We start from the raw sequence: 57,671 nt of genomic DNA on the forward strand, positions 1-57,671 counted from the left end.
GCCAAAGACGTGAAGACTGGGCTTTTGCCGGTACTCGGCGATGTGCGCCTCGCGAACGCCAAGGTGTCGAATGCCGATCTGCTGACCGACGATCCCGCTGGAATCGCGGCGTCGCTGGCGCCCGTGCTGGGCGGGTTCGTGAACCAATTGGCGGGAACGATCGGGCCCATCGATCTCTCGTCGATGGTCGATTCGTTCGGCCTGGCGGTGACCGTGCCCGAGGGCGGGATTCGCAAGCTCTCCAAATCGGGCGATGACTTCGTGGGCATCTTCGCGCAGCTTGCCGTGCCCGGCGTGAGCAACGCCGTGGCGGAAACGGAAGCTCACCTCGTCGAGCGAACGGTGCATCCGGAGGCCATGGGCCTCACGTCCCTGAGCCGAGAAAAGCGCCCGACCTTGCGCGTCGCCCTGTCGTCGCCGCGAGCGATGTCGGCGGTGGAATACAGTTGGTCCATCGATCGGGGCACCCGCAGCGCGTGGTCGCGGGAAACGGACGTCACGGTGGAGTCGGACGATCTGGTCTTTCAGGGCAAGCACACGCTGCGGGTGTGGTCGCGCTACGTGGGGCAGCCCGAGTCGGAGGATCCTACGCCCGCCGGGGTGCCCTTCGTCATCGACACGCTCGCGCCCCGAGTCGAGCTCGCGCGAAACGGCGTCCAGGCATGGGACTTCGTGAGCGAGGACGACGCGCTCGTGGCGCGCTATGAAAAGGGCGGCACGTTCAGCACGTGGATGCCCCTCGCAAAATTGGCAAAGCTCGATTTGCGCGATGCCACGGTCGTGGAGGTTCGTGACGAGGAAGGCAACGTCGGCCGCAGCGCCCCCATCGAGCGGAGCGCAGGCAGTGGCGGAGGCGGCGGGTGCTCCACGGCGGGCGATGCCCGCGGAACGTCCGCGGCGTGGGCGCTGGGCATGCTCATCGCCGTGCTGGCGGCTCGAAGGTACCGCCGGCGCTGGGGGCTCGGCGCCGTGGCCGTCGCCGCCATGACCCACCAAGGCTGCTCGTGCGGCGGCAGCGACGACGGCGAGGGCGCGCGCGACACGGTGGGCTGCGGGCAGGACTGCAAGAGCCCCTGCGAGCCGGCGCTGCCCATGGGCCAGGTGGGCGCGTACACCTCGGTGGCCACCGCCAAGGATGGCACCCTTTGGGTGGCCGGCTACAACGACGGCATCTACAGCGAGAGCCTCGACCACGTGTACGGTGATCTCGTGGTGGGCCGCTACGACGCGGCGAAAGGGCGCGTCGCATGGCAAACCGTGGACGGCGTTCCGGCGCGCACGGATGGCTCGTGCCCTCCTGCGGAGCGAAGCGGCTGGCGCAACGGCGAGACGGAATCGGGCGACAACGTCGGACTCTGGACCAGCCTCGCCCTGGATGCGAACGACCACCCGATGGTCGCGTATTACGATGCAACCCACCGCGCGCTGAAGTTTGCGCTTCTGGACGGTGAAGACTGGTCCGCGTACACGCTGCGCGCAACCCCCGGCGCCGACGTGGGCCGCTACGCGAAGATGATCCTGGCGGAGGGCAAACCCGTCGTGGTGTTTCCGGCCAACGAGAGCGCACGCTCGAGAATCGTGCTGGCAAAAGCCACCGCCGCGAGCCCGCGCAGCGCGGCCGATTGGACCTTCGAGGACATCGCCGTGGAGGACAACGTCCCCGCCGGGCCTGCCGCGACGTACCCGAATGCCATTGGCAATTACCTGCGCATCGCCGCAGGCCCAAACGGCTTGGGCATCGTGGCCTACGATCGCATTCACGCGCGACTGATCGGCCTATCGAAGGCATCGGGCGTGTGGGCTACGTCGGTTCTGGATGAAGGCGGCAACCCCGGGGTCGGCGCCTCCTTGGTCATCACGGCGGACGGCGACTGGCACGTGAGCTACGCCGACGCGCTTCGTGAATCGCTTCGATACGTGCGCCGTGCACCGGGCGGAGATACGGCCCAAGCCGAAGTCGTCGACGATGGCTTCGGCCTCGGGGTGGGCGCCCCGCGTTTCGTGGATGGCCGGCATGCCGTGGGCGACGATTCTTTTCTTCGCATCGACGGCACGCGCATCCAGGTGACCTACCAAGATGCCACCGCGGGCGTGCTTCGCGTGGCCACGGGCACGCCGCTCGAAGCGGGCGGACACACCTGGACGGTGATGGCGGTCGCACAGCCGGGCCGCTTCGCGGGCTTCTTCCCGAGCTTCGCCGGAAAGGGGATCGTCAACTTCTGGCGCCAGCTCGACCCTAACGTCCGCGGCATCGTGGGCGACGTGGCGTGGGTCGCACCTTAAACTTGGCCCGCGCCAAGGAGCATGGGTAAGCCCATTCCATGCGCAACAAAACCGAGATCCTGGGTGAGCTTCGCACGATGCTTCGCGATATCTTCACCGCGAAGGCGGCGGGTGAGACCAATTCTCGCCTCGCCCGTGCGCACGGATACGTCGATGGCTACATGCGCGCGCTCTTGGAGACTGACATTTGCACGCGGAGCGAGCTGGTCGAAATCGTCGACGCCGAGCGCGAGCGCGCCTCCGGCCCTGCGATGATCTTCCGCCGAGCCGTCAGCGATGTGGCACCCGCGCCCTCGGGTGAGGCGGATGCCGAGGCCGAAGGCAACCGCACCGCGGCCGCATAGCCAGACAGCGAGTTTCCGGTAGGGATTTCCACGCTTCAATTGCGGGGCGCAGTAGGCTACACGACGCTTATGCGAGGTGATTCAGACGCGCTCCTTCGGGCCTTCGAGGCGCTTGGCCAGCATGGCCACCTCGAGGATCTGGTAGCGCGAACGCAGAGGATTACGCGCGGCATGGCCTCGGAACGCCGCGCGAGCTTCGAGTCGGATGCCGCAACCGATCGGACCGAGCTCGACCCGAACGCGGCGAAGACGCCGTTCGGGAACGCCTCCGACGTGCTCCAACGCGGCCCGGAGAACGACGACGAGCGCGCCCTCGCATGCGCGCTCTTTGCCCATGCCATCGCCGAGGAGCTGCAGGGCGGCGGGCGCGATGTCGAATCGGACAACCGCCTCGCAGACGACATTTTGTGGCTGGCCACGAACACGCCGTTCGACGCGACCCCACTGCTCGATCGCGCGCTCGGGGAAGAGGTAGCGGGCACCATCTGGACCGCCATCGCCGATCGCGTGCGGCGCGTCGATGCCTACCGGCTGCCCGAGCTTGGGCGGGGCGAAGCGTTGGTGGGGTGCGTGGCGCTCGCCTTTTCCAAGTCCGAGACGGCGGCGCGGCTGGTGGTGTCGCTGGGGCAGGAGCTGCACGATCCGGCACTGCTTCGCATGCTGTCGCCTGCATCGAGCGACACCGTGCCGATGGTTCCCACGGACGGGACGCCTGCGCGCCTCCGGGGCGAGCTCGTGCCGGCGCCGCACGGCTTGGTGGCCACGACGGCGCTGGCGCTGTCGGGCATCTTGTTTCTCATTCACGGCACACGCCTTCTCGCGCGCCTCGCCCTTGCCTACCGGTGCCCGGCCGAGATCGTGCTCTCGCCCGAGAGCGTGCGCGTCGATTCGCGCGTCGAAATGCTGGGGCGCACCCTGCGCGAGAAGTCCACGATCATCGGCCGCGAAGGCCTCGTTCGTGCGGTGCGCGACGTGCGCTACCCGCGCGTGGGCTTCTATGCCGGGCTGCTCGCGTTGGCCTTGGGCACGTACATCGGTGTCTCCACGATGATCGACGGCGTGCGCGCCGCCTCGCCGTCGCTCTTTCTCGTGGGGCTCGTCATCATCGCCGCGGGCGTGGGGCTGGACCTTCTCTTCTCGAGCCTCGTCCCCGGCTCGCAAGGACGTTGCCGCGTCGTGCTCATCCCACGCCGCGGCCCCGCCGTGTGCGTGGGCTCCGTCGACATCGCAACCGCCGACGGGGCCCTCAGCGCCATCGCGAAGTCTTAACGCGCGCGCTTGCGCAGCACCCCGAGAACGTCGTTCCAGCCGACGCCCGCCGCGTGGAGCGCGACCATCAGGTGGTACACGACGTCCGCGGCTTCTTCGGTCGCACCGGCCTTGTTGCCATCGGCCAGTGCCACCACGAGCTCGCTGGTCTCCTCGCCCAGTTTTTTCAGGCGGAGATTGCGATCGCCGAGCAAGCGGCGCGTGTACGAGGGCTTGCCCTCCGCCTTTTCCGGCTCCGCGGCACGTTGTGCGATGACGCGCTCGAGCGTGCGCACCGCATCGGCGTCGGGCTCGCCGAAGCACGTGGTCGATCCCGTGTGGCACGCAGGCCCGGCGGGCTCCACGCGCGCGACGATGGCATCGGCGTCGCAGTCCGAGAGCAACTCCACGACGCGAAGCGTGTTGCCGCTCGTCTCGCCCTTCTTCCAGAGCCCGCGCTTGCGCGAGAAGAAGTGCAGATACCCCGTTTCCACGGTGCGCGAAACCGCCTCGCGATCGGCGAAGGCCACCATGAGCACCGCGCCATCCGCCGCGTCTTGCGCGACCACGGTGACCAACCCGCCGCCTTTGTCGAAGTCGAGCTTCTCCGGATCGAACGTCATGCGCGCACCTCGATTCCCGCGTCGCGGACGACGCTCTTGATGGCCCCCACGGTCGTCTGCCCATCGTGCAAAATGCCCGCGACGAGCGCCGCGTCGGCCCCCGCGTTGGCGAGCGCACTGGCCACGTGCTCTGCGCTTCCCGCGCCGCCCGAGGCCACCACGGGCACGGTCACCGCCTGCACCACGGCGCGCGTGAGATCGAGATCGTACCCGGAGCGAACGCCGTCGCGATCGATCGAGGTGAGCAGGATCTCCCCTGCCCCGAGCTCCACACCGCGCTTGGCCCAGGCAATGGCATCGAGATCCGTTGGCTTGCGGCCGCCGTGGGTAACGACATTGTAGCCCGAGGGAAACGCGTCGTTCTTCCTCGCATCGATGCTCAACACGACACATTGGGCGCCAAATCGCTCCGAGGCGCGCGTGATCAGCTCGGGATCAGCCACCGCCGCCGAGTTGATACCGACTTTGTCCGCGCCCGCACGAAGCGCGCGCTCGAAGTCCTCCACCGTGCGGACACCGCCGCCCATGGTGAGCGGGATGAAGAGCCGCTCCGCCGTGCGGCGCACGACGTCGAACAAGGTGGCCCGCCCCTCGACGGTGGCCGAAACGTCGAGCAGCACGATTTCATCGGCGCCCTCGGCTTCGTAACGCGCCGCCAGTTCGACGGGGCACCCTACGTCGCGCAGGCTTTCGAAGCGCACTCCTTTTTTGACCCTTCCGGCGTCGACGTCCAGACAGACGACCACGCGCCTCAGTTTTGCGCTCACGAATCACCTCCTGCAACGTCCACGATGTCTTCCTCGGTCAGAAGAACCTGCCCTTTGGTGCTGAAAATACCGCCCTCCGTTTCGCTCAGCGCCTGGCGCAGCGCGAGCCCGGTGGCCTTGAAACCGGCCTCGATGATGTGGTGCTTGTCCTTGCCGCGCAGCACGCGCACGTGCAGCGTCGCCTGCAGCGCATCGGCGAAGGAGCGCAGCACGTGCGTGTACAATCGGCTCGGCAGCTTGCCCACGAAGAAGGCACGACCGCCGACGTCGATGACCGACTGCACCAGTGCATCGTCCATCGGAATCGTCTTTTCGCCGTAGCGCGTGGCGCTCTTGGGCGCGATGCTGCGCACGGCGTGGCCCAGTGCCAGCGCCACGTCCTCCATGATGTGGTGCCGCAGATCGCCCTTGGCCCGCAAGGTGAGCTCGAGGCCCGCGTAGCGCGCGAGGGTGGACAGCATATGGTCATAGAACGGCAGCGTGGTGGACACCGAGACGCCGCCGCTCAGCGCTTTTCCGCGGGCAAGGCCGATGCGGATCTCGATTTGCGTTTCTTTGCTCTCGCGAACGATGCGTTTCACTGGCCGTACTCCCGGGCCACGGCGTGCCCGTCCAAGGTGCCCGTGTACAGGGCCATGCCGATGACCGCGCCCGCGCCGCCGGCGGCGCGGATGCGTGCGAGATCGTCCAAGGTGGTGACGCCGCCCGATGCGAAGATCGGTGCACGCGTGACCTGTGCGAGCTCGCGGCAAAGCTCCGCGTCGGCCCCGCCGAGTGCCCCTTCGAGGTGCACGGCCGTCACGAGAATGCCGCCGATGGGCAGCGGATCGAGCTCTTTGGCGAGATCGGTGATGCGAAGCCCGGTGCGGGCTGCCCAGCCGCGGGTGACCACCTCGCGCTCGCGCACATCGGCGGCGATGAGCACGCGCCCGGGAAAGGCCTTCACCACGTCTTCACGGAAGGCGACGTCTTCGATGGCGCGCGTCCCCACGATGACGCGCTCGGCACCGACGTCGAACAGGTGCTGCGCGCGCTCGAGGTTGCGCACGCCGCCGCCGACTTGCACGCGAAGCCCCGATTCGCGAATGAGCCGCTCGATCCAGCCAAGGTTTTCACCCCGCCCGGTGGCAGCATCGAGATCGACGACGTGGAGCCAGGAGAAGCCCATGTCGCGGAAGGCGCGGGCCTGCGACAAGGGATCGTCGATGCGGACGCGCTCGCGTTCGTAATCGCCACCCACGAGTTGAACGCATTTGCCCTCGCGCAGGTCTACCGCCGGTAGCGCGATCACGACGTGAGCTCCCGCGCGATGGCACCAAGAAGGGCCAGGCCGTCCGACGAGCTTTTCTCCGGGTGGAACTGGCAGCCGCCCACGCGCCCTTTTTTGACGATGGCCGCAAAGCTATCGCCCTCGAGGTCCGTGGTGGCCAGCACGACGCTCGGGTCCTCGGGCCTGCACGCAAACGAGTGCGCGTAGTACACGCCGCGCACGCCACGGGCAACCCACGCGGGTGCATTGGCCGCGGGGCGAATGGGGCTCCAGCCCATGTGCGGGGCCCGCGCGGTGGTGAGGCGGGTGACCCGCCCGCCGAAGATGGAGAGCCCTTCCCCGGGCCCTTCGTCGCTCGCGTCGAACATGAGCTGCATGCCGATGCAGATACCGAGGCACGGAAGCCCGCCGTCGATGGCCGCTCGCACCTTCGCGCGTGCGGGGGCGAGCTGCGCGGCCGCGGCCGAGAAGGCGCCGACGCCGGGCAGAACGAGAAGATCCGTCTGCAGGGCGCGTGCGGCATCGGTCTCCACGGAGACGGTCGACCCGGGAACGACCTGGGCGAGAGCCTTGCCCAGCGAATGCAGATTGCCGATGCCCAAATCGAGCAGCGTTACACGCACGACAGCACCTCCTCGAACGACGGGAGCGCACGCTCCATGATTTCCCACGGTCCGACCGAAATGCGAACCGCGTCACCGAAGCCGGGCAGCTTGGGAAACGGCCGCACGGCCACGCCGCGCTCGCGCAGCGCTTTGGTCTGGGCGGCCGCGTCTTTCACCGGAACCAGGACGAAGTTGGCGTCGGATGGAATGGGCTTCAGGCCGAGCCGCTCCAGGAAGGGCATGAAGCGGGCGCGCGCATCGAGCACCTCGCGAATGCCGCCTTCGACCCAGGCCGCGTCATTCTCGAGCGCCGACACCGTGACCCGCTCCGCGAGCTGGGTGACTTTGTAGGGCCCGCGCGAAACCTCCACGGCGGCGACCAACTCGGGCGCACCGATCGCATACCCCACGCGCGCACCGGCCAGGCCAAAGGCCTTGGAGAAGGTGCGAATGACCAGAAGCCGCCCCGCATCTTTGGCGCGCCGCACGAACGAACCGCCGCAATATTCGATGTATGCCTCGTCGAGGAGCACGACCCCCTCGGCCTCGGCCACGATGCGTTCGATGGCCTCCGCCGATGCGCGTGTGCCCGTCGGGTTGTTCGGGGAGCACACGTAGGTGATGCACGCGCGTTGCGCGAGCAGGGCGTCGGCGTCCACGTCCCACCCGCGCTCGGGGCCCAGAAGCGGTACCGGCCGCAGCGCGAGATCGTTCACCTGGCCACAGTAAGGAATCATGACGAAGGTGGGATCCGGGTACGCGATGGCGCCGCCCGGCTGGGCGAAGGCGCGGATGGCCGAATCGAGAACGTCGTCGCTTCCGCAACCGGTGACAATTTCGTCCGTGCCCACGCCGAGGTGCGCGGAAATGGCGCGCTTCAAGTCGGCCGCGTAGTGATTCGGGTAACGCGCGAAAAGCTCGATGTTCGCCTCGGGCACCAAGGTGCGCGCACTCGGCGGGGCGCCACGCTGGTTCGTGTTGTCGGACAGGTCGATCGCGCAGGGCTCACGGTTCGACGAGTAGAGCTTCATCGCGGCGATGCCCGGCCGCACGACCTCGGAATACGGGCGGCTCATTTGGCGCCTCCAAAAGCTGCAGCGGCGGCCGCGTGGTTGCGCAGGCCCTCGGCCTCGGCGAGAACGGCCACGTCACCGGCCATGCGTGCGGCCGCCTCGCGGGTGACGGTTTGGTACGTGGTGAAGCGCACGAAATCCAGGGTGGAAAGCCCCGAGAAGCTGCGCCCGGCGCCCGCGGTGGGAAGCACGTGGTTGGCGCCGGTCATGTAGTCGCCAAAAGCCACCGAGGATCCATCGCCGAGAAATACCGTGCCCGCGTGGCGGACTTTCGCCAGTGCGGCCTGGGGCTCTCGAACCAAGAGCATCAAGTGCTCGGCCGCGTAATCCGCCGCGAAGGGCCACGCCTCCTCGAGCGACTCGATGGAGAGCACCGCACCGCGCGACCCCAGGGAGGCCGAGACCACCTCGCCGCGATCGACCACGACGCGGGTGAGCGCCTCCGTCACCTGCGCCGCAAGCCCGTCGCCGACGACGAGGGCGACGCAGCTCGCCTCGGGATCGTGCTCGGCCTGCGCCGCGAGCTCGCGGGCGACATGCTCGGGGTTCGCGGTGTCGTCGCCAATGACCAGAATCTCGCTCGGGCCCGCCGGCGCGTCGATGCCGACGTTGCCCGCGATCTGCCGCTTGGCTTCCGCGACGTACGCGTTGCCCGGGCCCACGATGCGGTCCACGCGCGGCACCGTTTCGGTCCCGAAGGCCAGCGCGGCAATCGCTTGCGCGCCGCCGATGGCAAACACGCGGGTCGCTCCGCCAATGGCAGCCGCCGCCAGCACCACTTGCGACGGAAGGCCATTTTTACCCGGCGGCGAGCAGACGACAATCTCGGGAACGCCGGCCACGCGCGCGGGAACCACGCCCATGAGCACGCTGCTCGGGTATGCGGCGCGTCCACCCGGTGCGTACACCCCGACGGCGGCCAGCGGATCGGGACGGCGGCCCACGAGGATGCCCGGCTCGCTCTCGATTTCGATGACCCGCGGAATGAATGCACCATGCACGGTTTCAAGGTTGGCCCGCGTTCGCTCGAGCGCACGGCGCACGTCGGGATCGAGTCCGTCGCGCGCTTCCTCCAGCGCCTCGCGGGGCACCTCGAGCTTCGTCAGATCGGCCCGATCGAGCTCGCGCGCGAGGGCCACGAGCGCGGCATCGCCCTCGTTTTTGACGCGGGCGAGGATCTGGCCCACCACCTTGGTGACGGCGACGTCCTCCTGGGCGCGGGCGCGCTCGACGATTTCGCGGCGTGCGGCCGCGGGGAGAGATCTCAGTGGGCCGGTGAATCGAACGGTAAGCGGATTGCTCATGGTACGAGCCTCTCGATGCGTGTGACGAGGATGCCTTGGCAGCCGAGTCCCTTCAGCCGCGACACGATACGGTACACTTGATTTTCCGGCACGACGGCGTGCACGGCGACGAAGTCCGCGTTGCCACCGCGCACCTCGATGATGGTCGGCCCCGAGATGCCCGGGAGCACGTCGCGCACGCTGTCGAGGCGGTCACGCGGTACGTTGGCCATGAGGTAACGCTGCTCGCGCGCACGAACGACGCTGGAGAGCGCCAGCGCGAGATCGTCCAGGGCGGCGGCCACTTCCTCGGACAACTCCGCGCGCGGGCGCGCAATCAGGCGGGCCGACGACTCGAGCACGGTGCCTGCCTCGAGCAGCCCGTTCACGCGCAGGGTGCTGCCGGTGGACACGAGATCGACGATCGCGTCGGCAATGCCGAGGTGCGGTGCGACCTCGGCGGCGCCGCTCACGGGAACCAATTGAACGGTGCGCTGCCGCTCGCGAAAGAAGCGCTCCGCGAGACGCGGGAACGAGGTGGCCACGCGCGCGCCGTCGGGAATTTCGTCGAGCGTCGACGGCCCACCCGGACGCGGGTGCAAGGCCACGACGAGGCGGCAGCGCCCGATCTTGAGGTCGACCAACGAGTCGAGCTCGCGCCCCGATTCGCCGACGCAGTCCCAACCGGTGATGCCCGCGTCGGCCGCACCATCGGCGACGAACTCGGGAATGTCCTGGGCCCGGACGAACAGCGCGGAAAACTCGTCGCCCATGGAGGCGACCAACGCGCGCTCATTGCCCGCGCGCACCTTCAATCCGGCATCGCGCAAGACGTCGCGGATGTCTTCGACGAGACGTCCCTTGTTCGGTAGTGCAATCTTCAGCATCACGAATCCTCCAGAAAAACCACGTTTCGAGGGCCACACCTGCGGGAGGGGCCGGCTTCGACAGGTCTTTCGAGGTTCGCGCTCTCCGGAAACTAGAACCGGAGCTTGCGACTCGTACCGGGGTGCGCTGACCCGTCCAACCGAAGCGCACCACGGCACCGATGGTGGTGGTGATGATGGTGGACGGTGTGATGGCAGCGCGACACGACGGGATGCATTATGGCCGATGACGCGTTCCCGTCAAGACGATCGCCTTTATTTCAGCCGCTCGCCGATGATCGCGTCCGGTTTCCCCGCGGTCCCGCGGATCTCCACGCGAAGCGATCGCGGCGTGGCGGCGCTGGCGCAGGCTCGCGCGGAAGCCCCCTTCTCACCGGCCGCGCGATCGAGCTCCTCGGAGGTCCCGCCGTCGAAAAGGCGAAGCTCCACCCCGGCGCCCTCGCCTTCGATGCCAACGGCCACCCGCAAACATTGCCCCGCACCGGCAGTGACCGCGTACACGGTCCGCTTCGCGGGGTCGAGCGTCACCTGCTTCACGGACGTGGCGAACCCTTCGTGCATCAGGTTCTCCCCCGTGGCCGCGCGCGCAAGCATCCGGGTCGCCGCCAAAGGCTTCGTGGCAAACAGCGCATGTTGCCACCGCTCGGGCCGCACCATCACGGTGAATGGCCCCGGACGGCCGCGCGTCTCCAGCTCGATCTGGGCTTTCGCGCGGCCGCACACGAAGAGCGCCGCCCCGCCGGTGCCTTCCCCGCTCGCGAGAAGCACGCCGTTCGTGTCCCAGATGTTCGCATCGATCAGCGCGAGGGGTGCGCCTCCGACGACGTCCACCCGCGCACAGCCCGAAGCCCCGCCGGGAAGGTCGAGCGGCAGGGTCACCCGCCGACCCAGCACCAGCTGGCCATTTTTCACCGAGGACGGTGCGCCGTACCCTCCGCGCGCCAACTCGGCATTGCGCGCGGCGCGGGCCGCATCCAGCGGCAGCGGCGAGGCGGTCCACACTGCCGAGGCCCGCCCGGCGAACTCACGCCCGCCATCGCCCCGCGTGCGGCCCAACACGATGGCCGCGAGGCCCGTTCCCACGTGCGGCCGCAGGGTGAGCACGCCTTCGAACGCGATGGGCGAGCACAAAACGAAGCTCGGTTCCTTCAGGCCCTCGTGGGCACGGGCCACCACGCGGCCGGCATCGTCGAGCGCCTCCACCTCGACGAGGGCCACGTCTTCGTCCGGGAGCACGAGGACGTCGATGCATTGATTGGCCTCCATCGGAAAGGCGACGTTGGCCGGCGCGCGCGCATCCACGCGCACCGCCACCCGGCGAAAGTCTTCCCACGTTCCGCCGATGGCCTGCCGGTGGGCGCGCAGCCGATCGTCCAGGCCTGGCCACGCTTCCGCGGCGCGCGTTCCGTCGCCATGGCTTCCGCGCGCCGCGAATGCCCGCGAGATTTCCCCGGCGCGCGCCACCGGAACGATATGCGCCGCGATGCCCACGAGCCCTTCTCCATTGGCCACGTGCGCCGCGATGTACATCCGCTCCGGGTGCGGCGGGCAGACCATGATCGTGGGGTGCGCATCGGGCGCCTGGTCGGCGGCGATGGGGTTGCCCTCCTCGGCGAAGGCCACGATGTCGAGATCGTCGATGGTCGTCGAGCCGCGCGCGTAGGCGAGCAGGCACGCGTTCTCCGGTGCCTCGAAGAAGCCGCCGATGCGTTCGCCCTCGACCTGCTCGCCCGCGCTGAGCATGGCCAGCGGCCCGGCGCCCAACCGCACCGCGCGCGCGGGAAGATCGCCCAAGATGATGCGCGCATCGAGCTCCCCCAGCACGATGCGCGGCGCCCCCGGCGGCGTCGTCGCCCGCCTCGGTGCCGCGGCTTGCGAGCCCGATGCGCACGCGAAAAGGCTGAACGCGCACAGCAAAAAGAGAATGCGAAGCACGGTCATCGCGGTAGCTCCCATGCGCCGCTCTCCACGCGGTAAAGTGCGAGGCCCCACGCCATGCGGATGCCGCGTGCCTCCACCTCGAGCCGGCCGCGCGTGCGCTCGTGCGTGCAGAATGCAACCACCCCGGAGTTGTCGTTGTGGCCTCGTTCGTCCGCCGACTCGTTGCCGCCAATGATCGCGCGAAGCCCGACGCCGCGCGCATTGCCGAAGGCCACCGCGACCACGGCGACGTAGCAGGCACCCGCCTCCAGCTCGACGGGCACCGGCGTGACCCCCGAGGCGCCTTGCACCACGAGCACGGGCGCGCGATCCTTCGGCGAGAGCCGGCGCGCGAGCAGCGCGGCCGCCATTTTCGCGCGCGCGTCGGGGCCCCAGATCCGCGGCAATCCCTCGGGGATGGGCCATGTCGCGTGCATGCCCACGATGGTCGCACGCGGACCGGCGCCCACGAAGACGACGTTGCCCGAGGTGGGGCCGCCCACGCACGCATCGAGGCGCGCGTCGGCCGTGTCCGTGCGATCGCGGGCCAAAAGCCTATCGTCGTCACCATCGCGCAATTCGGCGTCGAGGTCGAAGCGGAAGCGACGCCCGCCCCTCCGCTCGGAGCCGGAGGTCGTGCGCGGCGAGGTCGGAGGCTCCGCGGCGAATAGCTCGATCCGGTGGCAGCCCGCCTCGAGCTCCATCTCACCGACGCCGCTGCCGTCGTCGGCGGACTCCCACCCGGTGCGCTTTTCCACCGTGCCGCCATCGGCACGGGCGCGCGCTTCGGCCACGTCGACCCGCTTTCCAATCGGCGGAAGCGGCGGAAAGGTGCCCGGCTCCTGCGTCGGCGGAAGCACGCCGCCCGTGCGCTCCGGAAACACGGTGCGCAGCGACGGAAGCGGCGCCTTCGATCGCGCGACCACGACCTCCACCGCACCGCGCCCCGCATCGCCCGTGAGGATCACACGCTCGACCGGAGCGCCCGAACAGCGCACCAGCTCGAGCAGGCCGGCCATGCTGGCCGATTTGCCAATGAGGTCATCGCCCGAGTCGCCTTTGCCCTGGGCGATTTGCGCGTGAAAGCTCACGCCGCGGGCGCCGATGAAGCCAATGGTCGTGCACCGCGCCGATCCGGGGGTGGGCGGGATGCGAATCGTGACGGTGTCCCCCTCGAAGAGAAACCGCGGCGACGTGTCCACCAGAACGGCACCGGCGTTGCGCCACTCCAGGCGTGCCCGCGCCGCCACCTCCCGAAGATCCGCGCGCGCCGTAGTCGTCCCCACGCCCATGCCGAGCAGCAGGGCCGATGCAACGACAAGGGACGGGGCGCGCCGGGGGTTCACCCCCTGACCGTGTACGTGGAAGCCACGAACGTCTTCGATGCCGGATCCCAGATGAAGAGCTTCGCGTCGTCGATCTCTCCGTTGCGGACACTCGTGACCAGGTAGGCCAAGTCGTACGTCGGGCTATCGCCACCCATGGTGGCCGCCTGCGCATCCGTCTCGGAGAAGTAGGCGCCCACGTCGAGGTGCGAATGGTAGAGCACCTTCGCCGGTACCCCTTGCGTCTTGCCCTCGCGCACCGCGCGCTCGAACTTCATCGGGTCGATATCGAAATACATGCGGCCCGTGCGCGGGTACGTCTCGGGATCCAGCTTGTGCAACTTGTTGGCTCGATTTTCCATGCGCAGCCCGCGCCCGACGACGAGCGGTTCGCCGGCGGGGCCAAAGAGCAGTCCGCAGCTTTCCTCGTCACGCGCGTACGACTCGCGTGCGTGCGCGAACACGTCGTCCAATATCGCTTTATCGATGACCAAATTGCCGTTTACCCACGGGGTCTCGTCCGCCATCTCGGCTGCTCGCTTTCTCGTTTCTCGTTTTTCCCGCTCTACCAGATGTAACGTTTTTCCCACTTCAGGGGCGCGAAATACCGGTCGCCGCGATCGGCCACGATGGCCACGACGCAGCCCGTTTTGCCTTGGGCCGCGAGCTCCTCCGCGACCTGCACCGCCACGTGCACATTGGCGCCGGACGAATGCCCCACGTGAAGACCTTCTTCGCGCGCCAGGCGATCGGACATGTCCCAGCCCGCCTCGGTCGAGCAGGGGCGGGTCTCGTCGGGAACTTTGGCATCGAAAATGGGCGGCACGATGCTGCTGGGGAGATGCTTGAGTCCCTCCAGGCCATGCAGCGCGTCGTCGGGCTCCACCGCGATGCAGCGGATGGGCCGCGTGTGCTCTTTGAGGCGGCGCGTCGTGCCCATCATCGTGCCGGTCGTGCCCAACCCGGCGACGAAGTGCGTGATGCGGTCGCCCACCGCCTCCAAAATTTCCCGCCCCGTCCCGTGGTAGTGCGCCAGCGGATTCGAGGCGTTCGCATATTGGTCGGGATAGAAATACCGCTCTTTTTCCCGCTCGACGATCTCGCGCACCAGGCGAATCGCCCCGTCGGAGCCCTCCAGCGGGTCGGAATAGATGATTTCCGTTCCAAAGGCCTCCGCAATGTCTTTGCGCGCCTTGGAGACGTTGGAGGGCATCACCAAGTGGACGCGCACGCCGAGTGCAGCGCCAAAAATGGAATACGCCACGCCGGTATTCCCACTCGTGGAGTCGATGAGAATCTTGTCCTTGGTGAGCCGTCCATCCGCGAGCGCATCGCGCATCATGCGCAGCGCGGGCCGGTCTTTCACGCTCCCGCCGGGGTTGGCGAATTCCAACTTCGCATAGACCTCCACCCCAGGCGGCGCCACGTTTCGCAAACGCAAAAGCGGTGTATTGCCCACCGCATCCACCACCGATTCAATCCGCCGGCTCAAGTTCCCTCCACCGCCGCCCGCATCTTCAAAAGTGCCCGCCTCGCCCCTGCTGCCACCTCGGCCGGTCCTTCCGCCAACTCTTCCCGCTCCCGATCCCGCTCCCCCTCCCGAGGCTCTCTCGTCTTCGGGAGCGGGATCGGGATCGGGGAGAGAGAGACGTTGGTTTCCGGATTCAACCCCCGCGCCGCCGCCGCAATCCCCTCGTCCTCCACCTCCACCGAAGCGCCCGCCCCAACCAAATAGAGCGCCTCGACACGGGCCGCCAAATCATTGCCGGCGACGTGCGCCCGGAGGCCACCGAGGCGCGCTTGCCCCGATGGCCCCACGTCCGCAAGCCGCACTTGCCTCGTGTAACGAAGCGCGGCCACCGTTCAACCGCCCGCGATGGCCGGAACGATGCTGACTTCCTCGCCCGCCTTCACGCCGGTCTTGAGCCCCTCGAGGAAGCGCACGTCCTCTTCGCCGAGGTACACGTTGATGAAACGGCGAATCCCTTTTTCGTCGAGCAGACGCGCTTTGACGCCGGGGTGACGCGTTTCGAGGTCGTCGAAGAGCTCTCCGATCGTCGTACCGACGGCGGTGACTTCCTCTTTGCCCCCGGTGAGGTTACGCAACGACGCCGGAACCCGAATCGTGATCTCCTGTGCCATTTCTTTCATCCTTCCATGCAAACGTCCGCCACGTAGCGGCCGCGATCGATCTCACGGATCTCGTTTTTGCCGCAAAGTACACACCCCGCACGCCGCCCGATGCGGCGGCGGCGCACCATCTTCTCTTCGGTCGCCTTCCCGTCGACGGTGACCAATTCGCCGCTCACGTCCCGCCCATCGAGGAGCGAGAGTGCCAGGTCGGCTTGAAACGCGCCCACCAGGCCGACGACCGGCGCCATGACGCCCGCCTCCGCGCAGTTGGGAACGTTGTCGCGCGGCAGGTCCTCGAACAAGCACCGGTAGCACGGCGCCCCGCTCGCGCTCACCGCGAGTGCAGTTCCGACCCAGCGTACCGCGGCCCCGTGAACGACGGGCCGCTCGGCGAGCTTGCATGCATCGGCCGTGAGAAACTTGGTCGGGAAATTGTCGCTTCCCTCCACCACGACGTCGTAGCGCGACACCAGGTCGACTGCGTTGTGCGGCAGAAGGCGCGTCTCGTGCGCCTCGATGTGCACCCGCGGAAAAAGCTCCTTCAGCATGGCCTCGGCGGCCGCAATCTTCGGCTTGCCCACGTCCGCATCGCGAAAGAGGATCTGCCGGTGCAAATTCGTCCGCTCGACGCGGTCCTCGTCCAAGAGCCCCAAGGTCCCCACGCCCGCCTTGGCCAGCGCCAGGCACAAAGGAGCACCGAGCCCACCGATGCCCACGACCAGCACGCGCGCTTCGTTCCTGGGCTTCGTCATGACGCTGCGAAGTACTCCGCGAGGCTGAAGTAGCGCTCGCCTGTGTCGAAAAGCATGGTCACCACGTTCTTATGGGGCCCGAGCGCCCGCGCGACATCCAGCGCCGCGAAGACCGTCGCCCCCGAGCTGATGCCCACGAGCAAACCTTCACGCTTGGCCAAATCCGTCTTCGTGCTCCACGCATCGGCGTCCGCCACCGTCCGCACTTGGTCCACCACGCTGGGATCGTAGTTGCGCGGCACGAAACCTGGGGCCAGGCCCTGAATCTTCGTCGGGCCGCGTTCCCCACGGGACAGCGTCGCGCACGCTTCCGGTTCCACCGCCACGATGAGGGGTCCGCCCTCGGCGTGCGTTCCGAACTGCTCGCGAAGCACCCGCCCCACCCCCGTGATCGTCCCGCCGGTGCCCACGCCTGCCACGAACGCGTCGATGCGAAGCCCCTCCATGGCCTCCACGATCTCGCGCGCCGTCGTCCGCCCGTGCACCGCGGGGTTCGCGGGATTGTCGAACTGCTGCGGCAAAAACGCGCCCGGCGTGCTCTCGGCAATCTCGCGCGCCTTGGCGATGGCGCCCTCCATCTGCTGCTCCTCGGGCGTCAGCACGATTTGCACCCCATAGGCCTGCAGCAGCTGCCTCCTCTCCAGGCTCATGCTCGCCGGCATGGTCAAGATGCAGCGGTAGCCTTTGACGGCGCACACGAGCGCGAGCCCGATGCCGGTGTTGCCGCTCGTGGGCTCCACCACCACCCCACCCGGGCGCAGCAGCCCCTGTGCCTCGGCCGCCTCGACCATGGCCAGGCAAATGCGGTCTTTCACCGAGCCGGCCGGGTTCGCCTGCTCCATCTTGGCCCACACGTCCGCCCGCGGGGAATTTGCGCCCAAATGGCGCACGCGCACCAGCGGGGTGTCTCCGACGAGCTGGAGGAGGTCGTTCGCAATAACGGACATCGCGTATGGCAGAGTATCATGCACCGACCTGCCATGACCGTCTCTGATGAAGCGAAAGCGGTCCACTCCGCCTACCCCGCCGTGGACCTTCACGCCGACACCCTCATGTGGACGCGCTGGCTTGGTTACGACCTTCACACGCGCCACACGCCGCCCTTGCCGCTGGCGGCCTTCGGCGGTCACGTGGACATCCCGCGCATGCGCGAAGGCGGCATGTCGGCCCAGTTTTTCGGCCTGGTCTCGCTGCCGCTGCGCGAGAAAGGCGCCGGGCTCGGACGCGCGGTCGACGAGCAGATCGACGCGCTCCACGAGGCCATCGAACGCCGCCCCGGGGCCCTGCGCTTGGTGAAGCACGCCGATGAAATCCTGGCCTGCGACCGCGAAGGCCGCATCTCCGCGTTGCTCGGCATCGAGGGCGCGCACGCGCTCGAAGGCAACCTGGACCGGATCGACCACTTTGCCCGGCGGGGCGTGCGCTACCTCGGCCTGCTTCATTTCAGCGCCAACGAGGCCGGTTTTCCCGCCTACGGGCGCGGACGCCGCGACGAACGGGGTCTCACGCCATGGGGACGCGAGCTGGTCGCACGCTGCGAGGCCGCGTCGGTGCTCGTCGACCTCGCGCACATCAACCGGCAAGGCTTTCTCGATGCCTGCGAGTTGGCCACCCGCCCGCCCATCGTCAGCCACACCGGCGTCCTCGGCGCCTTCGAGCATTGGCGCAACATCGGCGACGACCAGCTCCGCGCCGTCGCCGACAAGGGCGGCTGCGTGGGCGTCATCTTCTGTCCGCGCTACGTCGGCGGCGATGGACTCGGGCCGGTGGTGAAGCATCTGCTGCACATCCTCGATGTCGTCGGCGAGGACGTGCCGGCGCTCGGAAGCGACTGGGATGGCTTCATCGTCCCCACATCCCCGCTCAAAGACCCGACGGGGCTGCCTCGACTTACCGAAGCGCTGCTCGCGGCCAAGGTCCCCGAGCGCGTGATCGGCAAAATCCTGCGGCTCAATGTCCTGCGCGTTCTCGGCGAGGCGTAAAATCCAGCCCCGGAACCAGAAGCGAACTGGAGCGGCACGGCGAGCCGTGGCACGCGGGTAAGCGGTGGGTTCGTTTTCGTGTAGGATAGCTCTGGAATGATCAATCCAGGACAATCCGTTACCTGGATCATCGCGGGGGTCGTCTCATCGGCCGTCGGGTCGTTGTTCGCGGCCGGCGATGGCGCGCTGGTGACCATTCCCGCCGCGCACCTGCAGTCGCTCACCGAACAAAAGGGCATCGTGGGCGATGCCTTCCGCCGTTTCACGCTGGATCGCCATCGCATCCTGTCGCGGTGGCTCGTCGGCCGCATCATCTCCATCAGCATCGCGGCGGTGCTCTACAGCCGCGTGGCCGAAGGCATTTTCACGGGCACCATCGGCGCCTCCCCGGCACTCGAGACGTTGGCCGCGGTTCTATGTGCGGTGCTCACCTACGGCACCCTCACCGCGGGCCTTCTCAACGCCGCGCGTCGTCGCCCGGAGGTCCTCGGTTCCCTGGCGCTTCGCTTTCTGCGCCCGTTCGAGTGGCTCGTCTTCCCGCTGGCCGATCCGCTGGCCGCCTTCGGGCGCTTCATCGGCAGCCGCTTCGAAAAGCGAAGCGAAATGGATGCCCGCCGCGCCGAGACGGAGGTGCAGTGGGTCGTCATGGAAGGCGAGCGCACGGGCGCCATCGCCAACGAGCCGGCGGAGATGATCCGCAACGTGCTCGAGTTCAAAGACCTCACCGCACGCGAAATCATGGTCCCGCGGCGGCGCATTTCCGCCATCGAGGCCTCCACGTCGCTCGAGCGCGTGCTTGCGCTGGTCGCCGCCGACGGCCACTCGCGCTACCCGGTTTACCGTGAGACGCTCGACAACGTGGTGGGGCTTCTCTACGCGAAGGATCTCTTCGCCGTCGTCAAAGAGAAGAAGGTGCACACCACGCGGCTCGCCGACATCGCCCGCTCGCCGGTGCTTTACGTCGTGGAGACGCAGTCGATTCTGAGCATGCTGCGCGAGATGCGCGCGCGCCGCCTGCACATGGCCATCGTCAGCGACGAATTCGGCGGCACCTCGGGGTTGGTCACGCTCGAGGACATCATCGAAGAAATCGTGGGCGAGATTCACGACGAGTACGACACCGAGGTGCAGATCCAAGAGCTGGGCGAGGGACGCTTGGTCGCGGATGCCGCCGTTCCCCTGGCGGATCTGTCCGCGCGTCTGGGGCGCGCCATCCCGGCCGATGGCGAATTCGAATCGCTCGGAGGGCTCATCGTCCACCGCGCGGGGCGCGTGCCCGAGGTGGGGGCCACCCTCACCGTCGATGGATTGAAGCTCATCGTGCGCGAGGCCGACAAGACGCGCGTCGTGAAGGTCGAAATCGTTCCCGTGGACGGCGCCGCACGCCCCGCCGCGGCCGCGCCTTCTTGATCCTTTTTGAGTGAGAAAGCGCCCTACAATCCGGGGCATGGGAAAGCTTTACGATGGCATCGACGAGCGGCTGTCGCAGTTCATCGCGGCGCAGAAAATGTACTTCGTGGCCACGGCGCCACTCGCGGGCGACGGCCTTTTGAATCTGTCCCCCAAGGGGCTCGACAGCTTTCGCATCCTCGGCCCGAAAACGGTGGCGTACCAGGACCTCGTGGGCAGCGGCATCGAGACTGTTGCGCATCTGCGCGAGAATGGCCGCATCGTCATCTTGTTCTGTGCCTTCGAGGGGCCGCCGAAAATCGTGAGGCTCCACGGCCGCGGCGAAGCCTTCGAGCCGGGCGATGCCGAATACGACACGCTCGCGCCATCCTTTCCCGAGCGGTGGAACATGCGCGCCATCATCCGCATCCAGGTCGAGCGCATTTCCGACTCGTGCGGCTACGGCGTGCCGCTCTACCATTTCGAGGGGGAGCGCACGCAACTCGACGACTGGGCCGACCGAAAAGGGCCCGAGGGCATTACCCGCTACAAGGTCGAGAAGAACTCCAAGAGCCTCGACGGCCTTCCGGGATTGCTCCGGCCCGGCGAAGCAGGAGAAGGAAGGAGTACGCGTTCTCGGCCGTAAGACGCTGAAAATGAGCAACATCGCCGTACGGGCCGCGCTTCCTTTTCTGGCTTCGGGTTCTCTCCTCCTCGCACTGGCCGGCTGCGGTCACGCCGAGCATCCCGTGTCGGCCACCCCTCCGTCCTGGCTGGACGGGCGCGCCGACGAAACCGCGCGCGCAGCGTCGTCCTCCAAAGCCGGTCAGCGCGCCGGCGACACGTTGCGAGGGCACGCGCTCGAGGAGGACGGCCGGCAAGAATGGACGGTCAACCTCGATGACCAGCATTGCTACGTGTTCGGCGGCGTCGGCGAGACCTCCGTGCAGAAGTTCGCGCTCTACATCTGGGATCCGCACGGCAAGCGCCAGAACAGCGAGCGCTCGGGCACCGCAACGGCGGTCATGGAATACTGCCCGAAGGAGCCCGGCCCCCATCGTCTGCAGGGCAAGGTCGGCGAAGGCTATGGGCACTTCGCGGTGGCCATCTATGCCACCGGCGGGTTGGCCAAGCCGCCGCCTCCCGCCAGCATGGAAAAGCTGATCGAGCAGCAGGCCTCGTCGGCCGCCCCCGGCGCCGTACGCACCCACGAGTACTTCGAGGGCAGCCCCAACGCCGACAGAACGGATTGGTTCGCCACCCTGGAGGCAGGCCACTGCTATTGGTTCATCGGCGCGGGGGAAACCGGCCAGGTGAAAAAACTTTCGATGTACTTGTGGGACTCCCGCGACAAGCGCGTCACGCAGACCTTCGCCGAGGGCAACACCGCCATGGTCGGGCACTGCCCCGCGGCATCGGGCATGTTCCGCTTCCAAGCCAAGGTCGAAAGCGGCAGCGGCCGATACAAGGTCGGCGTCTTCGACAAGGCTGGCGGAACCTCACCCTGAGGAACCGGTCTCGCGGTAGTTTGCCTGCGCATCGGCATGCAACATCGCCTTCCCTTTCGTGAACCACCTCGCGCGATTCGTCTTCACCGGCCCGCGGGTGCGACAAACGCGACAAACGCGACGGCCGCGCCGCCGCGCGTCCCGTTCGGGCTTGCCGCGTGGAGCGATGATCCGGGCGCGCCCGTGTTGGCCATCGAGCTTGGCCCGCTCGCGGGCAGCGCATTTCTCGATCTCACGTCGCAAATCGCGGCGACACTGCCCGATCCGGCGTCGATGCCCGCCGGCACGTGCGTCGTGATCCTCGGCGAGGCACCGGCGCCCGCGGGCCTGGTCGCGCGGCTTCTGCAAAGCTTGCGGCGCACCGAATCGGTCCCGCGCACGGCGCGTGCGTCGGCGCTGCTTGCGCGCGGCTACACACGGATCGGCGCTGCCCGCGATGAAGCGAGCGCGCACGATCTCGTGTGGGGATTCGTTACTTCTGCACCTTCGTCGTGAGGCCGGCGATGAGCTGGTCGGCCCGCTCGATGAGGCCGGGCTTGGACTCGACCACCATCTCGATCGTACCGGTGCTCTTGTCGCCTTTGATGTCGCGGATCGCGTTCTGAAGCTGGGCGCCGAGCTGCGCGGCCTGCGTCGAAAGCTCGCTGCGGCACACCTTCTCGAACGACTTGGGCACCACGTAGACCGCGGCCGGGCTGCGCGACACGTCGCCGCCCTTGTATGCACCGAGCTTGGTCGGCGAGTCGGTCAGCGGATTGGTGAAGTTGAACTCACCCGGCAAGGTCGTGCTGCCCTGCGACAGCGTGATCGGCGCGGTGAGCTGCGCGAGGATCGCCGAGTTGTTGTTCGCCGGATCCTTGTCGATGACCACCACTTGGTTGATCACCACCTGGCCCGGCGGCGCCTTGAATTGCTCGTTGAGCGGCTTCTCGAGCTTCGTCAAAAGCCCGAGGAGTGCCTGCTTGCGGTCCTTGAGCGATTGCACCGAGGTCACGAACTCGAGCAGCTGCGCCGTGACGTCTTGGGGAAACGCGCTGAAGCGAACGCCCGCCAGCTTGCCGCCGTCGAAGTCGACGTTGATGCCGCCGAGGTCCTTCGCGAGCGTCGAGGGGAATTGCCGATCTTTCACGAGCGAGGAGCGCCCCGCCTCGAGCTTTTCGGCCATCTGTTGAAGCTTGTTCTTCGCGTCCCCCAAGTCGGCCGCGAGCTGCGTCGCATCCTCATGGCTCTTCGAGCGGCTTTCGCTGCTGGCAGCGACCTTGCCGACACCGTAGCCAATGACGAGCGCCACGACGGCGGCGGCGCCGGCGATGAACAGACCTTGTTTGCGTGCGCCGGTGCGCGCCTGCTGAACCGTCGCCTCGTCCACCTCGATGCGGGTGGGCTGAGGGGGTTGCGGCGCCCGGTACGGAGCAGCCACGGCGGCAAGCGGATTCGACGGATCGACGGCAAACGGCGTCGAAGCCCCCACATCGATGCCGGGCATCGGCGGCGGCGGCATCACCGGCGGGGGGGTTTCGTGAGAAACGGGGACCGGAACGGGGATCGCAGCGCCGGCAGAGGGATTCGCACCCGCCGATGCCTTTCCAAGTCGCGCCTTCAGATCAATCTTAGGCTTTCTTTCTTCGGCCATCGGGCTCCTGCATTCGGGCAGAGACTTTGCGAGAAGGTACGTGCCCTCCGCCTCGAATGTCAACGCAAGTGCTCAGTTTCTCGGTGCGCGCACACTTTACACGACGCGCCCACGCGTGCACCTTGTGCTCCGATGGTTTCCACGCCTGCCGGGCCAGTGCGCGTTCTCGTGATCGACAACTACGACTCGTTCACCTTCAACCTGGTGCAGTACCTGGGCGAGCTCGGGGCCGAGACGCGCGTGGTGAAAAACGACGAAATCACTGCAGATGAGGCTCTCCGCTCCGGCTCCGATGGGCTGCTTCTCTCGCCCGGCCCCTGCACGCCGAACGAGGCCGGCATCTGCCTCGATGTGGTCGCCAAACTCAAGGCTGCCGAAAAGCCTGAGTCGAATATTCCGCTGCTCGGCGTGTGCCTGGGACACCAGACCATCGGCCAAGCCTTCGGCGGCCGTGTCGTCTCGGCCGAGCGGCTCATGCACGGTAAGACCTCGCCCATCGAACACGATGGCCGCGGCGTCTTCACCGGCCTGCCCTCTCCGTTCGAGGCCACGCGCTACCATTCGCTCATCGTGGAGCGAGCATCGCTTCCAAGTACGCTCGAAGTTTCCGCGTGGACACGCGAAGGGGAAATCATGGGGCTTCGTCACCGCACCTTGGCGATCGAGGGCGTGCAGTTTCATCCGGAGAGCATCCTCACCAAGGAAGGTAAAAAGCTCGTGGCCAATTGGCTGGCCAGCCTCGGCCCCTCTCGATCGATGCAGGGCGCAGCGTGAGCGACTCTCCCTCCTTGATTCGCTTCGCCGACGTCCTCCCGAAACTCGCCGCCCGCGACATCGATTCAAGGCTCGTGCGGGCCGCATTCGATGCGATTTTGCAAGGCGCCTGGACGCCCACGCAGGTCGGCGCCTTCGCGGTAGCGCTGCGCCTCGCGGGTGAAACCTCCGAGATGATCGTGGCCGCCACCGAGGCGCTGCGCGCGACGATGACCGCGGTCGACGTGGCGGACGACGAGCCGGTGGTCGACACGTGCGGTACGGGCGGCGATGGCGCGCAGACGCTGAATCTGTCGACGGCAGCCGCCATCGTCGCCGCGGCCGCGGGCCTGCGGGTGGCGAAACATGGAAACCGCTCGGTCTCGAGCCGCTGCGGCAGCGCCGATGTGCTGGAGGCGCTCGGCGTCCCCACCGACGTGCCCCCGGAGCTCCAGGTCGAGGTGCTGCGGGAGGTGGGCATCGCGTTCCTCTTCGCACCGGCGCACCATCCGGCGCTCAAGCATGCTGCCCAGGCGCGGCGAGAACTGGGCGTGCGCACCATCTTCAACGTCATCGGTCCGCTGGCGAATCCGGCGCGCGCCACGCACCAACTCGTCGGCGTGTACGACGACGCCCTGCGGCCGATCATGGCGCGGGCACTCTCCCGCATCGGCCTGCGCGCCGCATGGGTCGTGCGCAGCGAGGACGGTCTCGACGAGATCAGCCCGTCGGCCTCCACCTACGTGACGGAGCTTTCGCCCGACGGCACCATTACCGAGCGCATCGTGGTGCCGGAAGACTTCGGCTTCGAGCGGCAGAAGCCCGAGGCCTTCGCGGGCTCCACCGCCGAGGAAAACGCGCGCGCGATCTCCACGATTTTGCGCGGCGAACCGCACCCGGCCACGGACGCCGTCATCCTCAACGCCGCGGCCGCCCTCATGGTCGCCGAGACCGCCACCGATCCACGCGAAGCCGCCGAACGTGCGCGCGAGGCCATCGCTTCGGGTAAAACGGTGTCTCTCCTTGCCGCATGGCAAAGGGCTACGACACGACGCCGGAGGTCCGAATGATCCTCGACAAGATCGTCAGTTCGAAACGGGCAGAGATTGCGGCACTGAAGGCGCCGTCGGCGACGGCATCGGGTCGCCACATCGACGTGGCGGGCCTCTTGAAGCGCAGATCCGGCGAACCATTGCGGATCCTCACCGAGTTCAAACGAAAGAGTCCCAGCGCCGGCGAGCTGTCGCGCACCCTGTCCTTGGCGGAGCGCGTGACCGCCTACGCGAAGGCGGGCGCGAGCCTCGTGAGCGTGCTTTGCGATGGCCCCTTCTTCGGCGGCTCGTACGACGACGTCGCCGAGGCGCGCGCGGTGCTCGATCGAGCTGGGCGCCCGGTTCCGATCCTCGCCAAGGAGTTCATCCTCGATGAGGTGCAGTTGCAGATTGCACGCTCCAAGGGCGCCGATGCCGCGCTGCTCATCGTGCGAATTTTGCAGCCCGGGGAAGTGGTAAGCCTGGCGAAGGCTGCGCGCGAATACGGCCTCGAGCCGCTCGTCGAAGTGGCCAACGAAGAGGAGCTCGCGATCGCGCTGCGGACGGACGCGCGCCTCATCGGCGTGAACGCACGCGATCTGGACACGTTGCGCATGGATCCCGAGCGCGCGGCGAAGATCGTCGCATCCATCCCGGACGATCGCGTTGCCGTTCATCTTTCGGGCCTCAAGACGGAGGACGACGTCCGCGCGCTCTCCAAAGGTCGCGCGGAGGCTGCCCTGGTCGGTGAAATTCTGATGCGTCAAGACGATCCGACGGATCTCCTCACGCGATTCGTGGCGGCAGCACGCGAGTAGCCGTGGACCTCCACGGCTGGATCGATGTCTATTTGAATCACCTGCGCGTCGAACGCGCGCTGGCCAAAAACTCGCTCGAGGCGTACGCGCGCGATTTGAACCGCCTCGCGGGGCACCTGCGCACCGACGATGTGAAGAACATCGTCGCCTCGGACATCGCCGAGCTGCTCGCGGACAATGTCCGCACCGGCTTCGGCGCACGTTCCAGCGCGCGCCAGCTCTCCGCCCTTCGCGGTTTTTTCCGCTTCCTCGTGCGCGAGCGCGCCATCACTGCGGACGTGACCGCGCTCATCGATCGGCCGAAGCTCGGTCGCAAGCTGCCCCGCGTCCTCTCCTTCGAGGACGTGGAGCGGCTGCTCGCCGCGCCCAATCGCACGAAGCCGCGCGGCGTGCGAGATGCCGCCATGATTCACTTGATGTACGCGTCCGGCCTTCGCGTGAGCGAGCTTTGCTCCCTCAAGTTGGCCGATCTCGACATGCAACGCGGCATCGTCAGCGCCTACGGCAAAGGCGGAAAGCGGCGCATGGTGCCCGTGGGCGAAGTCGCCCTCGAGCACCTGAAGATCTACCTGGAGCGCGTGCGCGGGCTTCATGCGCGACCTGAAACGCGCGTGCTCTTCGTCTCCCCGCGCGGCGGACCGCTCACTCGTCAGGGCTTCTGGAAGCTTCTGAAGCGCTATGCGGTGGCGGCCGGCATTACGGTGCCGCTTTCGCCGCACAAGCTTCGCCACTCGTTCGCGACACACCTTCTGCACGGTGGCGCGGATCTTCGCGCGGTGCAGGCCATGTTGGGCCATGCTGACCTCGGCACGACCGAAATCTACACACGCGTCGCACAGGATCACGTTCGGCGGGCCCATACGCGTGCGCATCCGCGTGCATAAACATGCGAGCGAGCTCGCGCAGAGCGCGAATTCACGCTAGCGTTGAACGCTGTCGTGCAGAACGGAAAGCGGCTCTTTTCACTCATCGAGCCCGAGCGTCGCGAGAGCGCCGTCGTCGTGGAGGTTCCCCACGCCGGCTTGGACGTACCGGCTACCTACCTCTCCAACCTCACCGCGCCCGCGCGGTCCATCGCGCAGGATGCAGATCTCTACGTCGATGAGCTTTACGCGGATGCGCCGCTCGAGGGGGCCACGCTGTTGGTCGCCCACACCTCGCGCTACGTCCTCGATTTGAACCGCGGCGAGGACGATTGGGATCGCGAGGCCGTCTCCGCGCCCGCAACGGCCCGCAGTTCCGTGCCGCATGGCTCGTCGCGCATGCCGCGAGGACTCGTGTGGCGCCTCACGACCGACGGCCTGCCCGCACTCGCGCGCCCGCTCACGTTGGCGGAACTCGACGAACGCGTCGATCGCATTCACCGCCCTTACCACCGTGCCCTCTGGTCCGTGCTGGAACGCAAGCGCGAGAAGTTCGGCTATGCCGTCTTGCTCGCGGCTCATTCGATGCCGAGCAATGCGCGCACACTCAACGGGGAAGCAGGTGCGCCTCGAGCCGACATTGTCCCCGGCACCCAGGGCCGAACCACCTCTGCTCCCGTCTTCATCGAATGCGTGGATGCACACGCCCGCGCGTTCGGCTACACCGTACGACACGATGACCCGTATCGTGGCGGATTTTCCGCACGGCACTATGGTCAACCGCACCGCGGACTTCACGCCGTGCAGGTCGAGCTGGCGCGCCGGCTTTACATGGATGAGAGGACCTGTGCGCGAAACGGAGGCTTCGATGCGATGCGCTCGTGGTGTCGAAGCCTGGTGGCCAAGCTCGTTCAAACGGCGCTACGCTAGGGGTTTAGGCTGATGGACTCGTTGCCTCCGCTCACGCCTCCTCCACCAATGTCGACGTCCTCGCTTCCACCAGAGGTACGGCCCATCACCATCGCACCGCGCGCGCTCATCAAGCCGCCGGTGCTGGCCTCCGACATTCTGCGGGAGGAAGTGGCGCCCATGGCGCCGGCGCAGCGTGCCATGCGCATTTGGCTCCTGGGCTTCGCGCTGGCGTTTGCGGCGGTGGGCGTGGCCTCGCGGCTGGGGTTCGGCCCGTCGTCGCTCAACGTCTTGACCGGTTCCTTGGCCACCGCCGCCGTCGCGCTCCTGGCCACGTTCCTGCCGGCGCCGTATGCGGCGCGCGCATCGCTCGCGATTGTCGCGGGCGTGGTGCCGCTCGGACTGGGCGCCATGGGGGAAGGTCCCCTTGCCGCGTTGGGCTTCGAGGGAGGGCTTCGCGGCACCGCGGGGCTGGTGCTGATCACCCTGCTGCCGGGCTCCCTGCTCTTCCGCGCGCGCTACCGCGCCTTTCGCGTGGCGCGCATCATCCTTGCGCTCACGATTTTGCTCTCGGTGCCGGCACTCGTCAGCATCGGCATGGGCGCGCTGGATGGGGCCACGCCGCTGCTTCTGCGCATCGCCAACGGCGCCGCGCTCCTTGCCTCCCTGACGGCCTTCTGCGGCTTCATGGGCGAGGAGACGACGGGCGGCTGCGGGGGATGGGCCTTGCTCGTCATCTTCGCCCAGGCGGCCCGTCTGGGGCTCCACACGCTGGGCAAAGGCAGCGAGCTGTACGGACACTGGGGCTTCGTCGTGGGCGCCATTGGCGTCTTTGCCGCGGGCGTGTTGGTCGCCTTCGCGATTTTTCAGCTTCTCGCCGTCGCGTTCGCCCGCCAGGCCCGCAAGGTCGACGTCCACCGCATCGTGGGCCCCGGTGCCGAAGATCGGCCGCCGCTCACGTCGATGACCTCCGAATAAACCCGCCTTTCGTTCGAGGCTGGGCCGTCTGGGCTTGACAAGCGGCGGTTTTTTCGCCAGGTTGCGCCCCTCGCCATGGCTAAAAGTGATATTACAGGCAAGCGCAAGCTCAAGGCGCAAAACGTCTCGCACTCGAACATCAAGACGAAGCGCTGGCAGAACCTCAACATTCAGACCCGCCGCCTTTGGGTTCCCGAGCTGAAGAAGTTCGTGACGCTGAACGTGACGACGCGTGACCTGCGCACGATCGACAAGATCGGCGTCACCGAGTACGCGAAGCAGCACGGCGCCAAGCTCGCCTGAAGCGACACGCCTCGGTTTCTCGAGGCGAGGCGGTAAAAAGAAGTAAGCCTCGAAAAGCAGGCCTTCGCCCCGTGCGAAGGCCGTTTGCTTTGGTGGGCTCAAACTGCGGCGGCCGCGGGCGGTTCGCCCGGGCACGCCGCACGGCGCTCGAGCACTTCCCACTCGGCGGCCGACAAGTGCTGCCAGGACCATAGCGAGCGCGCCGGCGTGGCCGCGTAATGGTCGAGGAACTCGTCGAGCTCCGCCACGGGCGCGTGCGCCTTGCCGAGGTAGTCCACCATGCAGCCAATCGGGCAGCGCGGCGGGCCGTCGGCCAGCTTGGACCAGTTGGAATCCGCGCGCGCGGCGAAGCGCGCGAAGGGCTGCTTGGCGAGCATCCAGTAGCACTGGTCCATCCGCGCATCGAGGACGGAGCCAAACTCCGTCCACGGCCACCCCGGGTGCGCGGAAACGATGGGCCACGGGGCATCGGCGAGGTACGTATCCGGCCCCACGGTTGCGCGAAGGCGCGAGGCGAAGTCACGCGCGGTGGCGCGCCAATCGTGCGCCACGACTTGTCCCGTGTCGTCGTGCCGGCTTTCCCACTCGATTTCCGCGTCGCAGATCAAGTGGCGCACGCCTTGGTTTTGCACCAGATCGCGCACGAGCGCGATTTGCGCGAGCGTGGTGCTCGGCAGCGAGTACCACCAGGCCGCGCACTCGATTCCTTCCGCGCGAAACGCGTCGACGAGCTTGCGCGTCACCTGCCCATTGCTGCGCGACTCCCCCGCCTTCACGGCGACCCAGGAGATGCCGCACCGTTTGGCCTTCGCGATGATGTCCGGAATTTTACCCCGCTCGCACGCCGCGAGCTGCCATATCCAAATACCGAGCCCTGATAGCGAATCCATGACGCAGGCGACGCAAGGCACGCGCCATGCGCGATTCTCCCTGAATTTCGAACGAAGGGGCGGTCGCCGTGTTGCACGTTGCAACATGCAACGGATGCATCTGCAACGCGCGCTTGGGCGATCTTGCGAAATCGCACGCGATACGCAAATAAACCCGTATCGAATGCCAATTTTATATCAACATCACAAATACGATATTGGCACGTGGTGCACCTTGATGAATTTCGATTGGCAAGCCTATAGCCCTGCCTATGTCGATCATCGAATGGCAGCACACCCGATCGTGCATCGTGCTCCTCGCCGTCGTCGGCGCCGCCGGATGCAACAGCGAAAGTGACAATCCCTCCAGCGGCTCGAACGACGCTTATCCCGCGAGCCGGCGTGAAAACGTGGCCGACTCCCACTGGGGCGTTCGAGTCGCGGATCCCTATCGATGGCTGGAAGATGCCGCCAATCCCGAGGTGCAATCGTGGATGGCCGCGCAAGATGGCTATGCGCGCCAAAGGCTCGCGGCCATTCCGAACCGAGAGGCCTGGCTCGAGCGCCTGCGCCCCCTTTATCGGGCGGACTCCAGCAAAGCGCCGGTCAAACGGCAAGATCGCTATTTCTGGACCCGGCACCACGCCGACCGCGACAAGGAAGTCGTGTATTGGAAAGTTGGGAAAGACGGCGCCGAGAAGGTGCTGTTCGATCCCAATACCTGGAGCAGCGACGGCTCGACGGGGCTGGGCGTGTGGGCGCCGAGCTGGGATGGCAAGTTCGTGGCGTACGACGTGCACGAGAACAACCGCGACGACGCGGAGTTGCACGTTCTCGATGTAAACAGCGGCAAGGAAACCGGCGAAGTGATCCCAGGTACCAAGTACAATTGGTACGGCGCGGCATGGACACCTGACAACACGGGGTTCTATTACATCTGGGCACCGCCCATCGGCGGAGACGTCACCGGCCCCACGCGGTCCGGTTTCGCAGAAGTCCGATTTCATCGGCTCGGCACCGGCCCCGCGAAGGATCCGATCGTTCTCCCGGCGACGCACGATTCCGAGGCGTTCGTCTCCGTCGATCTGTCGCGCGATGGCCGCTGGCTCGTCGCCACCGTGGTTCACGGTTCCGCAGGCGACGTCGTCGATGTGTCCATTCAGGATCGCACGGCGGCAACGCCGGCGTGGACCCCCGTCGTGGACTCGAAGAGCGTGCGGGCCCTGTTCAGCGTGCAAGTCTGGAACGACACCATGTACATGTTGACCAACCTCGATGCGCCCCACTTTCGCGTCGTGCAGGTCGATCCGAAGCACCCCGAGCAAGCGAACTGGAAGGAGATCGTGCCGGAAGATGCCGAGGCAACGATTTCCACGCTCGACGTTCTCGGCGGGCACCTGGTGCTAAATTCGATGCGCAAGGCCACGACCGAGCTCACCGTCCGCAACCTCGATGGCACGTTCGTTCGCAACATCCCCTTGCCGGATCGGGGCTCGTCCGACGTCATCGTGGGCGAGCCCGACGACGACACGGCCTATTTCAATTTCTATTCGTTCACCACCCCCGAGATCCAATTCGAAACATCCATTTCCCAAGGCACGGTTCGCGAATATTCGCGGGACACGACGCCCTTCGATGCCTCGGCGTACGTCACCGATCAAGTCACGTACTCGTCCAAGGATGGCACGCCGGTCACGATGTTCGTCGTCCACCGCAAGGACGTAACACCCAATGGGAAAAACCCGACCATCCTCTATGGCTACGGCGGCTTCAACGTCAACATGACGCCATGGTTCTCTGCGTCCACCGCCGCCTGGCTGGCGTCGGGCGGAGTGTATGCGCTCCCCAACCTCCGGGGCGGCGGCGAGTATGGGGAAGCGTGGCATCGAGCCGGCATGCTCCTGCAGAAACAGAATGTCTTCGACGACTTCATTGCCGCCGCGCATTGGCTCGTCGACAACCAATGGACGAACTCCAGCCAGCTCGCCATTCGCGGAGGCTCGAACGGAGGGCTGCTGGTGGGCGCAGCCATGACCCAGGCGCCCGAGCTTTTCGACGCCGTCATCTGCGAGGTGCCGCTGCTCGACATGACGCGCTATCACTTGTTCGGGGCGAGCCGGCCGTGGATTCCAGAGTATGGCTCGGTGGATGACGAGCAGCAATTCAAAGCCATCTACGCGTACTCACCGTACCATCACGTCGAACGACGCGATTACCCGGCGCTGCTGATGCTCACGTCCGACAGCGACGACCGCGTCGACCCGCTTCATGCGCGCAAGTTCATCGCCCAGGTGCAATGGGCCAACACATCGAAGGCGCCGGCCTGGCTCCGAATCGAGAAGAACGCAGGTCACGGCGGAGCGGACTCGGTGCAGCAATCGATCGACGAGGCGGCCGACATCTTTCAATTCCTGTCCGCGCAATTCGCCGATCCCCAGTGAGCGAGCCGACGGGCTGCTCACTCCAGTGTTCACCCGAACGATGGAGTGAACGATCGCGAGCGGCTCCACGTCGGATTCGAGCGAGATTTCCGCGGTGATGCGCGTGGCCTCCTTTCTGCACAACGAGGCTTCCACACGGCGCAAAGACGCCATCACCCGCAGGGAGATCCACCATGAACCAGAACGAAACCATCGAGACGAAGCACTTCATCGACCTCGGCGACGAGCAGCTCGCCGAAACCTCGGGCGCCGGCCGGGCATACGACTATGGCCGTACCGCGGGGGCTGCCATCAAGCACCCGTTCCGCGCCGGCTTCGATTTCATCCGCGGGTTCCTCGACGGGTGACTCTCGGCGTGCATCCCCGACGTGACTCGGAGCGAGACGAAACGTCTCCTCCGAGTTTCGTCATTTTTGTCGATGCGCTGCGAACATCCGCTGATGTCATAAGTATCCTTTCAGCGCATATTCGCAATCGAGCCAAAAAGACGACGCAACCAATGTTCGTCTTTGGACGAATCCCAATCATCGAGTCACTATTCACGGTGACCGTACGGCAACAGAATCGTGCAGTCCGCGAGACAATCGCCGAGCGGTCGCCATTCGCGCCATATTCGAAATAGTGGGAATAAGTTGGCGCGCTCATCTGGAGTGAATCACCCATTCCCACCCTGCAGCACACCGCGGTTTTCCTGCGCTTGCAGATACAAGTGGGACAATGGCAGACAACCCCTCGGACGGTGGGGCATCCTCGCATCGCTAAGCGAATGATCTGTAAAATACTTTTCGCAAATGACGCTTGCCGTCACACGCTTGGGGTGTTACGTGCGATAAGAGTCTCCCATCGTTCCAGCCCCGGCCGGAATGGGTGGGAAAGTTTTCCCCTATCCCTGTTGGTGTCAGCGTGGAAGTCGGTCGGGCATCCCGGCGGGCATCTCGCAGTCGCGACGCTCTCCTCGTTGTCGTTGCGGCACCCATAGCGGGAAGACTTGGTTACAGATGGGTTCGATGTGTCGTAAACATCCGCTGCAGCGGTGTGTTTGCGTTGGGGCGTAGTTTCATATTGACGTTGCGACAAATCATCGATCGACATCGAGACCCGAGCCATTTCGATGCCGTGAAGCGACTACCGGTACCAACTTTTATTGAAGTTTTAATTATGAATTGATTCTCGATTCTCGATGATTTGGAAACAACGATCCGTCTCCTGCATATTTTTCTGAGCAAGGAGTTTCCGACATGGCGAACACGTCTGAGTCCGTTATCCCTCGGAGGAACGACTCTGCAGGCAGTCACGACGTCACTGGGCCCGCGGCGGCCTTGACGGCGCCGGCCTCGGGGCTTCGCGCTCCCCGAGCCTTCAGTCCAGAGCGAGAACGCGGCTGGCCTAGTGGATTGCGCCGACGTTTGGCGGGTGTGTCGGAAGTGGAGCGGACGAGCATTTTGTTGGAGCTCGTGTCGCATCACACCGCCGCCGTCGTGGGGCACGGTGCTTCGCACACCATCGATGCCCAAGCCCAATGGCGGCAATTGGGTATTTATCAAAAATTTGCAAACGAGCTGCGTGATCGCCTGTCGGAGGCCATGGGCCTGCGCCTCCCGGCCACGTCGTTCTTCGATTATCCGACGCCCGCCACCCTGGTGGAGTACCTCGAGGCCGAACTCCTCGGAAAACGCGCCGCCGCAGATGTGGTGGCACCCGAGCGCTCGGCTTTGGACGACGATCCGATCGCGATCGTCGGCATGGCCTGCCGTTATCCGGGAGGCATCCGCTCGCCAGAGGATCTCTGGAAGCTGGTGATCGAAGAGCGCGACGCCATTTCCGAGCTTCCGGAAAATCGTGGATGGGACATCGAAGGTATTTTCGACCCCGAGCCCGGGCGTCCCGGAAAGACGTATACCCGCGAGGGCGGATTTCTTCACGATGTCGATCAATTCGATCCTGCGTTTTTCGGAATCAGCCCGCGTGAGGCGACCGCGCTCGATCCGCAACAGCGCGTGCTGCTCGACACCTCGTGGGAGGCGATCGAGCGAGCCGGGATTGATCCGGCGTCGCTGCGCGGCAGCCGCGCTGGCGTCTTCGTCGGTATCGCGTATCAGGATTACGGACCGAACTGGCACGAGCCGCCGAAGGACTTCAACGGCCATCTCCTGCTGGGCAGCCTAACGAGCGCGGCCTCTGGTCGCATCGCGTATACGCTGGGGCTCGAAGGACCGGCCCTCACCGTCGATACCGCGTGCTCGTCGTCGCTCGTCGCACTCCACTTGGCGTGCCACGCGCTTCGTCGAGGTGAGTGCTCACTTGCGCTGACGGGCGGCGCCACGGTCATGGCCACGCCGGGCGTCTTTCTGGAGTTCAGCGCAAAGCGCGGTCTCTCCAAGAATGGACGATGCAAGTCCTTCTCCGCCGACGCCGACGGCACCGGTTGGGGCGAAGGTGCAGGCATGCTCCTTCTCGAGCGGTTGTCCGACGCGCGCCGCAATGGCCACCGCGTCCACGCCATCGTCCGCGGCACGGCGCTCAATCAGGACGGCGCGAGCAACGGCCTCACGGCGCCGAACGGCCCCGCGCAAAAGCGTGTGATCCGTCAGGCGCTGGCCAATGCGGGCCTCGGCCCCGCGGAGGTCGATGCCGTCGATGCGCATGGCACGGGAACCGCGTTGGGCGATCCGATCGAGGCGCAAGCGCTGCTGGCCACCTACGGGCAGGAGCGTCCCGCGGACAAGCCGCTGATGCTGGGCTCGTTCAAATCGAACATCGGCCACACGCAGGCCGCGGCGGCCGTGGGCAGCGTCATCAAGATGGTCATGGCCATGGAGCACGGTGTGCTCCCCAAGACGCTCAACGTGAGCGCACCGTCACCGCACATCGATTGGTCAGCGGGCGCCGTCTCGCTGCTCACCGAGGCGCGACCGTGGCACCGCGACGGGCATCCGCGTCGGTGCGGCATCTCCGCGTTCGGCGTGAGTGGTACCAATGGGCACGTCATCCTGGAAGAAGCTCCGGGCGCGCACATTCGCACCCCCGTGCTGAACGACGAGGGCGACGAGATCACCGCCGAGCACGAGATCGATACCGTACCGCCGGCGTCGGGCATTGCGGATTGCGAGCCGTGGGCGATGCCGCTGCTTCCCTGCGTGGTGTCGGGCAAGGTTGCTCCGGCGCTGCGAGCGCAGGCAGAGAAGCTTCGCGCAACCTGGGACGCGCACCCCGAGTGGGACGTCACCGACGTGGGTTACTCGCTGACCGCGCGCTCGCATTTCAAGCACCGCGCGGTGCTCTTTGCGGGCGATCGCGAGTCGGCCCTGCGCTCCCTCGAGGTGCTGTCCAGTGAAGGCACGGCCCCGAACCTCGTGCAAGGTTCGGTGCAGCCGGGCGGCAAGCTCGCATTCCTCTTCACGGGCCAGGGCAGCCAGCGCTTGGGCATGGGGCGCGCGCTCTACGACGTGTTCCCGCCCTTCGCGATTGCCTTCGACGCCGCGTGCTCCCAATTGAGCGAGCACTTGGGCCGCTCGCTGCGCGATATCATCTTCGCCGAGGAAGGCTCGGAAGAAGCCGCGCTGCTCGACCAGACCATGTACACGCAGACCGCGCTGTTCGCGGTCGAAGTCGCGCTGTTCCGTTTGATGGAGGCCTGGGGCATCACGCCGGACTTCCTCATCGGGCACTCGATTGGCGAGCTGACCGCGGCGCACGTCGCCGGCGTGCTCTCGCTGGAAGACGCATGCGCCCTGGTCGCCGCGCGCGGCCGGTTGATGCAGGCGTGCCGCCCCGGCGGCGCGATGGTCGCCATACAGGGCAACGAGGACGAGGTCGCGGCCTCCCTCGCGGGGCTCGAGGGCAAGGTCGACATCGCGACGGTCAACGGTCCGCTCTCCACGGTCATCGCAGGCGACGAGCAAGCCGCCATGGCCATTGCGGAGAAGTGGCAAGCGCAAGGCCGCAAGGTGAAGCGCCTCCGCGTCAGCCACGCGTTCCACTCCCCGCACATGGAGGACATGCTCGAGGAGTTCCGCCGCGTCGCGGAAAGCGCCACCTTTGCTCCGCCGTCGATCCCCATCGTGTCCAACGTGACCGGGGAGCTCGGCTCGGCCATGGAGCTCGGCTCGGCCGATTACTGGGTGCGGCACGTTCGCCACGCCGTGCGCTTCTTCGATGGAATGCGCAGCCTTCAGACGAAGGGCGTCACCACGTTCTTCGAGCTGGGTCCCGACGCCGTCCTCACGGCCATGGGCCAGGGGTGCCTCTCCGAAGAGCACGCCGAGCGCGCCATGTTCGTGCCGGCGCTGCGCGCACGCCGCAACGAGGTGGAGACGCTCACCAATGCCGTCGCCCAGCTTTACGTGCGCGGGGTCGACGTCAATTGGAGGGCCGCGTTCACCGGACGCGATGCCCGCCGGGTGGACCTGCCGACCTACGCCTTCCAGCAGCAGCGCTACTGGCTCGACGCGCCGAACTTGAGCGCCGACGGCCCGCGCTCGCAGACCGCGTCGTCCGACGGATGGCGCTACCGCGTGGCCTGGAAGCAGACGGCCGATGCAATCCGCACGCTCGCGGGCACCTGGCTGGTGTTCGCACCGCAGACGCAGGAGCAGGGTGACTTCGGGCTTCTCGCTTGGCTCACGTCGGGCCTCGCGGGACGCGGCGGGCGCGTGCGCCTCATTGCCCTCGAGGGCGACGTCGACCAAGCGCGCATCGAGGCGGAGCTCGAGAAGGTGCTCACGTCCGACATCAGCGTGGGCGGCGTACTCTCGCTGTTCGCCCTCGATGAATCGCCGCACACGCAGCACGGCGCCATCTCGCGCGGCGTCGCGCACACCGTGGCGCTGGCCCAAGGCTGGGCTGCGAAAGGCGTGGACGCTCCCCTCTGGTGCCTCACGCAAGGCGCCGTGTCGGTGGGCGAGACGGATTCCTTGCGCAACCCGGGCCAGGCGATGATCTGGGGCATGGGCCGCGCCCTCGGCCTCGAGCAACCGAAGCGCTGGGGCGGCATGATCGACCTCCCCGCCCTGCTCGACGAGCGCGCGCTGCGCGATCTCTGCGGCGCGCTCTCCAGCCGTGACGGCGAAGATCAATGCGCGGTGCGCAGCGGCGGCGTGTTCGTTCGCCGCCTCGTCCCCGCCGAGGGCACGAGCGCAGGTCTGCGGGCATGGAAGCCGCGCGGCACGACGCTCATCACCGGCGGTACGGGTGCCATCGGCGCGCATGCCGCGCGCTGGCTGGCCAAGAACGGCGCAGAGCACCTGCTCTTGGTGAGCCGCCGCGGCGTGGAAGCACCGGGCGCGGCGGAGCTCATGGCGGAACTCGCGGCGCTCGGCGCGCGCGTGACCATCTCGGCATGCGACGTCGCCAATCGAAACAGCGTGGCAAGCCTGCTGGCATCGCTGGAAAACGAGCCGCCGCTCACCGCGGTGGTGCACGCCGCGGGAGTGGCCGGCCGCTTTGCGAACCTCGACGGGGTCGGCCTCGACGAATTCGCGAGCGTGGTCTCGGGCAAGGTCGCCGGCGCCATTCACCTGGATGCACTCCTCTGTGATCATCCGCTCGACGCCTTCGTCATGATGTCCTCCATCGCGGGCATCTGGGGAAGCGGCGGGCAGACTGCCTACAGCGCGGGCAACGCCTTCCTCGATGCGCTGGCAGAAAATCGCCGCGCACGCGGCCTCGCGGGCTCCACCGTCGCGTGGGGTCCCTGGGCCGAAGAAGGCATGGCGGCCGACGCGGCCATCAAAGAGCACCTGGAGCGCTGCGGCCTCGTGCCGATGGGCGCGAAGCTCGCCACCGAGGCTCTGTGGCAAGCGGTCGCACGCGGCGAGACGACGACCACCGTCGTCAACGTCGATTGGGATCGCTTCGTCCCGACCTTCAGCGCGGGCCGCAAGAGCCGCCTGTTCGACGACATGCCCGGATCGCAGCCCACCGAATCGGCGGCGGCCTCCGAGCAAGCGTCCGCAGGCTGGCAGCAGCGCATTCGGGCGCTGCCCGCAGGCGAGCAAGATGCCGCCATCCTCGAACTGGTGCGCACGCAAGCGGCCGCGATCCTCGGCTACAGCTCGCCCGGTGACGTGGATCCCGATGCGCGCTTCCTCGACCTCGGGTTCGACTCGCTCGCATCCGTCGACCTGCGCAAGCGCCTCTCGAACGCCACGGGCCTGCGCCTGCCGGCCACGGTCGTCTTCGATCATCCGACGGCGAACAGCCTCACCGCGTGCCTCAAGAACGAGATCGCGCAGCAAGGCGACGCGGCACCGGAGAGCGTGGGACCGTCGTCCATGCCCATGTCGCAGCGGTCTCCGTCGTCGCAGCGCGATCCCGGGATGGGAGCGATTCGCTTCCTCTACCGCGACGCGGCCGACCGCGGAATGCTCGACGCGGGCTTCGATCTCCTCAAGGCCGCAGCCAAGCTCCGCCCGCTCTTCAGTGAGCCCGAGCAGCTCGGGAAGATCCTCGACCCGATCCAGCTCGCCGAAGGCCCGGCGAAGCCGACCCTGGTCTGCTTCCCGCCCTTCGTCGCCCCGAGCGGCCCGCACAACTACGCGCGCCTGGCGCTGCACTTCGAGGGTCTGCTCGACGTGCGTGCCTTCTCCCTGCCCGGCTTCGGTGATGGCGATCCCCTCCCCGGCTCGAGCGACTTGATCATCGACATGCTCGCCGAGTCCATCGCGCGCAACCTCGGCGATCGGCCGGTGGCGCTCGTGGGTTACTCCTCCGGCGGGTGGTTCGCGCACGGCGTGGCCGAGCGGCTCGAGCAGATGGGCGTCAATCCGCGCGCCGTCGTTCTCCTCGATTCGCTGTCCCTCAAGGGCGAGCGCTGGGGCAAGGTTCGCGCACCGCTGCGCAACATGGCCATCAACGAGCGCGCCTTCGGATTGGTCACCGACGATCAGCTCACCGGAATGGCCCATTACATGGTCATCTTCGAGGGCTGGAAGCCGCAACCGATCAAGACCCCGATCGTCGTCGTCCGCGCCCGTGACTGCATCCCCGAGTGGGAAGGCGATCGCCTCACCGACGACTTCTGGCGCGGCTCGTGGGACATGCCCCACGAAATCCTGGAAGTGCCCGGCGATCACTTCACCATCGTGAACGAAAACGCCAATACGACGGCCCTGGCGATTCACGAATGGTTCTCACAGGGGTGAAAATCGTTATTATCACGGTATGAAAATCGTCATCATCACGGTCGGCTCGCTCGGTGACACGGCACCGTTCATCGGGCTAGGCGCCAGGCTCCGCGCGGCAGGCCACGACGTGGCCGTCGCCGCGCAGGCGTCCTTCGAAGGGCCGATTCGTGATGCTGGCCTGGAGTTCCGCAAAATGCCCGGTGACATCCGGGCCGATCTCGCCTCGGAAATGGGGCAAAAGCTGCACAAGGCCAGCTCGTGGCTCAAAGCCTTTCCGGCGACGCTCTGGCTCGCCGAAAAGATCCTTTCCGAGCTGGCCGAGGGCATCGTAGCCGCAGCCGAAGGCGCGGAATTGCTCATCGTTCACCGCATTGCACTGATGCACGGGCATCTGGTGGCCAATGCGATGAAGGTTCCTTGTTTGGTATTGGAGCTTTTCCCCAGCGGACTCGCACCAACCGGGGAATTCTTGCCCGCGGGCTTCGGCCCCACGTCCCTCGGGGGTTGGGGCAATCGCGCGGTCTATCAATTGATGCGTGCGAGCGCGGGCAAATCCAAAAAGTACATTGCGTCGCTCGAAGAGTTCCAAACGAAGTTTGGATTGCCGCGCGTCGATCCCGCAACGCTTTACGAGCGCATGGATAGCGAGCAGTGGCCGATTTACCATGCCTTCAGCCCCTCGGTGGTGCCCCGCCCCGCGGATTGGCGCGAAGGCCTGGAGGTCATTGGCTACTTCTGGCCGGTGCGCCCGAGGCAATGGGAACCTCCGGCGCAGATCGTCGACTTCCTTGGCTCCGGTCCGCCGCCGGTGTTCATCGGATTTGGAAGCTTGGTCCCGGACGAGGCGGGACGGCTTTCCGAATTGGTCACCAAGGCGGTGCGACAGGCCAAGGTACGCGCCATCGTGCAAGCGGGATGGGGCAATCTGCAAGCGAATGGCGGCGATGACATACTTGCCATTGGCAGCGTGCCGCACGATTGGCTCTTTCCCAAGATGGCGGCGGTGGTGCACGCAGCAGGCGCCGGGGTCACCGCGGCGGGCCTCCGCGCAGGCGTGCCCGCCATTCCCGTACCGGCGATGAACGATCAGCCCTTCTGGGCCGATCGCCTGGTGAAGCTCGGGGTCAGCCCGGGAGCGATCCGCTTTCAGAAGCTTTCCGCCGAGCGCCTGGCGTTCTTCATCGGGCAAGCCATCACGCAGCCGACGCACCGCAGTGCGGCCCTTTCACTGGCGGAGCGAATTCGCACCGAGGACGGCGCCGGCCGCATCGTGCAAGTGGTCAGCGCCATCGACGATGGCCGTGTTACCGCTGCTTAGCCGAGAGGTATGACTGAACGCAGCTTCCCCCCGGGCGACAGCTCCGGCGGCTCCGTGCCACGCTCGACGACCACGTGAGAGAGCTCGTGCTCTTCGAGCATGCGCGAGAGCTTTTCGTGCACTTCGTGCCAAACTTTGTCGGGATCGTTGCCGGGGCGCAGCTGCAGGCGCACGCGCAAGATGCTCGGTGCCGTTTGGATGATTTGAAAAAGCTCGACCCCCGGCGCCAATTCGACTTGTAAGCTCAGTGGAAACGAGGAAAGCGTTACTTCACGCCCCGCGGCGGTCTGAAAATTCATCAAAATAGGAACGCGCCCGCGCACGCGAATGGCCATGAACGGACTTCCGCATTCGCAGGGATCGGGCCGCACGAGCACGCTATCGCCCACGTCGTAGCGCATGATGGGCTGTTCGCGCCGATAGAGCACGGTTACCAGCACGGTATGCGACTTTTCACCCGGCGGCGTCGGTCGATAATCGGCATTCACCGGCTCGAAGACCATCCAATCGTCGTGCGTGTGGTACCAGCCGTGCGCGCATTTCACCATCAACGCGGGGAATTCGTTGGCGCCATACAAATCTAGAATCTTCGCTCCGAAGGCCTTGCGAATGCGCTCGTACTCGGCATCGGTCAAACCTTCGCCACCGAGGCGCAAAACCGCCGGTTTGATGCGGAGCCGGCCCGCCTCTTGTTCGGTCGCGAGAAGCGCACCGATGGTGGGATAGCATTCGATGTAGGCCGGATTGAACGCGTTGAGCTGCTCCACGAGCTGGGGCATCGGCGTGGTAACGGGGAAAATGCGCTTGTCCACGCCGCGGCTCGCGTCGCGTTGCTGGACGGCAACGACATGGCTCGCGAAATGCCCACCCGTGGGCACGAGCATCGCCGTGCGCCAGCGCGCCGCGAGAAGCTTCACCACCGTCCACGGCGAGAGCACGTGCGACATGCCGCGCGTGGCCACGGTGAACGCGATTCGCCGCGTATCTTCCGACATGACGAAAAATGCGCGGCGCCCCGTCGTGCCCGAGCTCGTGGTAACCGTGTACTTACCGAAAAGACGCTCGCCCACGAGGGATGGATCATCGGCGTGTGCGCGTACACGCTCGAGGGTGAGCTCCGGATCGGTGACCCAATCGTCGAATCGATCCATGAGCTTTTGCTTGGTGGTCACCGGCAAAAGTGTCACATCGTCGACGCCCTCGGGAAGATGTCGATAGAGCTCACCGTAATATCGCGAATGGGCTCGCACGTAAGCGATCTGTTCGGCGAGGCGCGCTCGCTGGCGCTGCACGATTCCTTGTTTGCCTTCCTTCTGCGCCTTACGGGCATCGCGGAAAACTGCGAGTGCGGTATCGCTCATGGTCTCCTCATTCGAGGTTATCGAGAGAGTCTTCTCGCCCTATACTTCACACGCGAGGACGAATGAACACTTACCATTCCTGTATCCCAAATAGGCGACGTTTTTCCATACTGCTCTCGATGGCGAGTTTGTTCATCGGCGGGTGCTCCGCGGCATCCGCGCCCGATGCACGGGAGGGAGAGAATGCCGCCACGCTCACCAGCGCGGTCGATGGGGCAGATGCAACGGGAACGGTCGTGCAGCTCGACTCGGGTCCCATCCTGGGCGTGGTGAAGGACGGCTATCGCACGTTTCTCGGGGTTCCGTACGCCGCGCCGCCGGTAGGTGCGCTCCGTTGGCGATCGCCCCAGGCGGTCACGCCGTGGTCCGAGGTGCGCGATGCCACGAAGTTCGGAAACTCCTGTGCACAAGACGGGAGCCTCACCCACACGCCGCCCTCGGGCAGCGAAGATTGCTTGTACCTGAATGTAACCACGCCCTGGCAAGCCGCCTCCGCGGCATCGGCGTTCGCACCGCCCAAGCCCGTCCTGGTGTTCTTGCACGGCGGGGCATTCCTGCGCGGCAGCGGCAGCATCTACGATACGTCGCCTCTCGCCATTCGCGGCGATGCGGTGGTCATCACGCTCAATTTCCGACTCGGTGTTTTCGGCCACCTGGCCCACCCGAATTTGTCGGAGGGCGGCAACTTCGGCATCGAGGATCAACTCGCGGCCTTGAAGTGGGTACGGCGCAACGCGCGCGCCTTCGGCGGCGATCCGAACAACGTCACATTGATCGGCCAGTCGTCCGGCGCGCATGCGGCAGCGGCCTTGCTCACCGCACCGTCGGCCGGAGGCCTGTTCCATCGGGCCATCTTGGAAAGCGGCACCGGCACATGGGATTGGCCCGACGCGGGGCTCTTTCCCGATCGCACCGCCGGCTCGATCTTCGTGGACAAGGCCGAGGCGGAGCGCCTTGGCACCTCTTTGGCAACGCAACGCGGCTGTACGAACCCCACCAACCCTGCCAGCGCCATCGATTGCCTGCGGGCCATCGGGGCGAACGACCTGATGACGCCCGCCCCCGGCTGGCGCTACGCCCAGCCCGTGCATGGCACGCGCTTCTTGCCGCTCCACCCCGGCGATGCGATGAAGAAAGGCCTCGTGCACCGCATCCCCGTCCTGTCGGGCACGAACCTCGATGAGGGGCGCGGCTTCAGCGCGTTCTTCTTCGAGGGGGTGCCGATGAGTGCCGAGCGCTACCACGAGCGGGTCACGCTCTCTTACGGGGAGGCCGCCGCCGCGGTGGAGGCGAAATATCCGGCCAGCGCCTACCCCACCCCGGCCATGGCCTGGTCCCAGATCATGACGGACCGGATCATCGTATGCCCCTCCGTTCGAGCCCACCGCTGGCTCGGCGCCGCGACCAGGGCATATGCCTACGAGTTCTCGGATCGCAACGCCCCGCTGGTGCTGCCGCTGCCTCCGGACGTGCAGCGCGGCGCGCTCCATTCGTCGGAGGTGCCGTATTTGATGAATCTCCTCGGATTCAATCCGAACTTCACCGCGGATCAAAAGGCTTTATCCGATCAGATGATCGGATATTGGACGCGATTCGCCAAAACCGGTAATCCGAATGGCGGCGGGTCCCCCGCGTGGGCTCCCGTTTGCGGCTCGGACACGACGCCGAACACGCAAGGACTCGACACCGGCGCCGGCGGCATTCACCCCGTCGACATCAGCGCCGAGCACCAGTGCGAATTTTGGGAGGGACTCACCGGCGAGTGATCGCCTAGATGGTCCGCGCGCTCGCGGGCGTTCGCAAGACGCCCGTCGGGCGCGATGCTTCGGGGGCAATGCTCTCGATGGGCATGCCCGAGAGAAACGTCTCCACGGCGGCCGAGAGCGCCGTTTCGCGGTTGCGGCCCGCGAATCCGATGGCTCCACCGAGCACGCCGTCGGCCGAAAGAAGCACGATGGGTGCGACGGCGCTGCGGGGTTCGCCCGGGCGCGCGCGAGGCTCTCCGCGGCGCACGGGCGCGGCGGTTCGAGGCGCGAGGACGCCCCACGTCGGAAGGTCGAGCCCCACGGTGCTGACCGCGTACGCCGCAATGGCGATGCGTCCGCGCGCGTCGGCGGCGGCCACGACGTGCGTCTCCGTCGAATCGCGATCGATGGAATCGTTGAGCGGCGCGTCGTACCACGGCACACGGGCAATCGCGCGCGTGGAGCGTTGCTCGACGTGGCACTCGCTCTCGGATGGACCGACGGTCGCGAAATCGTCCTTCGTCAAAAGGCCGCCGCCGATGCGGCCTGCGGCCTGAACGAGGTCGTCCAAGAAGTCCCCTTCGCCCAGGGCCAGCGCCCCGCGGCGGGCTACGCGCGACAGGAGCTCGCGGCGGCCGTCCGATTCATCTTTGGCGAGAGCCACCGCCGGCGCCACGACGCGCGCGAACGAGAGCTCCCCGGCGAGCGCATGCACGGCGGCGAGCGCCGCGGGCAGCACCGGCACGCCGACGTACGCCGCCTCCGGAATCGTATCCCGCGGCAAGAAGCCGCGCGGCCGCGGAGCCCCTGCACCCGGCTGGCGCGTGCGCCCATCGAAGGCGCGAAGCCCCGCGCCGCCGCCTCCCACGAGGAGCTGCACGGGCCCGAGCAAGGTGCTCGGTGAAAGCGCCGCGCCCGCGAACACGGCAGCGACGGCGAGGTCGATCGCGTTTCCCTTCGGCGCAAGTGACAGGACGGCATCGACGATTTTCGGCTGCGAAGCCGCGAGAGCGTAGTGCACCGGCTACTCCTGCTCGTCGTCGCGTACCTTCATCGTGGCCACGCGCGGCCGCACCACACGCCCGCCGCCGCCACGCTCGGCGCCATCGCCGCGCGCCGCAAGCCGCCGCAGCGTCTTGCACTCGGTGAGGGCGGAGGCGGTCTCGAGGACCACGTACGCATCACGCCGCGGCCCCACCGCCGAAATCACGCGCGACAGCGCGCTCTCGCCGTAGGAATGCGTCTCACCGAGCGCGCGCAGGCGAACATAGGCGGCCGGCCCCGGGGGCACGGCCTCACGCACCGGATCGACCGAGAGCACGACCCCCCATTTCTTCGCCGCAGCCGCGGCCTGCTCATGCTCCCAAACGCCACGCGGCTCCCACACGATGGTGGTCACGTCACGGGGCAGCTTCTCGAGCAGCCGCGCCATGCGCTCACGCCAAACCGTACTGGGTGTCACGTCGACGGGCGTGGCCAAAAGAAAACAGCGCGCCTGCAGCGCCGTGATGGCCTCGACGGCCATCTCGAGCTCGCGCGCCTGCTCGGGAGAATCTTTGACTGCCGCCAGGCTTTTCCCAGCGACGACACAAAATTCGAAATGCGGAGGCACCGCCTTCCGCCAGCGCCGAAGCGCCGTGGGGGATGGTGAATGGGCGTCGGCCTGGACTTCGAGAAGATCGAAGCGCTTCGCATACGCCTCGATGCTCCCGCGGAGCCCTTTGGCGCCGATGTGATAACGCGTGCTCATGGGGGGGGCGCATACCAGCATCAAGCTGGCCTGCGGGCAAGAGTCAGGGGTTTTTCTCGAGAAATTGCCTCTGGACAGCGTTCTCGGCGGTGAACGCGAGCTCCGGTGTAGGTGTAATTTTGCTCAATACAGCGAGCAGCGATGGCAGAAATTCCGCGCTTTTTGTAGCTTCGCGCGCAACTGGGGCCCTGCGGCGGCCGACATCGCCAGTGAGCGCAGTTTTGTGACGGACAACGGAAGGAGCCGCTGTTGATGCCGGCAGACGAATCGATAGGAAGGGCCGTCGCGGCCGCTGTTTCGCGCCATCGGGTGCGCGCGGCGATACTCGGGGGACTCGTCTTCTCGTTGGGCGTGGGCGTCGTCGCCGCGTGCGGGAGCGACTCGGAGGTCGGGGCACCCGTTACAGTGAACGACGCGGGTACCGATCGAGGGCCGATCGTCACGCCTCCCACGGTACACGTGCCGGTGGCCATCGCGGCGGGTGGCCGTCAGGCGTGCGCGATGATGGACGACGGCCGCATGTTCTGCTGGGGGTCCAACGGCTATGGACAACTAGGCAATCCGCAAACCACGATGCTCCCCGACGGCGGGCAGGATTTCGATGGGCGCTCCGTCCCGTTCCCGTCCTTGGCGTCCGTGAGCAACGTGAAGCAACTCTCCACGATGGGTGCACGGATCGACGAAGGATACGAGGTGCGCGCCACATGCGCGGTGTCGGCAGATGCCCAGGCTCTGTGCTGGGGCAGCAACCAATTCGGTGGGCTCGGCCGCGGGAAAGCGGATCGCGACCCGCATCCCGAGGCTTTGCCCGTAAGCGACCTGGGCCCCGTGGAGCAGATCGTCACGAGTGGTGGAGCCTCGTGCGCCGTAACCGGCGGTCGCGCTCAATGCTGGGGATACAACAACCACTGGAACGACGCCGGTGAATCCGAATACGGAGTAGCCAAGGACAGGAATGTCCCAGGTATCGTCGGCACCGTTCGCCAGATCGCATTGGGGGACTATCATGGCTGCATACTCACCACCTACGGTGGAGTCGATTGCTGGGGCATTTATAACGATCAACAAGGGATAGAGAGCGTCCCTTTTGCAAACAATGCCAGAGTTCAGGCTCTCGCGGCCGGACGTCAAACGACGTGCGCACTCATGGCAGCGGGGGGAGTTCAATGCTTCGGATCGAATGGCTTCGACAGCCTTCTCGGCAGAGGCCCGGTGACCGGCCCGATCGAACAGCTCACACCCGGCCCCGTTCTTCTTCCAACGGACAAAGCGCTCGCCGTCCAAGTCGTCGTGAGCAACGACCATGCGTGTGCCCTCCTCGACGACGGCACCGTTTGGTGCTGGGGAAAGAACTATTCCGGTGCCCTCGGCTCGGGACAGAGCAATGGCGTCTCCGTGAAGCCGGATGAATCCGCAACGCCGTTGCAAGTCGAAGACTTGCCTGGCAAACCGACGAGCATTGCCGCAGGCACCGGGTTTACATGCGCTCTCTTGTCCGATGGCAAGGTGGTGTGCTGGGGCGACAATAGCTGGGGAACTCTCGGCCAGGGCACATTCGACGAAGTCCCGCACCTCACACCGGTAAGGGTGCCACTTTGATGGCCGCTAGTTGTCACCGCATGCGTTCCGCTTCTTTTTCTTGGTCACTCGCCGTGCTCACCTGCATGGCCACGGGCGCGTTCTGGTCGTGCAGTTCGAGCGACGGTTCTCCCATCTCGCCCGGCAGGCAACTCGAGCCTCCCGACGCGTCCATGCAAGACGCCGACGTCGATGCGCAAGTGGAACCGAGAAAGCTGACCATCGTCTCGCGGACGCCGGCCCATGGCGACACCAATGTATCGGTGCAGGAACCCATCCAGGTTACGTTTTCCGAGCCAGTAAAGATTGGACCGTCCTCGGTGACGCTCGCCACCCCCGACGGGACGATCCTTTCGACAAGGATCGCGCTCTCGGCCGATCAACGCACGGTCACCATTTCACCGGTGGCCGCACAAGTTGCCCCCGCGGAGGTCGTCGCGCACTTCGGCAACATTTCGACACGCGATGGGCTGCCTCTCGCCTCCACCCCGGAGTGGAGCTGGAAGATGCCTGTGTGGCTCCGCGTAGGCTCCGACCTGGTCGAGCGATTCAATCTCGGCGACGCTTCGGTGGTCGCTGGACCGGGACGGCGAATCACCCTCGCAGCACACGAGCACGACGACTACGAAAAGCCAAGGTGGAGCGTCTCGACGGTCGACACACTGCATGGCACCTGGACGCCATTGGGTGGACCGCTTCCACTGATAACCTGGGATCCGCACATGTTGCTCGATCGGAACGGCGACCTCGTGGTGTCGTCGGACAACACGAGTGACAAGGTCGTTCAACGATGGTCAGGAACGGAGTGGAACAAGCTGGGCGAGCCCATTCCGAATGTTCGAGACGCGAGCGACTCCCCCTTGGCCATCGATGCCCATGGAAAAATCCTGTTGGCGTGCTCGGAGAAAATCCCGGGGGAAACGATCACGTACCATCTGATCGTCCGCGCCTTCGATAACAAAGGTACCTGGTCGCCCGTGGGCGGCCCGGTCAACGACGCACCGACGGCCAACCCGCTCAATCCCCACATTGCCGTGGACCCAGCGGGCGTCCCGTACGTCGCATATACCGATCCTTCGGTGCACGTCCGAAAGTGGACGGGCTCCGCTTGGGTGCCTGTGGGCTCCAATCTAGCTCCGACAGGGTGGACCGCGGAGTGGTTGCGAATCGCGTTCGACGATGGCGGGCAATTGTTCGCCATTGGTGAGTATTCGGATCAAACGACCCGGGTCATCCGATTCGACGGCTCGGACTGGGTCCCGGTGGGCGAGGCACTGAGTACACAGAGCTCCAACGCACCATCGTTCGTCCCAGGCCACGATGGGCACCTTTTTGCAACCGTCTACGACGATTGGCACAACCAGGCTTTCCGAGTGGCAGACATCACGCAGGCCGGATGGAAGCTCGAATCGCTCATCGAGGACCTTCCAGCCGCGCTCGCCGTGGACCGCGACAACGTTCCCATCGTGGTCGTCCCTCGGTCGGGTGTACTTCGCCTCAATCGATGAACGGGCACACCGAAAAGAGGCCTCTTTTGATCACAGCAAGGTTTCGTAGGATGCGTTTTCCGTCTCTTTCTCGGACCCTCGGTATTTTCACCTGCATCGCGACGGGTGCCTTCTGGGCGTGCAGTTCGAGCGATGGATCGCCCATCTCGCCAGGCGGTATCGTCGAGCCTCCCGACGGATCCCCGCAAGGGCCTTTCGATGCATCCCCACGTGATGCGGGCAGCGATGGGCGGGTGGAGCCGCAAGACCTCACCGTCGTCTCGCTGACGCCGACCCATGGGGATACCAATGTAGCCATCGAAGATCCGATTCAGGTGACGTTTTCGGAGCCCGTCCAACTTGGTTCATCGGCCCTTACGCTCACGACGCCGGACGGAACGGCCATTCCAACGACCATCCGACTCTCCGCCGATGGGCGAACGGTCACCCTTTCGCCGGTGGCTCCGCAAAAAGCTCCCGCGGAGGTGCTCGCTCATTTCAACGACATTTCGACACTGGATGGAAGGCGTCTAACCCCGACGCCGAACTGGAGTTGGAAGCTGCCTGCTTGGCTACGCGTGGGTCCAGATCCCAGGAAGTCGGACTTCTCCGTGAACGATAGTTCGATGGCTATTGGACCCGGACGGCAAACCATTCTCGCGAAGGGGGACTGGAGTGCGGGTGGGGGCTCGGCGGGGAACGTCTACACCTTTGGCACACCGCATGGTCCGTGGACATGGTTGGGTGCTCGCCCTCTCGCCAAGGTCACGTCGAGTCCACGCGTCGCGCTGGATCCGAGCGGAAGCATCGTGGTGGCCTCGTTGTACGAAAAGCAAGTCTTCGTTCAACGATGGTCGGGAACGGGATGGGACTTCCTCGGCCAGCCCATTCCTGGTGCCAACGAGATCGTCCGTTCCCTCCTTGCGGTCGATGGCACGGGCAAACTCTTCGTGGCCGCATCGCAGACCGTCCAGGGGGATCCCAATGCGTACAACTTGGTCGTCCACTCGTTCGATGGGAAAGCTACCTGGTCGCCCATCGGAGGAACCGTGAACGACTCCCGGACGTCCGATCCATTCGAGCCATACCTTGCGCTGGACCCTGCGGGGGTCCCGTATGTCGCGTATACCGATCCTTGGGCGAGTGTTCGAAAGTGGACGGGCTCTGCGTGGGTGCCGGTGGGCTCCAATCTGGCTCCGACAGGTGGATACGCACGATGGTTGGGCATCGCTTGCGACGACGGCGGAAGACTGTTCGCCATGGGCAGTTTCTCCGATGAAACGATGCGCATCATCGTGTTCAACGGCACCGGCTGGGTGCCAGTCGGCGAGCCGCTCGGCGCGGACATCGCTGCCCCATTGACCGCAGGCCGCGACGGGCACATTTTTGCGGCTATTTACGATGGCGGCTTCGGCGATTCCTTTCGAGTCGTGGACATTACGAATGCTGGATGGACCAAGATCGAGTGGCCCATTACGCGCTTTGCGCATTCGCTAGCCGTAGGTCCAGACAACATTCCCGTGGTGGCCTCGTCTCGCGCCGGCATACTCCGTCTCAATCGGTGACCATCGTGCCGGCAAATGAATCAAGAGGAAGGACTTTGATGGCTGCCGTTTCACGCGACCGAGCCCGCGCATGGACGCTCGGTGGGCTCGCCATTTCGTTTGGCGTGGGTATCGTCGCGGCGTGCGGAAGCAATTCGGACAACGGCGCCGACGTGGTCCCAACGAACGACGCGGGCACGGACCGAGGGTCGATCATCCCCCAACCCGTGGTACACGTTCCCGTGGCCATCGCCGCCGGGGGGAATCAAGTGTGCGCCACGATGGACGACGGACGCGTCTTTTGTTGGGGAGCCAACGATTATGGCCAATTGGGCAATCCGCAAGGCACCCCCCTGCTGGACGGCGGATTCGAATTCGACGGTAGATCGGTCGCCACACCGGCATTGGCGTCCGTGAGCCACGTCACCCAACTCTCCACCATGGGTGCACGAATCGACGGCGGATACGAAGTACGCGCCACATGTGCGATCTTGCCAGATGCACAGGCGCAATGCTGGGGGAGTAGCCAATTCGATGAACTTGGTCGAGGCATGGTGGATCGCCTGCCGCACCCGGAGGCCATGCCTGTAACGAAGCTCGGGCCCGTGGAGCAGATCGTCACCAGCGGCGGAACCTCGTGCGCCGTAAGCGCCCAGGGCGCTCAGTGCTGGGGATACAGCAACCGATGGAACGATGCGGGTGTCACAGAGGGTGGCGTAGCCAAAGAGAGGACCATCTCAGGTCTACTTGGCAGCGTCATCACGCAGATTGCATTGGGGGACCATCATGGCTGCGTACTTACGAACTACGGTGGAATTTATTGCTGGGGACTTCATGACGAACAACAGGGGCCAGAGAGAGTTTGGTTTGCAAAGAACGCCCGCGTGAACTCCATCTCAGCTGGACGACAGACGACATGCGCCCTGCTGACGGCGGGGATGTTCAATGCTTTGGGTCCAATGGCTTCGATAGCCTTCTCGGGAGGGGCGCATCGGACAGCGGCCCAATCGACGAGTTTAGGCCCGCGCCTGTCCTACTGCCAACGGACACCGCCGCCGCACTCCAGGTGGTCGTGAGTAGCGATCATGCATGCGCCCTTCTGAACGACGGCACCGTCTGGTGTTGGGGGGATAGCTATTTCGGTGCCCTCGGCACCGAGCAAAGCAATGGGGTGTCGGTCGAGCCCAAGGATTCTGCAACGCCGCTGCGTGTGAAAGATCTGGCGGGCACGCCCATCTCGATCGCCGCGGGTCGAGGGTTTACGTGTGCCCTCATGTCCGACCATCAGGTGATGTGTTGGGGCAGCAACAACTCGGGCGCGCTCGGCCAGGGAACCTTCGACCTGACCCCGCATCTCACCCCGGTCAGAGTCCCTCTGTAACGACTATCGGTACTCGCCGAAGTGAAACAAGGCGTGGATGCACGCGGAAGAAGGCTGTCACGGCATCGGCGACCTCGATCTTCCGATACATTAGGTGGGCTAGAGCGTTCGGGACAGTACCAGCGAGCTCCGGTGTAGAATTTTGCTGCACCGAACGAGCCGCGGTGGCGGCAATTCCGAACATTTTGTAGCTTCCCGCGCAACTCGGACCGCTTGGCGGCCGATATCGCCAATGGGCGCAGTTTTGTGACGGACGACGAAGGAACCTGGTGCCATGCCGGCAAACGAATCGAGAGGAAGGGCCATCGCGGCCGTTGTTTCGCGCCACCGCATGCGCGTGGGGATTCTCGGAGGCCTCGCCGCGTCTTTTGGCGTGGGCATCGTCGCGGCGTGCGGGGGGACCGACGCGGACAACGGGGGCGCCGTCACGGTGAACGACGCGGGCACGGACCGAGGGTCGATCATCACGCCTCCTGCGACGCACATCCCCATCGGCATCGCGGCTGGCGGCGTGCACGCGTGCGCCACCATGGATGACGGACGTCTCTTTTGTTGGGGGAACAATCGCCACGGACAGCTCGGAAATCCTCAAATAACGGAACTGCCGGATGGATCTCGACCGTTTGACAAGCGCCCCGTACCTAGCCCTCAGCTCGCATCGGTCGCCAATACCATACAAGTTGCAACCGGTGATGAGTCCGATGAAGACGGTCAGCCCGCAGAGGCGACGTGCGCTATCTTGACCGACGCCCAAGCTCAGTGCTGGGGCCAAAATCGTTATCGTGCACTCGGTCGCGCGAATTCGCCAGTCGACGACGACTACAAACCACATCCTGAGGCCTTGCCCGTATCAAATCTCGGGCCCTCTCAGCAAATCGTGACGAATGGGATGACATCGTGCGCAGTAAGCGCCGACGATGGCTGGTGCTGGGGACGTGGCTTGCACTGGACGGACGGCGGAGGAGGCAAATTCCCTACCAAAGTCGATGGTAAGGGACACCCCATCAAACAAATTGCCATTGGCCATCTTTTTGGAGCGGTTTTGGACGAAATAGGAAATGTTTATGGGTGGGGCGACAACTCCCGAGGACAATTGGCAATCTCTCCGGACTATATGTTCACCGATGCGCTCGAAATCGCTGCGGGCAATTACACCGCGTGCGCGCGTGTTCGTTCGGGAGAGGTCATGTGCATTGGGAGCAATACACGCGGAATGCTCGGCCGAGACAAGTTCGACGCCCCCCAGGATAGCGTCGCGGCTCCCGTCATCCTCCCGACGAACAGGTCGGCCACAAAGCTTGCCATGGCATCGGACCACGCGTGTGCGCTGCTCGACGACGGAACCATCTGGTGCTGGGGCAATAACCGCTACGGTGGGTTAGGCGCGGGACAAATCAATGGTAATTCCGTCGAGCCACAAGAATCGAGTCTTCCTCTGAAGGTTCAAGGCTTGTCCAATCCGGCCGTCGCCATCGCCGCAGGCATCGCATTCACTTGCGCACTTTTGTCCGACCACACAGTCATGTGCTGGGGTCTAAACAGAGACGGGACGCTTGGCCAAGGCAGCCTCGACGAAGCACCGCACATTAGCCCCGTACGAGTTCAACTTTGATGTACTACCGCTCTTCTTCTTCATCCCTGGCCATCTTGACCTGCATATCGTTGGGCGCGTTCTGGTCATGCAGTTCGAGCGATGGATCACCCATCTCGCCGCCCGGCGTCATCGAGCCTCCCGACACGTCACTGCCAGACGCGGCTACCGACGCGCCGGTGAAGCCGAAAGAGCTGACCGTGCTCGCGCTGACACCGGCCAATGGCGACACCAATGTATCGGTCCAGGATCCCATTCAGGTTACGTTCTCCGAAAGAGTCAAGATTGGACCGTCCGCCGTTACACTCGCAACGCCATCCGGGACGATCATTTCAACGCGGGTCATACTCTCGTCCGATCAGCGAACGATCACCATTACGCCCGTGGCTGAACAAAAGGCTCCCGCGGAGCTGGTCGCGCACTTCGGCGACGTTTCGGCACTCGACGGGCGGCCGCTGGCGTCGATCCCGAACTGGAGCTGGACGCTACCGCCGTGGTTGCGCATGGGATCCCGACTAACGGAGCGATTCATCCTAGGCGATGCTTCAGTGGCCGCCGGGAGAGGACGGCGAATCGCCCTCGTAGCAAAAGAGCGAAACGATGACGCGAAGCCAAAGTGGACCGTTTCGACGCTCGACACGCTGCATGGCACTTGGACTCAATTGGGTGACCCTCTTTCGCTGATAACATGGGACCCCCACATCTTGTTCGATCCGAACGACAACCTCGTGTTGTCCTCGGACCACGCTCCGGGCAACACGAGGGACAAGGTCGTTCAACGATGGTCGGGAACGGGATGGGACAAGCTCGGCGTGCCCATTCACGAGGTCAGAGACGTAACCGACTCCCCCTTGGCGATCGACGCCAATGGAAGACTCCTGCTGGCATGCTCGGAGGGCATCCCAGGGGAGACCATCACGTACAATGTCATCGTCCGCGCCTTCGACGCCAATGGTACCTGGTCCCCGATCGGCGGACCGGTGAACGACTCGCCAACGGCGGACGCCCTCCACCCTCGCATTGCCGTGGACCCGGCAGGGGTCCCGTACGTCGCGTATACCGATTCTTCAACGCACGTGCGAAAATGGACGGGCTCCGCTTGGATGCCTGTAGGCTCCACCCTATCGACGACACCAAGTGGGGATCCGCGATCATTGGGAATCGCTTTCGATGATGCCGGACGATTGTTCGCTATTGGTTCGTTTTGGGATGGAACGACCCGCGTCATCCGATTCGACGGTTCGGATTGGGTCCCCGTTGGCGCGCCTCTGAGTACGGAGTACTCCAGTGCACCATCGATCGTCCGAGGCCACAACGGGCACATTTTCGCAACGGTCTACACCAATTACGGCAACCAGGCGTTCCGCGTGGCGGACATTACAAAAGACGGATGGACAATGTTCGAACCGTCCATCGAGGGTTTTGCAGTCTCGCTCACCGTGGACCGCGACAACGTTCCCATCGTGATCTCCTCCGAGTCCGGTGTACTGCGCCCCAATCGATAAACCGGTCAGAGTGCCTCTGCAACGATTACCGCTCCTCGCCGAAGTGAAACCACTGCGTCGGATGCACGCGCAAAAAGGCCGTCACGGCATCGGCGACCTTTTGCGCGGCGGCGGTGAGCTCGTCGGACGACGCGCGGCGCGGAAGGAAGATGGGCGGCAACGCCTCGAGTTGGTAACGGCGATAGCCTAGGCGCGAGCAGAAGATGGGCACGAGGGGCGCGCCCGATACTTGTGCGAGCCGCAAAGGGCCCAGCGGGATTTCGCCCGGCGCGCCGAGCAGACGAACGGGCGCGGTGCGGATACCTGGCGGCACGCGATCGACCTGCAGGGCGACCACGCCGCCCGATTGCAGGTGGCGCAGTAGCGGCAATGAATCCAGTGGATCCATGCCCACATGCGCCACGAGAAGGCCCGACTTGCGGCGCGCTTCGTCTTGGAGCTCGCGGGCGCGGGCGTCGCGTTCGGGCTCCATGACCATCATGACCTTGAGGCCGATGCGCGAGAAGAATGGGCCCACCGTTTCCCAGCCGCCGGTGTGAATCGTCACCACGACGAGGCCCTTGTTGTGCGCCGCCGCTTCGAGGACGCGCTCGCGACCGATGAGCTCGGCTTCGGGCAAGCGCGCGTTCTTCGAGCCATTGGAAAGCACCTCGGCCAGGCAGCCCGCGTAGTTGGTAAAGGTTCGGCCCGTCTCGAGGACCTCGCGCAGGGGCGAAGCATCGCCTCGAATGCGTCGCAGGTTGGAGACCACCTTGCGGCGCGCGCTGGGCACGAGGACGGCCCCCGCGAGGCCGAAGAAGGTGGGGCTATGTTTGACCCACCACTCGGGGCCCTGCTGGGCGCCCCAGGCTGCGATTCTTCTCCAAAATAGACTGTCGTGAGCTAGAGCTGCCAAAGGTTTGGGCATGGCGGAAATAGACTCCCGGCTTCTACCACAAGTCCTCCGTGGGACAGCCCACGCCTGCGCTGTCTGAGCGCGACAGTAAGCGCCCACCTACCAGACAGTCGGCGATCAAGCGACGCGAATGATCCAGGGACGCGCGATATCCATACTTGGGAGAGCCGAGCCCCAGGGCTGACGCGTCGATTCGCGCCCATTTACGCAAATCGTCTCATGCGCAATGAGCTGAAGCCATTGGCACGATGGGTGGAATTGGCGTTCTCGCTCGCACAGGAGGGCGCCTCATCATGGGACTTCGCAAGGTGGCTTTGGCCGTGGGCTCGATCATCGTCGTCACGGCATCTTCCGGGTGCGGCGTCGTTGGGTCGGTATTCGGGAACGACGACGATTCGAACGGAAGCGGAAAGCCGGGCGATGATCCCGGAGGTGGCTTTTCCGGCGACTTCGGCGTGGGCGGATTGGGCGACCTCCAAGCGTGCGCCACGTCGAGTGCGCGCGGATCGCTGCAGCAAGTCAATCTCATCGTGATGTTCGACAAGTCGGGCAGCATGGGGCGATTCCAAGACAACAATGGCGTCGAACATGACAATACAGCCCAGCGTTGGGCGCCTGTCAGCCGGGGAATGGCGACATTCTTCTCGGATCCGCAATCCGCGGGACTCAACGCCACCTTGCAATTTTTCCCTCTTGGCGGGCGAAACAAGTGCAGCGCATCGGCCTACAGCAATCCGGCGGTGAACCGCACCGCATTGCCAAGTTCGGAATTTGGGGACGAGATTTCGCGCATCACCCCTGACGGAGACACGCCCACACGAGGCGCACTCCTCGGTGCGTTCGAGATCGCGAAGAATACGCTGGGTTCCCACCCCGATGAGCGCGCGGTCGTCGTTCTCGTGACGGACGGGCAACCCACCGCATGTGGGGAACTGCAAGGTGTGTACGACACGGCGAAATCTGGCTTGAACGGCAGCCCGTCGATCTCGACGTACGTCGTTGGCGTGGGTCCCGACACCGGCAACCTCGACGAAATCGCGCGTAACGGAGGCACGGGCAAGGCGACCTACGTCGCCGAAAACAGCGACGCGGAGCAAACCAGCCGCGATCTGGTCGCGCAGCTTAATAAGATCCGTGGCGAGGTCATGTCGTGCTCGTTTGCGATCCCTCAACCAGGCGACGGCAAGAAGCTCGACACCAACGCCGTGAACGTCGTGCTCACGCCGACCGGTGGGCAGGCAACAACATTGAGCTACAGCGCAGCGTGCCAGGGCGGTCAGGGGTGGCACTACGACAATGTCTCTTCGCCGAGAACCATCGAACTATGCGCTTCGACGTGCGACAGCGTGAAGCAAGACAAAGGTGCGAAAATCGCTATTGCGTTTGGGTGCGCTACGAACGGCAAAGTTAACTAAGCAAGTGCTTACCTAAGACACGAAGCGACGATCCGCGCACATGTGCGCTATTGCGGATACGTGCGCATAAATTTTCGTCTCCCACATGACGGATTCAGACGGGACCGGCCATGCGTCCATGAAGTAGGGGTATATCTCTGCTTCGCACTAGTCCTATTGAGGAGGCCTCCCATGATCCGACTTCGAACTATTACTCTCGCCGCGGTGTCGGCGTTCATCGCGACGGTAACCGCAGCTGGGTGTGGGAGTAGCGACGACTCGGGTTTCGGCAACGGGAATGGCAACGGCAACGGGAATGGCAACGGCGATCCCGGCACGGGTGGCGGCGTCACCAACGGCGCCGGCGACGCGGGTCTGCCTGGTGCCGATCCGGGTAACGTCGGCAACGTGACGAATTGCGCTTCGCAGACGGCCACCAGCACGCTCACGAAGGTGAGCCTGATCACGATGTTCGACCGCTCCGGGAGCATGGGAGACTATCGAGATAACACGGGTGATCATTACAATAAGAGATTGCGTTGGGATCCGGTCACACAGGCAATGAAGACATTTTATTCGGACCCTAAGTCGGCCGGCATGAACGCCTCGTTGCAATACTTTCCCCTTCAAGATGGGGACGGCGATTCGATTTGTTTCAGTGACTTCTATAAGATTCAAGATGTTGACCTTACGCCCTTGCCGAGTGGCAACTTTGCAGCGTCGATCAACCGGAATAGTCCGGGCGGAGGAACTCCGACTAAACCCGCGCTGGACGGGGCGATTAAATTTGCTCAATCGGTCAAGGACGCGGCTCAGAAGGACCCGAAGAGGCAAGGTGAGAAGGTCGTCGTTCTTCTCGTAACGGACGGCTCACCGAACCACTGCGAGAGTACCGTGGACAATGTCAGCTCGCTCGCAGCGGCCGGCAAAAAAGCCGGTATTCCCACCTACGTTATCGGAGTCGGTGGAGACGATCCGGAGCTGTATGCCGCGGTGGACAAGATCGCC

The 57,671-nt window shown here is 65.6% G+C and carries 51 protein-coding genes and 1 pseudogene (2 of these 52 cut by a window edge); 30 read left to right on the forward strand and 22 right to left on the reverse strand.

Annotated features, from left to right (window positions below):
• The 3 genes from LZC95_31350 to LZC95_31360 all read left to right on the forward strand — a co-directional run.
• Positions 1-2,283: the 3' portion of a hypothetical protein gene (locus tag LZC95_31350; GenBank protein WXA90939.1), read on the forward strand. 1,473 nt of this gene lie to the left of the window's left edge; 2,283 of the gene's 3,756 nt are visible here — the last part of the coding sequence; the start codon falls outside the window, past its left edge; its stop codon occupies positions 2,281-2,283.
• A 38-nt stretch (positions 2,284-2,321) separates the two neighbouring features.
• Positions 2,322-2,627, forward strand: coding sequence for a hypothetical protein (locus LZC95_31355; GenBank protein WXA90940.1), 306 nt, complete (start codon positions 2,322-2,324; stop codon positions 2,625-2,627).
• Positions 2,628-2,696: 69 nt separating this feature from the next.
• Complete coding sequence (locus LZC95_31360; GenBank protein WXA90941.1) at positions 2,697-3,896, forward strand: hypothetical protein; 1,200 nt, start codon at positions 2,697-2,699, stop codon at positions 3,894-3,896.
• Here LZC95_31360 and hisIE read toward each other — a convergent pair.
• The 12 genes from hisIE to LZC95_31420 form a co-directional block, all read right to left on the reverse strand.
• On the reverse strand, positions 3,893-4,498 hold the full coding sequence (gene hisIE / locus LZC95_31365) for a bifunctional phosphoribosyl-AMP cyclohydrolase/phosphoribosyl-ATP diphosphatase HisIE (protein ID WXA90942.1): 606 nt from the start codon (positions 4,496-4,498) through the stop codon (positions 3,893-3,895). The two genes, LZC95_31360 and hisIE, sit on opposite strands and share 4 nt — an antisense overlap.
• On the reverse strand, positions 4,495-5,265 hold the full coding sequence (gene hisF, locus LZC95_31370; GenBank protein WXA90943.1) for an imidazole glycerol phosphate synthase subunit HisF: 771 nt from the start codon (positions 5,263-5,265) through the stop codon (positions 4,495-4,497). The genes hisIE and hisF overlap by 4 nt, the downstream gene beginning before the upstream one ends.
• Positions 5,262-5,846, reverse strand: coding sequence for an imidazoleglycerol-phosphate dehydratase (locus tag LZC95_31375; GenBank protein WXA90944.1), 585 nt, complete (start codon positions 5,844-5,846; stop codon positions 5,262-5,264). The genes hisF and LZC95_31375 overlap by 4 nt, the downstream gene beginning before the upstream one ends.
• Entirely contained in the window at positions 5,843-6,556 is a 714-nt protein-coding gene (gene hisA, locus LZC95_31380; GenBank protein ID WXA90945.1) for a 1-(5-phosphoribosyl)-5-[(5-phosphoribosylamino)methylideneamino]imidazole-4-carboxamide isomerase, read from the reverse strand. The genes LZC95_31375 and hisA overlap by 4 nt, the downstream gene beginning before the upstream one ends.
• Positions 6,553-7,158 carry an imidazole glycerol phosphate synthase subunit HisH gene (hisH, locus tag LZC95_31385; GenBank protein ID WXA90946.1) on the reverse strand — a complete coding sequence of 202 codons (606 nt, stop codon included), beginning with the start codon at positions 7,156-7,158 and terminating at the stop codon, positions 6,553-6,555. Before hisH ends, hisA begins: the two co-directional genes overlap by 4 nt.
• Positions 7,149-8,216 carry a histidinol-phosphate aminotransferase family protein gene (locus LZC95_31390; GenBank protein WXA90947.1) on the reverse strand — a complete coding sequence of 356 codons (1,068 nt, stop codon included), beginning with the start codon at positions 8,214-8,216 and terminating at the stop codon, positions 7,149-7,151. Before LZC95_31390 ends, hisH begins: the two co-directional genes overlap by 10 nt.
• Entirely contained in the window at positions 8,213-9,517 is a 1,305-nt protein-coding gene (hisD, locus tag LZC95_31395) for a histidinol dehydrogenase (GenBank protein WXA90948.1), read from the reverse strand. The genes LZC95_31390 and hisD overlap by 4 nt, the downstream gene beginning before the upstream one ends.
• A complete protein-coding gene (hisG, locus tag LZC95_31400) occupies positions 9,514-10,383 on the reverse strand; it encodes an ATP phosphoribosyltransferase (protein WXA90949.1) in 870 nt (289 codons plus the stop codon). The genes hisD and hisG overlap by 4 nt, the downstream gene beginning before the upstream one ends.
• Positions 10,384-10,638: 255 nt before the next feature.
• Positions 10,639-12,339, reverse strand: a complete 1,701-nt coding sequence (locus LZC95_31405) for a hypothetical protein (protein ID WXA90950.1) — start codon at positions 12,337-12,339, stop codon at positions 10,639-10,641.
• The gene (locus LZC95_31410) at positions 12,321-13,649 is read right to left on the reverse strand and encodes a hypothetical protein (protein WXA90951.1); all 1,329 of its coding nucleotides are present in this window, start codon (positions 13,647-13,649) and stop codon (positions 12,321-12,323) included. The genes LZC95_31405 and LZC95_31410 overlap by 19 nt, the downstream gene beginning before the upstream one ends.
• Positions 13,646-14,155, reverse strand: coding sequence for a Mov34/MPN/PAD-1 family protein (locus LZC95_31415; GenBank protein WXA90952.1), 510 nt, complete (start codon positions 14,153-14,155; stop codon positions 13,646-13,648). Before LZC95_31415 ends, LZC95_31410 begins: the two co-directional genes overlap by 4 nt.
• 38 nt (positions 14,156-14,193) lie before the next feature.
• Positions 14,194-15,120, reverse strand: a complete 927-nt coding sequence (locus LZC95_31420) for a cysteine synthase family protein (GenBank protein ID WXA90953.1) — start codon at positions 15,118-15,120, stop codon at positions 14,194-14,196.
• 52 nt (positions 15,121-15,172) lie between these two features.
• On the opposite strand from LZC95_31420, the pseudogene LZC95_31425 reads away from it, so the two are divergent.
• Positions 15,173-15,358 (forward strand): annotated as a pseudogene (locus LZC95_31425) (general secretion pathway protein GspE).
• A 133-nt stretch (positions 15,359-15,491) separates the two neighbouring features.
• On the opposite strand, the gene LZC95_31430 reads toward LZC95_31425, so the two are convergent.
• From LZC95_31430 to cysK, 3 genes are read right to left on the reverse strand one after another with little or no spacing between them, the layout of a single operon-like run.
• Positions 15,492-15,770 (reverse strand): MoaD/ThiS family protein, encoded by a 279-nt coding sequence (locus LZC95_31430; GenBank protein ID WXA90954.1) that lies wholly within the window; start codon positions 15,768-15,770, stop codon positions 15,492-15,494.
• A gap of 5 nt (positions 15,771-15,775) precedes the next feature.
• On the reverse strand, positions 15,776-16,513 hold the full coding sequence (locus LZC95_31435; GenBank protein WXA90955.1) for a HesA/MoeB/ThiF family protein: 738 nt from the start codon (positions 16,511-16,513) through the stop codon (positions 15,776-15,778).
• A complete protein-coding gene (gene cysK / locus LZC95_31440; GenBank protein WXA90956.1) occupies positions 16,510-17,460 on the reverse strand; it encodes a cysteine synthase A in 951 nt (316 codons plus the stop codon). The genes LZC95_31435 and cysK overlap by 4 nt, the downstream gene beginning before the upstream one ends.
• 33 nt (positions 17,461-17,493) lie before the next feature.
• Between cysK and LZC95_31445 the strand changes: the two genes are divergently transcribed.
• The 5 genes from LZC95_31445 to LZC95_31465 all read left to right on the forward strand — a co-directional run bounded on the left by LZC95_31445 (position 17,494) and on the right by LZC95_31465 (position 21,887).
• Positions 17,494-18,495, forward strand: a complete 1,002-nt coding sequence (locus tag LZC95_31445) for a dipeptidase (protein ID WXA90957.1) — start codon at positions 17,494-17,496, stop codon at positions 18,493-18,495.
• Between the two features lie 96 nt (positions 18,496-18,591).
• On the forward strand, positions 18,592-19,905 hold the full coding sequence (locus LZC95_31450; protein WXA90958.1) for a hemolysin family protein: 1,314 nt from the start codon (positions 18,592-18,594) through the stop codon (positions 19,903-19,905).
• 37 nt (positions 19,906-19,942) lie between these two features.
• Positions 19,943-20,530, forward strand: coding sequence for a pyridoxamine 5'-phosphate oxidase family protein (locus tag LZC95_31455; GenBank protein WXA90959.1), 588 nt, complete (start codon positions 19,943-19,945; stop codon positions 20,528-20,530).
• 10 nt (positions 20,531-20,540) lie between these two features.
• Positions 20,541-21,392, forward strand: a complete 852-nt coding sequence (locus tag LZC95_31460) for a hypothetical protein (protein WXA90960.1) — start codon at positions 20,541-20,543, stop codon at positions 21,390-21,392.
• A 36-nt stretch (positions 21,393-21,428) separates the two neighbouring features.
• Positions 21,429-21,887 carry a hypothetical protein gene (locus LZC95_31465; GenBank protein ID WXA90961.1) on the forward strand — a complete coding sequence of 153 codons (459 nt, stop codon included), beginning with the start codon at positions 21,429-21,431 and terminating at the stop codon, positions 21,885-21,887.
• Here the strand turns inward: LZC95_31465 and LZC95_31470 are convergent.
• Positions 21,865-22,896 carry a hypothetical protein gene (locus tag LZC95_31470; protein ID WXA90962.1) on the reverse strand — a complete coding sequence of 344 codons (1,032 nt, stop codon included), beginning with the start codon at positions 22,894-22,896 and terminating at the stop codon, positions 21,865-21,867. The genes LZC95_31465 and LZC95_31470 overlap by 23 nt on opposite strands.
• 261 nt (positions 22,897-23,157) lie before the next feature.
• Between LZC95_31470 and LZC95_31475 the strand changes: the two genes are divergently transcribed.
• The 7 genes from LZC95_31475 (at position 23,158) to rpmB (ending at position 28,680) form a co-directional block, all read left to right on the forward strand.
• Positions 23,158-23,799: an aminodeoxychorismate/anthranilate synthase component II gene (locus LZC95_31475; protein ID WXA90963.1), complete on the forward strand. Its 642-nt coding sequence runs from the start codon at positions 23,158-23,160 to the stop codon at positions 23,797-23,799.
• Positions 23,796-24,848, forward strand: a complete 1,053-nt coding sequence (gene trpD / locus LZC95_31480) for an anthranilate phosphoribosyltransferase (protein ID WXA90964.1) — start codon at positions 23,796-23,798, stop codon at positions 24,846-24,848. Before LZC95_31475 ends, trpD begins: the two co-directional genes overlap by 4 nt.
• A complete protein-coding gene (locus LZC95_31485; protein WXA90965.1) occupies positions 24,845-25,627 on the forward strand; it encodes an indole-3-glycerol phosphate synthase TrpC in 783 nt (260 codons plus the stop codon). Before trpD ends, LZC95_31485 begins: the two co-directional genes overlap by 4 nt.
• A gap of 2 nt (positions 25,628-25,629) precedes the next feature.
• Positions 25,630-26,511: a site-specific tyrosine recombinase XerD gene (gene xerD, locus LZC95_31490; protein WXA90966.1), complete on the forward strand. Its 882-nt coding sequence runs from the start codon at positions 25,630-25,632 to the stop codon at positions 26,509-26,511.
• A 54-nt stretch (positions 26,512-26,565) separates the two neighbouring features.
• Positions 26,566-27,420 (forward strand): N-formylglutamate amidohydrolase, encoded by an 855-nt coding sequence (locus LZC95_31495; GenBank protein ID WXA90967.1) that lies wholly within the window; start codon positions 26,566-26,568, stop codon positions 27,418-27,420.
• A gap of 12 nt (positions 27,421-27,432) precedes the next feature.
• Positions 27,433-28,377 carry a hypothetical protein gene (locus tag LZC95_31500; GenBank protein WXA90968.1) on the forward strand — a complete coding sequence of 315 codons (945 nt, stop codon included), beginning with the start codon at positions 27,433-27,435 and terminating at the stop codon, positions 28,375-28,377.
• Positions 28,378-28,452: 75 nt separating this feature from the next.
• A complete protein-coding gene (gene rpmB / locus LZC95_31505) occupies positions 28,453-28,680 on the forward strand; it encodes a 50S ribosomal protein L28 (GenBank protein ID WXA90969.1) in 228 nt (75 codons plus the stop codon).
• Between the two features lie 98 nt (positions 28,681-28,778).
• Here rpmB and LZC95_31510 read toward each other — a convergent pair whose 3' ends face one another.
• Entirely contained in the window at positions 28,779-29,570 is a 792-nt protein-coding gene (locus tag LZC95_31510; protein ID WXA90970.1) for a hypothetical protein, read from the reverse strand.
• Positions 29,571-29,821: 251 nt separating this feature from the next.
• Between LZC95_31510 and LZC95_31515 the strand changes: the two genes are divergently transcribed.
• The 4 genes from LZC95_31515 (at position 29,822) to LZC95_31530 (ending at position 40,432) form a co-directional block, all read left to right on the forward strand.
• A complete protein-coding gene (locus LZC95_31515) occupies positions 29,822-31,990 on the forward strand; it encodes a prolyl oligopeptidase family serine peptidase (GenBank protein ID WXA90971.1) in 2,169 nt (722 codons plus the stop codon).
• Between the two features lie 173 nt (positions 31,991-32,163).
• Positions 32,164-32,337, forward strand: a complete 174-nt coding sequence (locus LZC95_31520; GenBank protein ID WXA90972.1) for a hypothetical protein — start codon at positions 32,164-32,166, stop codon at positions 32,335-32,337.
• Between the two features lie 1,107 nt (positions 32,338-33,444).
• Positions 33,445-39,132, forward strand: coding sequence for a type I polyketide synthase (locus LZC95_31525; GenBank protein ID WXA90973.1), 5,688 nt, complete (start codon positions 33,445-33,447; stop codon positions 39,130-39,132).
• Positions 39,133-39,151: 19 nt separating this feature from the next.
• Positions 39,152-40,432 carry a glycosyltransferase gene (locus LZC95_31530; GenBank protein WXA90974.1) on the forward strand — a complete coding sequence of 427 codons (1,281 nt, stop codon included), beginning with the start codon at positions 39,152-39,154 and terminating at the stop codon, positions 40,430-40,432.
• On the opposite strand, the gene LZC95_31535 is transcribed toward LZC95_31530, so the two are convergent.
• Positions 40,429-41,793: a hypothetical protein gene (locus tag LZC95_31535; GenBank protein ID WXA90975.1), complete on the reverse strand. Its 1,365-nt coding sequence runs from the start codon at positions 41,791-41,793 to the stop codon at positions 40,429-40,431. The two genes, LZC95_31530 and LZC95_31535, sit on opposite strands and share 4 nt — an antisense overlap.
• Positions 41,794-41,912: 119 nt before the next feature.
• Between LZC95_31535 and LZC95_31540 the strand changes: the two genes are divergently transcribed.
• On the forward strand, positions 41,913-43,559 hold the full coding sequence (locus LZC95_31540) for a carboxylesterase family protein (GenBank protein WXA90976.1): 1,647 nt from the start codon (positions 41,913-41,915) through the stop codon (positions 43,557-43,559).
• A gap of 4 nt (positions 43,560-43,563) precedes the next feature.
• Here LZC95_31540 and LZC95_31545 read toward each other — a convergent pair whose 3' ends face one another.
• Together LZC95_31545 and LZC95_31550 are read right to left on the reverse strand one after the other, a co-directional pair.
• The gene (locus LZC95_31545) at positions 43,564-44,559 is read right to left on the reverse strand and encodes a hypothetical protein (GenBank protein WXA90977.1); all 996 of its coding nucleotides are present in this window, start codon (positions 44,557-44,559) and stop codon (positions 43,564-43,566) included.
• A 3-nt stretch (positions 44,560-44,562) separates the two neighbouring features.
• Positions 44,563-45,288 (reverse strand): DUF72 domain-containing protein, encoded by a 726-nt coding sequence (locus LZC95_31550; protein ID WXA90978.1) that lies wholly within the window; start codon positions 45,286-45,288, stop codon positions 44,563-44,565.
• A gap of 252 nt (positions 45,289-45,540) precedes the next feature.
• On the opposite strand from LZC95_31550, the gene LZC95_31555 reads away from it, so the two are divergent.
• The 6 genes from LZC95_31555 to LZC95_31580 all read left to right on the forward strand — a co-directional run bounded on the left by LZC95_31555 (position 45,541) and on the right by LZC95_31580 (position 52,890).
• Entirely contained in the window at positions 45,541-46,887 is a 1,347-nt protein-coding gene (locus tag LZC95_31555; protein ID WXA90979.1) for a hypothetical protein, read from the forward strand.
• A 20-nt stretch (positions 46,888-46,907) separates the two neighbouring features.
• Positions 46,908-48,374: an Ig-like domain-containing protein gene (locus LZC95_31560; protein ID WXA90980.1), complete on the forward strand. Its 1,467-nt coding sequence runs from the start codon at positions 46,908-46,910 to the stop codon at positions 48,372-48,374.
• A gap of 50 nt (positions 48,375-48,424) precedes the next feature.
• A complete protein-coding gene (locus LZC95_31565) occupies positions 48,425-49,918 on the forward strand; it encodes an Ig-like domain-containing protein (protein ID WXA90981.1) in 1,494 nt (497 codons plus the stop codon).
• Positions 49,919-49,956: 38 nt separating this feature from the next.
• Positions 49,957-50,973, forward strand: coding sequence for a hypothetical protein (locus LZC95_31570; GenBank protein ID WXA90982.1), 1,017 nt, complete (start codon positions 49,957-49,959; stop codon positions 50,971-50,973).
• The gene (locus LZC95_31575; GenBank protein ID WXA90983.1) at positions 50,970-51,278 is read left to right on the forward strand and encodes a hypothetical protein; all 309 of its coding nucleotides are present in this window, start codon (positions 50,970-50,972) and stop codon (positions 51,276-51,278) included. Before LZC95_31570 ends, LZC95_31575 begins: the two co-directional genes overlap by 4 nt.
• A 274-nt stretch (positions 51,279-51,552) precedes the next feature.
• On the forward strand, positions 51,553-52,890 hold the full coding sequence (locus tag LZC95_31580; GenBank protein WXA90984.1) for a hypothetical protein: 1,338 nt from the start codon (positions 51,553-51,555) through the stop codon (positions 52,888-52,890).
• A gap of 4 nt (positions 52,891-52,894) precedes the next feature.
• On the opposite strand, the gene LZC95_31585 is transcribed toward LZC95_31580, so the two are convergent.
• A complete protein-coding gene (locus LZC95_31585; GenBank protein ID WXB00362.1) occupies positions 52,895-53,125 on the reverse strand; it encodes a hypothetical protein in 231 nt (76 codons plus the stop codon).
• On the opposite strand from LZC95_31585, the gene LZC95_31590 reads away from it, so the two are divergent.
• A complete protein-coding gene (locus LZC95_31590; GenBank protein ID WXB00240.1) occupies positions 53,070-54,374 on the forward strand; it encodes an Ig-like domain-containing protein in 1,305 nt (434 codons plus the stop codon). The two genes, LZC95_31585 and LZC95_31590, sit on opposite strands and share 56 nt — an antisense overlap.
• Positions 54,375-54,399: 25 nt before the next feature.
• Here LZC95_31590 and LZC95_31595 read toward each other — a convergent pair whose 3' ends face one another.
• The gene (locus LZC95_31595) at positions 54,400-55,281 is read right to left on the reverse strand and encodes a lysophospholipid acyltransferase family protein (GenBank protein ID WXA90985.1); all 882 of its coding nucleotides are present in this window, start codon (positions 55,279-55,281) and stop codon (positions 54,400-54,402) included.
• Between the two features lie 281 nt (positions 55,282-55,562).
• Here LZC95_31595 and LZC95_31600 point away from each other — a divergent pair, with 281 nt between their 5' ends.
• The gene (locus tag LZC95_31600) at positions 55,563-56,684 is read left to right on the forward strand and encodes a VWA domain-containing protein (protein WXA90986.1); all 1,122 of its coding nucleotides are present in this window, start codon (positions 55,563-55,565) and stop codon (positions 56,682-56,684) included.
• Positions 56,685-56,855: 171 nt separating this feature from the next.
• A protein-coding gene (locus LZC95_31605; GenBank protein ID WXA90987.1) for a VWA domain-containing protein crosses the window boundary here: on the forward strand, positions 56,856-57,671 show its 5' portion. 393 nt of this gene lie beyond the right edge of the window; only the first 816 of its 1,209 coding nucleotides appear in the window; the start codon lies at positions 56,856-56,858; its stop codon lies beyond the right edge, outside the window.

Source organism: Sorangiineae bacterium MSr12523 (genome assembly GCA_037157775.1).
In the GTDB taxonomy this organism is placed as follows: Bacteria; Myxococcota_A; Polyangia; order Polyangiales; family Polyangiaceae; genus Pendulispora; species Pendulispora brunnea.

What these genes read in the sequence shown, in the direction of transcription:
- LZC95_31475 (WXA90963.1), top strand. Translation starts at nt 23,158, where the DNA reads ATGGTTTCCACGCCTGCCGGGCCAGTGCGCGTTCTCGTGATCGACAAC.
- LZC95_31510 (WXA90970.1), bottom strand. Translation starts at nt 29,570, where the DNA reads ATGGATTCGCTATCAGGGCTCGGTATTTGGATATGGCAGCTCGCGGCG.
- LZC95_31445 (WXA90957.1), top strand. Translation starts at nt 17,494, where the DNA reads ATGACCGTCTCTGATGAAGCGAAAGCGGTCCACTCCGCCTACCCCGCC.
- LZC95_31560 (WXA90980.1), top strand. Translation starts at nt 46,908, where the DNA reads ATGCGTTCCGCTTCTTTTTCTTGGTCACTCGCCGTGCTCACCTGCATG.
- cysK (WXA90956.1), bottom strand. Translation starts at nt 17,460, where the DNA reads ATGTCCGTTATTGCGAACGACCTCCTCCAGCTCGTCGGAGACACCCCG.
- LZC95_31595 (WXA90985.1), bottom strand. Translation starts at nt 55,281, where the DNA reads ATGCCCAAACCTTTGGCAGCTCTAGCTCACGACAGTCTATTTTGGAGA.
- LZC95_31565 (WXA90981.1), top strand. Translation starts at nt 48,425, where the DNA reads ATGCGTTTTCCGTCTCTTTCTCGGACCCTCGGTATTTTCACCTGCATC.
- LZC95_31600 (WXA90986.1), top strand. Translation starts at nt 55,563, where the DNA reads ATGGGACTTCGCAAGGTGGCTTTGGCCGTGGGCTCGATCATCGTCGTC.
- hisIE (WXA90942.1), bottom strand. Translation starts at nt 4,498, where the DNA reads ATGACGTTCGATCCGGAGAAGCTCGACTTCGACAAAGGCGGCGGGTTG.
- LZC95_31555 (WXA90979.1), top strand. Translation starts at nt 45,541, where the DNA reads ATGCCGGCAGACGAATCGATAGGAAGGGCCGTCGCGGCCGCTGTTTCG.
- LZC95_31390 (WXA90947.1), bottom strand. Translation starts at nt 8,216, where the DNA reads ATGAGCCGCCCGTATTCCGAGGTCGTGCGGCCGGGCATCGCCGCGATG.
- LZC95_31405 (WXA90950.1), bottom strand. Translation starts at nt 12,339, where the DNA reads ATGGGAGCTACCGCGATGACCGTGCTTCGCATTCTCTTTTTGCTGTGC.
- LZC95_31535 (WXA90975.1), bottom strand. Translation starts at nt 41,793, where the DNA reads ATGAGCGATACCGCACTCGCAGTTTTCCGCGATGCCCGTAAGGCGCAG.
- rpmB (WXA90969.1), top strand. Translation starts at nt 28,453, where the DNA reads ATGGCTAAAAGTGATATTACAGGCAAGCGCAAGCTCAAGGCGCAAAAC.
- LZC95_31355 (WXA90940.1), top strand. Translation starts at nt 2,322, where the DNA reads ATGCGCAACAAAACCGAGATCCTGGGTGAGCTTCGCACGATGCTTCGC.
- LZC95_31530 (WXA90974.1), top strand. Translation starts at nt 39,152, where the DNA reads ATGAAAATCGTCATCATCACGGTCGGCTCGCTCGGTGACACGGCACCG.
- LZC95_31460 (WXA90960.1), top strand. Translation starts at nt 20,541, where the DNA reads ATGAGCAACATCGCCGTACGGGCCGCGCTTCCTTTTCTGGCTTCGGGT.
- LZC95_31435 (WXA90955.1), bottom strand. Translation starts at nt 16,513, where the DNA reads ATGACGAAGCCCAGGAACGAAGCGCGCGTGCTGGTCGTGGGCATCGGT.
- LZC95_31430 (WXA90954.1), bottom strand. Translation starts at nt 15,770, where the DNA reads ATGGCACAGGAGATCACGATTCGGGTTCCGGCGTCGTTGCGTAACCTC.
- LZC95_31500 (WXA90968.1), top strand. Translation starts at nt 27,433, where the DNA reads ATGGACTCGTTGCCTCCGCTCACGCCTCCTCCACCAATGTCGACGTCC.
- LZC95_31585 (WXB00362.1), bottom strand. Translation starts at nt 53,125, where the DNA reads ATGGGATCCTGGACCGATACATTGGTGTCGCCATTGGCCGGTGTCAGC.
- LZC95_31550 (WXA90978.1), bottom strand. Translation starts at nt 45,288, where the DNA reads ATGAGCACGCGTTATCACATCGGCGCCAAAGGGCTCCGCGGGAGCATC.
- LZC95_31360 (WXA90941.1), top strand. Translation starts at nt 2,697, where the DNA reads ATGCGAGGTGATTCAGACGCGCTCCTTCGGGCCTTCGAGGCGCTTGGC.
- LZC95_31570 (WXA90982.1), top strand. Translation starts at nt 49,957, where the DNA reads ATGGCTGCCGTTTCACGCGACCGAGCCCGCGCATGGACGCTCGGTGGG.
- LZC95_31455 (WXA90959.1), top strand. Translation starts at nt 19,943, where the DNA reads ATGGGAAAGCTTTACGATGGCATCGACGAGCGGCTGTCGCAGTTCATC.
- LZC95_31520 (WXA90972.1), top strand. Translation starts at nt 32,164, where the DNA reads ATGAACCAGAACGAAACCATCGAGACGAAGCACTTCATCGACCTCGGC.
- hisG (WXA90949.1), bottom strand. Translation starts at nt 10,383, where the DNA reads ATGCTGAAGATTGCACTACCGAACAAGGGACGTCTCGTCGAAGACATC.
- LZC95_31515 (WXA90971.1), top strand. Translation starts at nt 29,822, where the DNA reads ATGTCGATCATCGAATGGCAGCACACCCGATCGTGCATCGTGCTCCTC.
- LZC95_31465 (WXA90961.1), top strand. Translation starts at nt 21,429, where the DNA reads ATGCAACATCGCCTTCCCTTTCGTGAACCACCTCGCGCGATTCGTCTT.
- LZC95_31485 (WXA90965.1), top strand. Translation starts at nt 24,845, where the DNA reads ATGATCCTCGACAAGATCGTCAGTTCGAAACGGGCAGAGATTGCGGCA.
- LZC95_31415 (WXA90952.1), bottom strand. Translation starts at nt 14,155, where the DNA reads ATGGCGGACGAGACCCCGTGGGTAAACGGCAATTTGGTCATCGATAAA.
- LZC95_31580 (WXA90984.1), top strand. Translation starts at nt 51,553, where the DNA reads ATGCCGGCAAACGAATCGAGAGGAAGGGCCATCGCGGCCGTTGTTTCG.
- LZC95_31450 (WXA90958.1), top strand. Translation starts at nt 18,592, where the DNA reads ATGATCAATCCAGGACAATCCGTTACCTGGATCATCGCGGGGGTCGTC.
- hisD (WXA90948.1), bottom strand. Translation starts at nt 9,517, where the DNA reads ATGAGCAATCCGCTTACCGTTCGATTCACCGGCCCACTGAGATCTCTC.
- LZC95_31540 (WXA90976.1), top strand. Translation starts at nt 41,913, where the DNA reads ATGGCGAGTTTGTTCATCGGCGGGTGCTCCGCGGCATCCGCGCCCGAT.